Genomic DNA, 57,671 nt, shown 5'->3' on the forward strand with positions numbered 1-57,671 from the left:
GCTTTCTTATTAATTAATAGCTAACCGAGTCAGCTACATATCATTTCCAAACAGATCTCGAGTATAAACTTTATCAGCAACATCGAGTATCTCTTCAACCATGCGATTTGACACAATGACATCCGACATACGTTTAAATTCAGCTAAGTCTTTAACAACCCTAGAATGGAAAAATTCTTCATCGTCAAGCACAGGCTCATAAACAACGACCTCGATACCTTTAGCCTTAATACGCTTCATAATTCCTTGAATCGACGACGCTCTAAAGTTATCCGAACCACTCTTCATAATTAAACGATAAATGCCAACTGTCATTGGGTTTCGTTTTAATATTGAATCGGCTACAAAGTCTTTGCGGGTAGTATTAGCATCGACAATAGCCCCTATCAAACAATTAGGTACATCGGCATAATTGGCCCTTAGTTGCTTGGTATCTTTCGGCAAACAATAGCCACCATAGCCGAATGAAGGATTATTATAGTGTCCACCTATACGCGGATCTAAACAAACACCATCAATTATTTGGCGCGTATCTAAACCATGGGTCTCTGCATACGTATCAAGCTCATTAAAATATGCAACTCGCATCGCTAAATAGGTATTAGAGAACAGCTTAACCGCTTCAGCTTCAGTTGATTCAGTAAATAACACCTCAATATCTTGCTTCACTGCCGCTTGTGTTAATAGCTTGGCAAACTCTTCAGCCCGCCCAGAGCGCTCGCCAACGATCACTCTTGAAGGATAAAGATTATCGTACAACGCTTTACCTTCTCGTAAAAACTCAGGTGAGAAAATAATATTGTTGCAAGCAAATTTATCACGAACACTTTCTGTATACCCAACAGGAACTGTAGACTTGATAACTAAAACCGCATTCGGGTTTATCGCCAACACATCAGCTATCACCCCTTCAACAGAGCGAGTATTAAAAAAATTAGTCTTAGGATCGTAATCAGTAGGTGTCGCGATGATCACAAAATCTGCATCTTGGTAAGCAAGTTGCTTATCCGTTGTAGCAAATAAATCAAGTTCGGTGTTGGCTAGAAAACGCTCAATCTCTTTATCGGATATTGGTGAGATCCTCCTATTGATTAAGTCCACCTTCTCTTGAACTATATCAATAGTCACAACTTTGTTTCTTTGCGCTAATAGTACTGCGTTCGACAAACCAACATAACCACTACCAGCAACAGCAATTTTTTTCATTTACAAACATCCAACGCCAAGCAACGCCAACAACAAAAATCGTCGCTAACGGCTTCGACCATAAACAGTAAAGATCCGCCAATCTTAAAGGAATCGTTATGTGATGAAAAGCAAAAAGCAGGGCTTATGCCCTGCTTTTGTGAGTACCCGCCACTATTTGGCTAGGATAGCCTCGATTTTTTCAATAAAGAAGGCACTGTCTTTGGCACCAGTGATCACTTCAAAATCGACTAGTTTACCATTTTCATTACGCCCTAATAGGAACGTCGGAGTCGACTTAATTCCCATATCACGACCGACTTTCACCGATGTATTCACTTTCGCCTGCATCGCTGGATCTTTCATGCAGCTTCTAAACTTTTCACTATCTAAACTATAATCTTGTTCAAGCTGCGCAAATTGCTCTTCCTGCGCGGCTTTCATCTCAAATAAACTCTGTTTAACTTTTGAATAATCGGCTTGCTCCGATGCACAGCGTAGCGCTAATGCAGCAAAGCCTGCTCTTGGGTGTAATGAAACCAAGGGGAAATCATGAGCGACAAGTACCATCTTACCCGTTGCTACGTATTGTTCCTCTAACTCTGGCCATATTGTGCCGTTAAACTCTTTGCAATAAGGGCAATGTAGATCAGTAAACTCCATGAGTACAACTGGTGCATCAACCTTACCTTCTATCGCGGCGTTATCAAAGCTCAGCGATGTCGGTCTAACCAACTCCCCTAAACCAATACGACGGGTCACTTCATGTAGCAACGCTTGGTCTTGTTGCTGCTGTGCTTCTAGTTTAGCGAGTCTGGTTTCAACTGAGCTATCAAAAGAGTGGCAACCTGCCAAAGTTGAAAACACCATAGAAGCGATAGCAAGCCTTTTAACGCTTTTGATTTTTAACATAATTTGTCCTTATAAAAACAAAAACCTCCGCTAAAGCGGAGGTTTTTTTTATTAGCGATTTATAACAAAGGGAGAACCCTTAAGTTATAAATTACTGTTGCCAAGTGTTCAAATCAAGAACAGGCATTACACGGTCGCTGCCACCAGCAACACGTTGAACAGAAACACCGTGAACAGTTTCACGAGGCGCTGTAACAGTGAAAGTCATTGTGTGACGGTTAGCACTAGAATTAGCGTTAGTACCTAAATCACCAGCAGCATAACCACTGTCTTGACCAACATAACCTTGGTCAGCTTCGGCTTTCGCAATTAGGTCTGGTACAAAGTAAACTACTGAAGATTTAGCAGGTACTTTACCTAAGCTAACAGCGATTGCTTCGCGGTTTGTTAGGTTACCGTCTACTGATTCACCGAAGATATCTACAGTCACTTCAGCTTCATCAGTATGTTCGTTAGTAACACGTACGAAGTTACCTGTACCATTTACAGTATAAGGAACTTTAAGTACTGCACCATTTACACCGATGTCGTGAGTGTTTTTAGCAGTTTCACAGTGATCAAGGTAAGTGCTGTCATCAAAGTTCAACGTGTAGTCAGTTGTAACTTTGTAGTTGAAGTTCATGATGTCAGCTGGTGAAGTGTTAGTTACAACATAATATAGCGCGTTGTAATCAGCACCATCTAGGTATGCTTTAGCTTCATCCGTAGTACCGGCATATGGGTTAGCTTCAGCGTCACCGCCAGTAGCTTCTGGAGTGAACACGTCAAGAGCTTCAGTTTGGTACATAGTAGCCAAAGCTAATGTTGAGCCAAATACACCATACTGAGTACCAGTTTCAACTTCTTCTTGAGTATCAAGAGTACCATCGGCAGCTGTGCGAGCGTTCCAAAGTGCCATTTTAACGTTAGCACGTGGGTCTGCACTTGCAACAAACTTAGTTTCTAGTTCGTCATCTGCATCTAGGGTAATTGCTTTATCTAGGGTTGCAGCGCGGTCATAGAATTGACCTTTGTAAACAACTTCAGACTTCTTAGCAATCAGTTGCTTATCAGCATTAGCAGCATCGTATACGAACTCAGTACGAGCAACGATTGCCGCGCCAGTGCTGTCAGCACTTTCAGCATTAACTTCAGCTTCTGAAGTTGAATGGTCGAAGAAAGTAACGAACTGTGGAGAGATATCTAATACAAGTTGCGCTTTTGATACCGCACCTTGGATATCGTAACCTGTGCCACCGTCAGTCTTAGCCGTAGTAGCAGTGATGCTCACTTGCTTAGTAGAGGTAGGATCGGTACAACCGTCGTTAGTGATTTTCACTTCAACTGGCGCGATATCTGCAGCTGCTGTTACAGTAGCAGTTTGAGAAAGCGCTAGACGAGTACCTGCACCAATAGTGATACCGGCTTTAGTGATAAACTTAACTTTGTTAGTACCATCAACAGTGCCATCAGAAGAACCTACAGCAGTGTAATTAGTACCATCAAATTTGATTAGGTGGATTTGGTTAGCGTTGCCAAAAAACTCAGCGCCAGACAGTTCCATCTCAATCAATGTCCCTGGTGGGATATCGGTAGTAGGTACGTAAACGATGTGCAAGTCATCAGCAGCGGTGTTGATTGCAGCGAATGGCACTTCAAGCGACTTAGTTAGCTCGTATGCAATCTTACCTTCAAGAGTTGATTCTAACTGGTCAACAGCTGCACCAGTACGGTCGGCTTCAGCCACACAAGAAGCATTACCATAGATAGCATCTTGAGCTGTAACACCTACACCAGTTCCTACTTTGTATACTTCGAAACACGCTTCGGTACCAGCGTATGCATTACTAGCAAGACCAGCAAGAACTGCTGAAGCTACTAGCGCTTTCTTTAAGTTTTTCATTCATTTTCTCCGTAAAAAAATTTTTAATGAACGGTAAATTTTTTAAAATCCGTTCATTTGGTCCACGTGTCCCAGAGGGCAAATAACTCTATTCAATTAGTTGTTAGATGCTTCCTCTTAAAATGTAAAATACGACTGCAACACATGTACAGCGGCCGGTGTTTGCATGCGTTCACTTGCCGCAAAAAGTGTCACCGTTTAATACTTTACGGCGGACATGATAATCAGATTGTATAAACATAGTCAACAGGATTATAACGAATTGAGACCTAGTTGTATGTTTTTCCTACGCCTCGTTATTTTTTACTGATAACCTGTTAATGAAAACGCTTATCAGTTTCCTATTGGATGCCATAATATCACCTAGCCGCTTAAATTTAAAAGCATTAAGATCACATAATTAGCGCTTATATACACCTCTTATAACAGCTGTTCGAATGGCTAAGTGTAGTCGTAGAAGACCACAAAAACAATTTCATCAAACTGAGTAAAATCAAGCACTGTGATAACGATCCATAAAGGTCAAATTAGTGGCGACATGAAATTAAATCACAATTTCGCAACATTACAAAAGGCAATATCACTCTTTCAAAGTGCAGAAGGAAAAATTACGAAGAAGATTAAGAAAGGATAAGGCAAGTAGTGTAACAAAAAACGCCCTATCGTTATGATAGGGCGTCGCAAAAAAGTAACCAACAGATATTAGTTGATATTAACAGGGAAACTATATAGCTCTGATAACTTTTTACCAAAATCATCTAGATCGACAGTATCTCTGATAATCCGTGGGGTAATAAGGATCATCAATTCACTGCGACTTTTCTCATTTCCTTTGTTTTGAAATAAGTTACCAAGTAGCGGAATGTCACCAAGTAATGGTACTTGGCTATCAGTAACTGTGGTATTTTCTTGAATCAATCCACCCAAGATAACTGTCTGCCCATCGGCCGCAAATACACTGGTGCTAATACTACGGCTCGTGATTGCCGGTGTGAGCTTATCTTCACCAGAAGATGATGCTGGTACATTTGAGGTCTCTGTAGAGATTTCTAAACTGACTAATCCGTCGGCATTTATGGTTGGCAACACAGATAATGAAATACCTGTAGAACGGTATTGCACAGAAGTTCGACTAACATCTGGGTTTGTATCACTACTTGTCGTTTCGGTTTGTACTGGTATTTGAACACCTGAGTTGATGCTAGCACTTTCACCATCTCTTACGACTAAATAGGGACGCGATAGCACTCTCACATCGGTTTTACTAGCCAATAAACTCAGTGCAACCTTCCAGTCGCCTCTGACGGCATCCATAACTAGGCTACTAGCGGAAGCATTGAGATCGACTGTACCCATATTGCCGCCTTTGATGCCCTTTTCGTTGTAAAACCAGTCAATACCACGCTGTGCATTGTTGCCCAATTCAACTTCTGCAACAATGACCTGTAATGCAATTTGACCAGGCAGCCTATCTAACTGCTCTAGCAAGTTCATAATTTCATGGTATTTATTTGGCGTAGCATGGATCACAATCGCATTTTGTGATTCATCGGCGGTCACTTTAATGCTGCCCTCCATATTGGCAGGGGCCACCGCAGCTGGCCCAGCTTTATCATCAACTCCACGACTGGACGCAACAGGAGTTGGAGTGCGGGGGAATAAGATATCAATACTCTTAATTAAGTCGACCGCTTTAGCAAATTGAGGACGATAGACATAAAAGCGCTCTGACTCGCCGCCCGTTGCCACATCAATTTTTCGCGCCCACATAGAAACACGCTTGCCCAGCACCGACGAACCAGAATAGACCACCACAGCATTGAGTCGATTAAGTGGCACCATGGCGATATCCTCACCAATAACCAGCCCTTCGGCTTGCATCAGCTCGGACAACTGCTCCATTAATTCATCCGGGGTTAAATACACCAAGCTTAATAAACGTATATCACGCCCTCGCGCATGGGGGACATCGAGCATAGCGATTACCTGTAGCGCACGTTCAACATCCGCGCGACTGCCTTCAACCACTAATAATCGGTTAGCCGTGTCAGGATAAGCTTTAGCATTGCTTAGCTTTTGTAAAATACTGATCACCGCTCTTGATGAATTATAGGTATAAGGGACTAACTGGACGATATCATCGCCTGTGGGCGGTAAATCTGCAGCTTCTCCACCGATACCAACAGAGCGGTTTGCCACGCTTGATCTGCTTTTATCTAAATAGACAATATTGTTTTTTGAGTACACCTCAATTTTATGTTGAGCCAATATCTTACGCGTGATTTCGTAAAGCTCATCGGGAGTGACTTCTTTTTGCAAATTTAACGCTGTTTTGTCACGCATACGTTCAACGTCAGATGACATAACATAGCTGATGGATAACACCTCACCAAAGACATAGTGTACAAGTTGAGGGATCTCCATCTCGTTAAGTGCGACCTTTAATGGTTCGCTAGAGGAAAATACCGGTGTTTGCGTCAATAGTGGTGAGCCCGTTTTCAACTCATCCATGGAGTTAATAACTTGCTCAGAAAAGGCCAACTCTGGCTTTTTATAGTCTTGCCTTTCTTTCTTTTGCTCTAGATTATTTCCATCTGTGTGCAAGAATGAACCATCAACTTCAAACGACTCATCAATAGGAGGGTTGATCGCTGGACTCAAAGACGCGCATGACGATAAGAAGCTCATCACACCGAATGCAAATAGACTTTTTGTTATAATGTGTACTGTTTTCATTGATTCTTTTCCCAAACGCCAATTACTTAGATGCGTCATTATCGATAAACATTTTTAATTCAAGCGTCGCTTCATCCGGTCCGTTAAACGACGCTGTACGCAATGTAAGTTGTGCTAACTTAAAGCCAAATAGTTCATCACCGATACTAAGGTTATGAAACTCGGTCTGCCCGTCTTTAACGGTCATCACTTTTGCCTTGAGGGTATCGGCAATCCTATAAACTGCAACTAACTTCGGTGAATAATCCAGCAAACTTTCAACTTTATCTTCTACCGCTTCACCAGTTTCATTACTCAAGGTTGGCGTTATGGCAAATGAACTACTAAACGCTCGTTTATTTTCAAGGCTACTGTTGTGCTCAATCAGTTCTATGGTTGGAACTTGGGTTAACTCACGTTCGTTGCGCTGTTTTTTATCGGGATATGAGCTAATGATCAATGATAGTCCGTGTAAAAAAAAGCTAATAAAAAGAATGAACAAAACGAATAAATCACCGCGTCTGAGCATTCCAAGCTTGAGCATCATTGATTTCATTCACTACCTCCCACATCCGACTGCGGTAAGCTTGCGATAACAACCAACTCAACATTTGCAGTGAGTATCTTAACCTTCATATTCTGTTTACGGACGGTTGTTTGCACTATTCTAAGCATAGGAGTGCCCGATTCGAGCGCTTCTAAATAACTCATCAACACTTCTGGTGTTCCTGACATATATAAGCTAACTGGATAGCCAGGAATAGTTGAATCCGTTCTTGGCTTTACGTTGGTATTTTTAAGTTCAACTCCCATTTTTTTAGCTTGCGACTGTAATGTGCGTAAAATTTCAACTGATGCCATGGAGTCTTTAGTTGTTATCCAATTAGTGTCCAACACTTGGTAACTTTTCTCTATGTTATCCGCTAACACTTCAAGCTGTTTGCTGCGATTTTTTGTCTGAGAAAAACGTTCAACATTTGCCGATAACCGCGCTATGTTATCCGTTTTTTCGTTTATCCATTGCACCCATGGTACGAAGACAAATTTAATAATCACTAGTAGTAATATGATTAACAAACTGTATTTATTACGAGAAGTTGTCATTTCGATACCTCCTCTATAATACTCTCAGGACGAAAAACCATACTGATCGTAAAATAATCAATCTCTTTTCTACGCTGAACCTGCCTGTCGAACCGCACTTCAGCCCAGTGAGGCGAAGCACTGAATTTTGCTAATACCTCTGTCGCTGATGCCGTTTGTCCGGTTAATTGGACCAACGCACCGCGGATTTGGATATTTTCCAAGGTAGCAATGTCACCAAGATCTTTAACAAATGTATGTATGATCTCGGTTTGTGATGGATACTTATCAAGAAAACTTTTATATGACTCTACAAGTTCTAGCTGTGTTTCTAACTGTTCTTGTCGCTGAAAAACCGCGTTTGCTTCACTCCTTAACTGAGTGACATCTTGTTCTAGCTGATACTCGCGCCATGATGCCCAAGAAGAAATAATAGCCATATAACAAGCCACTGCAGCAACACCAATGGCTGATAACTTTTTCCAATTAAGCGAAGGTAAACGATTATTTGCTTGATAGTGAAACAAGCCAAGCAACATTCGAGGTTTTACAGTAACTTCTTCAGATATCAATAGCTGTTCACGGTCAAGCACAATGGCTTCTTGCTGACTGGTCACGCCTAACGCATCTAAAAAGTTACGTGGATCAACCATTAATCCGGCTATGGACGTAATATTAAGATCACCGTCCTTGTGTAAAAACGCCCAATAGGGTTTGTTCCCACCAATTCGGTACAACTGTTCTGGGATTAACTTGGCATACATCAGCCATGTTTCAGGTAGCAATAAGCTGATACCGTCAGGTAAACTTTTGTAGACATCAGCTTTAATCACTGCAAAACAAACGGTGTAATCTTGGCTATTCGCGGACCGAATAAACCACAACACTTTATGACTTCCACCAGCCAGTAACTTAGACTCATTGCGAATCAATTTAATTAAATCAAGAAATCCGCATTTATAATTGCGGATTTCTTCTTGATAACTTCCTCGATTGAGTACGACAGTTTGGCATAGGCTATTTTTTGTTTTGTTGGTATCGGAAGATCTCAGCCATCTCATGTCTCCGAACGCAAAATTAAACCAATTCAATTTGATACAACCTTAGAATACTCAATTTTTCTCTCTGCTATTTGTGTTATCCGTTCTGTTCCATTAACTCTGATCAGCACAAACGAAATGTGATATGCAACATTATTGACTCGAGAGGTCATTTCGACCTTGAGCCTTTTAGATGGATAAAAGGTGCTCTGTTCTCCACTCTGACGCTCTATAGCCTCGTTAACATCTTGCCAGTTTTTACGAGCATCTCTTGCTAAACCTGCACGATATTCACCCATCATAACCTCAAGAGTTTCTTCAGGAACAAAATCAGCATTTAGTTGATCACCCGAGATGTATGCAAGATACGGCGAGATTTTTGCCCATACGGTCGGCGTCATCCCCTTAACCAATGCTAATTCGGCAATAGACTGAGGAAGGTCGTTGCGCGGTAATCCAGGCTGCTTATAATCCCTCTTTTCAGCACCGTTGAGATGTAAAAAATCATCCTCATCATACCAATCTTTCAACGCCGCAATAATATTATCAATGTTTGTCGCCCCACCATAAGCTAACAACCCCCTCCAAGTTGCTTCATTAAATGGCAAAACTGAAGTTAGACCTGAAAGGTCGGTCAGTTTAACGGTGACGCCACTATAATCAAATGATTTCCCATAAAAATTTGTTGCTTCGGGAAAACCTGATTTTACACTTAACTGAGGTGATGGCCCGTAAAGCCATAATAGACTCGTAGAAAGCCGATATATTAGTTCTTCCTTTGTGGACTCAAGTCTGCCTCTTGCTGCGACAAAATCTTTGGCTTGCTGTGCCAAATTCAGTGTTGAGCGAATAGTATATTGTTGTACCGTAATAACGACTGATATGATCGTGGTTATCATTAGCACTAACAACAATGCCATACCACGCTGTTTAAGCATCAAGGGCCCCCGTAAAGTACCTTAACTTATTAGGGTCGTTATCAAGAATATTACTCCAATATTCTAGATTTTCTTTAGCATTACGATCTTCGAAAATTTGGATTTTGACCCAATCGGGTAAAAGTTCCAGCTCTTTTCCTTGATATGTTTCAGACCAACTAGGTTGGGGACGCGATGCCAAAGGTAAAAACTCCGACATCGCATTATATTTATCCATTCGCGATTTATAACCGAAATAGGTTATTTTGATTGCCTCTGCGGGATAAAGCGGCAACTTGAAGTTTTCACAAAGTGCTTCGGCATCAAATACACCACTTTGAACCAGATCAACTGATAATGATTGTTCACAATAAGTGAATTGACCATCTAAGATTCCAAGCCACGACTGCGCAGCTTGGTCCTGTTGACTTAAGCCAGTCCGACTTACCCAAAAAATATCGGTATGGTTGCCTTTAAAAAAAGGAACAAATCGTCCATTAGGTGATTTGTATAGATAATAAAAAGCTGATGTTAACTGCTCCTGCCAACGAGATTCTTTAAATAATAGATCAAGTGACTTTTCAACCTGCTTTTGCTTATTTTGGAACCCAGCAATGTAATAAGAGTAAGCGCTACTCGATAACATCATCACAGACGACATGATCAACATAGCAATCAACATTTCGAGAAGTGTCATACCCTGTTGCTTAACCATACAGCCTGCTTAAATTCAAAATTATGTTGAGTGTTTTCATTCGTCACTTCGATACTAAAAAGATGTAGCTTACCGCTGCCACTCTCTGGCAAACCAGTTTCTGGGCTAACTGAATTAATCTCTGGTTTCGCTTCAATTAACTCTGCTTTCCAACTATATGGCATCCCCACCATATTCAATTTCCCTTCGGTATCCCCTTGTTGCAATGCAAAGCGAATCGCAGCCATCAGCGATTGCACGACTCTCGCTTCTTTTAAATACTGCTGCGTGCGCCGTTGGGTATCAAAATTTTGTTGATAGACAACGCCAACAAGTCCCAACGCCATAAACAAAATGATCGATGCTATTAACACCTCAATCAGGGTCATTCCAGACTGTTTTTTTCTCTTCAAAACTTAATTCCCATCGTCTGGAGTCTACTGCGGCAGCGACTTTTTCTGTCGGGCTTGCACCAGTCGGTTCAAATTGAACTCGAACATTATCAAACGCTATGTGTTCTGTCTTTAGCGTTTTATCATAATCTTTAGCAAGCGCGGTAATTTGTTTGCCAATAAATTTTACCTGTATAGGTTGCTGCAAAAAAAAGCTATCACGCCTCACCTCTTGAATAAACAAATCGATAAGTTGAATTTCACCCGATATTCGTGACTTTTCTACATTATCGACTGTTAACGGTAAAATAATGCTCATGCTCAATGATAACAACAGCATCACGACAAGCAGCTCGATAAGAGTGAAGCCATTTTTAGTTTTAAAGTGGTACATCTGACGTAGACACAATACTGAGCAACATGGTAACAACAACTGAGCCGACCATGCCTCCCATAACAATGATTAAAATGGGTTCTAACATACTGGTCAATTTGATAGCCCATTGCTCAAAACGCCATCGAGAACGTTCAGTTATCTCACCAAATACTCCTTCTAAATTACCACTTTCTTCACCGACTCTAATCAGTGACAACATCACAGGTTCTAAAATATCAGTTGATGCTAACGCATCAGAAAGCATCCACCCTTGTGAAACTTGTTCTTTCACCCGGCTGAGCTGCTTTTGCAATTTGACATCCGTAACTACCGGTACAGAAAAAGCGAGAGCTTGCGCTAACGGTAGTCCACTTTGCAACATCAAGTGCATCGCTGATATATAACGAATTCGTTCACTAAATAACAGTCCAGTGCGCAATAAAGGGAGCTTGCGCATCACTGCTAATGCCGTATTTTTAAACCAGGGTTTACGATATGAGAGCAGCGCAAATATACCCATTCCCGCTATAAAGATACCTAAGAAAAACTGATTTCTGCGCATCCATGCACTCGTGTCGATAAGAAACTGAGTGTAACTTGGAACATGCTTCATATTATGAAACAGCCCCTCCATACTAGGAACAATAAAGTTAAAAATAGCAAAAAGCGCGACCATACAAACCATAAAAATAAAGCCAGGATAGATCATAGCTTGGTTAACTTTTCCTTGTAGCTCGTTTTGGAATTTTAAGTTTTTCCCAAGTCGCTCTAGGGTAATTGCAAGTTTGCCTGACTCTTCACCAATACGAACCATCTGACAAAATAGATTGTTAAAATAACGAGGATATTTAGCAAAAGCGATATGGAGCGAATGGCCACCTCGCACCGACTCTGTTATCTCCGCCAGCATCGCAGCAGCAGTGCTATTTGCATTAGAATCGGACATCATCTCAAATGCCCTATCAAGCTGTACACCATTGCGCAACAGCAAGGACAACTCCATAACTAACTGTTCTAATTCACCATTACTTATTCGATTAAATAAACCACTTTCAACCTTTTTCTCGTGTACCGATAATGGATGTAACTCCTTTTCTTTTACTATTAGTAGCGCAGCGAATTCAGACTCAGCCCGAATTCGCCCTCTTACTTTTGCACCCGATTTATCTAACGCCTCGAATTCCCACGTTTGCATTAGCCAGCCACCCGCATCACTTCTTCATAGGTGGTCACACCATTCAAGACCTTAAGCAGCCCATCCTCTTTTAATGTTCGCAAATTATTTTCAATTCTAAACTCTCGAACTTTTTCTATAAAAGTGTGATCTTTAGGCATTGATTGTACTTCTATATTATTCGGTAAGTATTCAAGAATTGCCATCCGACCTTTAAAGCCACTACCACCGCAGCTTTCACAACCTTTTTGAATACAAATATGCGGATGAGAGACTCCATATTGCTTAGCAATATGGTTCACTTCAGGTAGCTCAAGTAGGTGCTGAACATTTGGGTCTGGCACTTTACAGTTTGGACACAATGTTCTGACTAGACGCTGCGCCATAATCGATATGACAGACGCATTCAATAGAAACTCTTCGACACCTAAGTCTAATAATCGAGTGAAGGTGGTTGGTGCGTCGTTAGTATGTACTGTACTGAAAACTAAATGCCCAGTTAAAGATGATTGCATTGCAATCCTTGCTGTTTCATGATCGCGAATTTCACCTATCATGATAATATCAGGATCCTGACGCACAATACTTCGTAGGCCTTTCGCAAAATCATATCCAATTTCAGTGTTTACTTGTACTTGATTAATGCCGTCAAGTTGATATTCGATAGGATCTTCAAGTGTAATAATTTTAACAGCCGGTTGATTTAACTTTGCCAAAAAAGAATACAAACTGGTTGTTTTGCCGGAGCCTGTTGGCCCTGTCATCAAGATAACACCAGTGGTTCTTGCTAAGTCTTTTTCAATTCGAGAAATCAAATCAAGCTCATAACCAATGGTATCTAAACCAAAGCTAACAGACTCCTTAAGCAGAAAACGCATAACCATACTTTCGCCTTCGCCTAAGGGCAGCGAAGAGACACGGATATCTAGCTCTTTTCCTGCGACACTGGTTTCAATCTTACCATCTTGCGGCTTTCGCCTTTCAGCAATATCCATTCCAGACAATATTTTTATACGAGATATAACCCCCAACTGCAGATCAATTGGGATATTCTCACTCAAGTGTAAAATACCATCTACTCGATATCTCACACGATATTGACCTTTATAAGGTTCAATATGCATATCTGAAGCACGAAGTTTAATGCCTTTTACGATTAAACTATTTACAAGATTAACCGTAGGAGCACCAAACGCCAGCTCACGTAGGCGTTCTAGTTCATTACCACCTTTTACACTTGTCAATTTTTGTTCGGAGCTACGCTCTGCCAATAACTTAATGCGTAATTCATCAAACTGCGATTGCGTCGCAAGATGGACATCTAAATCAAATTCAGAATCAATCCATAATTCATAAATTTGGATATTAAGAGGATCTAAAACGGCCACTGATAGCAAGCCGTCACGGCCTCCTTGAGCGAAAGGTAGAATACCTTCCTCAACACCTTTACTGACATCAAGTGACAATATAAATTCTGGTGTCAGTGATAGTTCGATATCGGAAGTGAATAAAGGTAGTGATAAGTAGTCGGCATACAAAGAGGTTAATTCATCTTTTTGTATAACGCCTAAGTTAATCAAAATCTTCTCTATTCGGCCACCTAACTCTTGTTGATAATCTAGTGCTCTTTGGAGTTGGTCGTGGGAAACAATTTCTTTCTCTTTTAAAAAACGAACAATACCACTACCTTGGTCTAAACTAGCCTGAGAAGTTGATGCCTCTTGATCGTTGGCTTTACTTATACTCGATATCGGCATTCTCGCCTTCTCCACCTTCACGACCATCGGCACCTAGGCTAATCATATCAAATGGACCATTATTACCAGGGAAACGGTAAACATAAGGATTACCCCACGGATCGAAAGGAACGTCTCGCGGCAAATAGGGACCATCCCATTTTTTATTAGTGCTCTGTCTCAATTCAGTTAGATTATCGGGATATTTACCAACATCCAATCGATAAGCATCAAGAGACGTCGCTAGCATTTGCATTTGTGCTGATGCCGTACCTCGACGCGAAGACTCCACTTTAGAAAACATCTGTGGCGCAACAAGAGATGCCAGAAGGCCAAGAATGACCATAACAATGAGTAGTTCAATTAACGTAAAACCCTGATTTAAAAATCTTTTACTTCTCATAATTCTTGATTACCTGATAATTATTATCGATTAAAAAAACAATAGTAAAAACATGATTCTCTAGCGAATCATAAAGCCTACAAAACCAAAGCTAATACCCTATATAAACCTATACAGTATCAAGCCTATAAGGAATGAAATGCATCTGGAAAAGAAAGGCTATTTATGATTAAACAACTGGCTTTGATGATGGTGATATCGGCGCCTATTATGACGGAAAGCTTTCACTAAAATCAAGTTACCACTAGGTGTTTGATGGAATGAATATGATTGAGTCATGTGAGTATTAAAAGTGGTCAAAATAACCGCGTTCTCTTGTGTTCACCTTGTTAAAGATTCAGCAATTATCGGTAATATTTGGCTGACTTAGTAAAATGCGTAATACGCGATCTCTTAGTGAAAACCTTTGCGACAAAATCCTTGCCAGATAGCTCCAAACAAAAGCACTGACTTCTTATCTATTTTCCTTTTGACAGCAACAAACGAATTAAACTATCAACTGTATTACTTGAGCCTACGCTAGCATCATCGTAAAATGCCCCCCTTTTATAGATAGGACAACGCTGTGAGACTGACAAAATGAACAATAAACGAGTACTAATTGCTGGAAATCATACTTGTGGAAGCCGAGGTGATTCAGCAATTCTCAGAGGGTTGATCTGTTGGATATCGAGAACAGCACCAAACATCAAATTGGTAGAAACAGCATTAAAGGAAATATTATGAAAGTCATCTATTTCCTAAGTGAGTTTCCATGCTACTCAGAAACATTTATCATTAATCAAATCAATGGACTAATTGAACGCGGTATTGATATTCAGATCATTACCCTGAAACAGGGTGAAGCCAAAGATATCGAAATCATTAAACGCCACGATCTAATATCTCGAACCACTTGCCTCACAGATGTATCTGACGGCAGTATTAACAAGCGCTATGTACAACTTAAAAACATTCTCTTTTCTCTGACTAATTCAAATTTCAGGAAAATAATGATGAGAAAGTTGAAAGATAAAAACTTTGGTTTTGTTAACTATGCCAATCTCATCAAAAAAAGAAGCCACTTTGAAGCCGATGCCATTGTTGCTCACTTTGGCCCTAGTGCCATTATTGCCGATGACTTAATTGAGCTTGGCTGCTTGTCTGGCAAACTCTATCCCGTTTTTCATGGGTATGACATTAGCCACAAAAATGTACTAAAAAAATATTTACCTGCATATCAACGTCTATTTAAAAAAGAGATTATAGCACTTCCTATCAGTGAGTTATGGCGACAAAAACTATTAGAATTTGGCTGTCCAGCAGAAAAAATTCTTGTTAATCGTATGGGGATCGATGCTGATTGTTTTACCTTCAACCCCCAAGTAAAACTCCACTCGCCTTTGCAATTGCTCACCGTCGCACGTCACTCAGAGAAAAAAGGATTAGAGTATTCGATACGAGCGATGAAACTTTTACAGGCTGCCAACATTGATTTCCAATATAATATTATTGGTACAGGTCCTTTATTCGACAATCATCTGCAATTAATTCGCGAGCTGGGGCTAAAAAATTCGGTGACATTACTGGGCTATCAAGATCCAAACGCAATTAACCAACATTTAGAAAATACAGATGTATTTATCCTACCAAGCGTTACCGCAGAATCTGGAGATATGGAAGGCATTCCAGTTGCGTTAATGGAGGCTATGGCCAAGGGCGTCATCTGTTTATCCACATTACACAGTGGAATTCCAGAACTGATTGAAAATAATCACAGTGGCTATTTAGTCCCCGAACGAGATCCTAACGCATTGGCGACCATATTAACTGAAATAGTTAATGGAAAACACAATCTTGCACAGATCAAGGCTACCGCGTTACAAACAATTTTAGATATTTACAACCAAAAACATATTTATGATCAACTAGCCGACTTGCTAAGGAATAATACAAAGTGAGTCAACTCAAAAAACAAGCGAGTTGGACCCTAATCTCCAGTGTCGTGACAGCTATCGTACAAATGACTCAAATGGTCATTCTAGCTAGATTAGTCACAGTAGATGAGATCGGACTGCTTGCAATAGCAAATATTGCTATTGCACTTGTACTGGTATTTCAAGATATGGGGCTTAGTAATTATCTTATACATCGGCAAAATACAACATCTAGCGAAAACTCTGCGCTACTATTTGTTAGTCTATGTATTGGTATTTCATTAGCTGTAATAACAGTTGTTATTTCCCCCTTCATCAGTCAATTTTATCAACAACCCAAACTTACACATCTTCTTTCTACTGCTTCAGTAAATTTTGCCATAATAGGTGTGTGTTCATTATTTCAAGCAAGCTTAGTCCGAAATTTCAAACAAAAATCACTTGCAAAAATTGAGATAGTTGCACGTATTATCAGCTTTTCATTTGTTATTTTTTATCTTTTTTTGTTCGAAATAAATATTATTGCCATAATATATGGAACCATTGTTAATGCCATCATAAAACTTATTCTTTTTTCTACCTTTAGATCTAATGATTTTAAATTTTCTTATAAACCAGAGTGGTCAATAGTCCTCCCTGCATGTAAGTTTGGTATATATCAAGTAGGCTCTCAAGTCATTAATCAATTAAGAACACAAGCAGATCAAATTATTTTAGGAAAATTACTGGGAATGGAGGTGTTAGGTTTTTACTCTATCGCTAAAGAACTTATAATGAAACCAATACGCTTCATTGGTCCATTGATTTCTAGACTATTGTTACCAAGATTTGCGATAAATCAACAAAACGATGCTAAGACGAGCCAATTACATATAAAGACTATACAAGTATTAAGCTGGTGCAATTGTTTGATTTACGCTTTTATCAGCCTACTTGCCTACCCGATCATTTTACTCTTATATGGCATTCGCTACCTAGAAAGTGCAACACTACTGGCCATTCTAGGACTATTTGGCATGATAAGACCATTAGGTGGTGTATTTGCAGCATTAGCTCAATCAAGAGGACGGAGTGATATCGAATTCGGGTGGAACATCATCGCTGGTATTATTATGACATTAGCCATTAGCATCGCAGCACTGAACGGCAGTGCATTAACGGTTGCGATAACTCTGTCTGCCATTCAAGTTTTTCTGACTCTTTTATCAAGTTTCTACTTTAGTTACACACTCAAACTTGATACTCAACGCACTTTCATAAAAACAATAGCTATACCATTACTTATATCAATCGCAGTTACTGTATTGACTTCTATCTTAGCGACAAATTTGACTACGTCATCATAATCAACAAGTAAGCCTATCTGAAGCCAGGGCGGGATCATACTTTGTTAATAGTAGGGAACTTCTTCGATCAATGAAAGGTGTTGAAGGCGTATTTACTCGGACGCTTACGAAATAGGAATAGGTACACTTACATTAATCCTGTTTGAGGTATTCCAGGGAGAACATCCGGTGTCATTACATGCGCGAACACGGTACTCAGATGTTCTGGCTGGTTGATTAGTATAGGTCACCGACGTTTGCGGGGCAGTATATGTCTTTCGATATGTCCAAGCCCAATTACTGGTAGCTGAACGATATTCCCTTTCGTAATAGTCCGCATTGCTGACACTACTCCAGGTAATGGTAATATCATTACCGTTAGAGACTGATGCATTCACTGGGTTGGGAGAAATAGGAATAGGTACACTTACATTAATCCTGTTTGAGGTATTCCAGGGAGAACATCCGGTGTCATTACATGCGCGAACACGGTACTCAGATGTTCTGGCTGGTTGATTGGTATAGGTCACCGACGTTTGCGGGGCAGTATATGTCTTTCGATATGTCCAAGCCCAATTACTGGTAGCTGAACGATATTCCCTTTCGTAATAGTCCGCATTGCTGACACTACTCCAGGTAATGGTAATATCATTACCGTTAGAGACTGATGCATTCACTGGGTTGGGAGAAGCAGGTAGAGGGATATCTGTAGATAAATCATCACCAGCAAACAATGCATATAACTTACCTTCAGTAAAGCTAACTTCTGTTGGTGCTGTTGCATAAACAACATCTAACCCTGTGTTTTTCGTTTGCACTCTGATTCGTTCAATATGTTTATTAGGCGCTATAGAATAATGGCTCCAAGAGCCATCACCATTTTTTTCCGCTACACGAATTTGTTTATCATCACTAACATAGTATGTTCTAACTCGATTACCAACAAGAGTATGGCCTAAAGCAGCAATAGTATCTTGTGTGCTGAATAAACTAGTTCTATCTACCCACGAGTCGCCATTCCAGCGAATATGGAAAACTTCATAATCACGGCTACCGTTACTTGTATTATTGGTACGATACCTATACACAACACTAGGTCTATTTCCCTCACCTAAAGCTAACTTAGCTGATTGCAGACCTTTACCTACATTGTTTGATGTGAAGCTTTCACCAGATTCTAGCCCTTGATAAAAAATCCCTTGTGTAGATAAGGTTACTGGGCTGGCAACTTCAGTCCCATCAGCAGTTCTAGTTTTGCCAGTGTCAGGCTCATATTTCACGTAACTACCATAATGGCGATCTGCTCTAGGGTGGTCATAAGACCATTCCCAAATTATATGAACATCGCCATTCTCATCGACAGCAACATCATCAGGATAAACACGAGTATTGGTTTGTGATGCAAAGGTGGTAAGCAAACTCCATATTTGAGTATTAGTATCCCAACGGAATAACAACCCTTTACCTATGTCCTCTCCACTAACATCGCGGACAATTACATAAACATCGCCATCTGGTGCTGTCGTAGCAACAGGGTATGTGTATTGACCTGAACTGAAGCCTATATCTGTATTACGTTTAATCTTAGCTACACTCTCAGGACTTTCAGAACGGAAATATCTAAAACCATCTGTGTCACTATGATGATCTGCAAACACATGAACATAACCATCGCCATCAACTGCAACTGTGGGTTGGTCATGACCAATATCATCATTATGTACCCAGTGACTGCCGTCAGCATTTTTTATGTAACCTTCAGTGTAGTCACCATTCTGATCACGTTTTGCAATTTTAACTTTGTGATTTCCATTAGATGTACCAATAGAATTAAAAGCAAAATAAGCATCATCTCCTTTTAAGGATAATGGCACCCACCAGCCAGCTTGGTTACTCGAATCAACATATGCCACCTCCTCAATTTTAACGTCAGCTTGCGCAAGGCTCATTGTCAATGATATAAATAATGAACAACCTAAGATCTTTCTTAATAACATAAATACCCCTTCATAGTATTATCTATTATCGAACTAGTGAATAAATTTGATTTAACATATCGCAAGTCGGTGTATTCAGGTGGTAATTACCGAGCAAATGGTCAATACGCTTGATACCATGTAGTATTGTAATGACGCGCATGGTGTTGTTCTAGTTTGTTTTGGCGAAATTGATTAGATCAAACAGCACCATGCGTGTCTACAAATTGGTTGTAAAAGAAATTATCTGGGGATTCCTTAGACAAGGACATCCACGCAATTTTTTGCTTTATAATTATAAATACTTTCCAATAACTTCTAATGCTACACGCTTAGTAAATTGTACTTCATCATTTACATGTTGAGCACATTTCTCCTTTACAGATTCAATATTATCAAGCACGTAAGATATTTTTTTAAAGGTATCATCAGCATCAACATCACGGATCCAAATAGAGCGATCATCGAAATTAAGCTGCTCTAAAACACCTTTTGATTTGTGTTCATAAAAAATGGCAAACGCAGGTGTGCCAAATCGCATAGAAATAATTGCACTATGTAGTCGGGTACCAATTGTCAATTGGCATTGACCTAAAACATTTCCAATTTCTAGATCATTTAGTTCATCTTGAATTATGTAGAACATTTCAGTATTACGAACATATTTGTTAATACATTGTTTAACAACACGATCATCATTATGATATGAATCAAGATTTGTACAAGTATTAACAGCAATGACTGGATGACCTCGTTCGTTTAACCAATTAACTAAATTTGCCATTTTTTGTTCAAATTGATCTTGCGTTATGCCTAATCGCTTATCAAATGGAGCTAGACTACGAGCAGTAATTGCAACGGTATTATGGCCTAATTGCTCTTGAATATGCGCAGGCAGTTTGACACGTTTAGGTTCCACTAACCACGCACAATCTCCACCATTTATAAGATTAAAGTTGGTAAAGCCAGCTTTCTCAATCATTTTTTTAGTTTCACTTTCTCGCAAAACAATCGCGTCAGTACGGGACAAAATTGATTGGGTAATCTTATTAAATCGATCGATAGAAAATGGTCCAATACTATGCCCAAGAACGATGACAGGAACATCTTTAGCTTTTGCTAACTGCATGATGTCATAGTTATTAGTACCATAATAATCAACAAAGTAAGAACCACCAACCATAACAACAAGATCATACTCCACGATCTTATTAAGTTGTAACCTAAACGCTTCAGGTAACATAAAGCTAAAACGCCCACGAAACCTAGATACCCAGTCTAAAATTTCTGGTAAAAAACGATGTTGAACTCGAGCAAAAAATTTACTGTTTGGGTTTAAATAGTACTCGAACATACGGTCTGTAAGAAAGGTATGCTCAGGCAGGTTAAACCTACCAGCTGAGGGGAAACGGGTTAACGTTTCAATATGAGCATTAGGGTAAGACGCAGAAATAGTATCCACTATACCACGTAAAATAGCTGCGTCCCCACGATTCGCACAGCTATGACAGCCCGCAAGCAGAATTTTTTGTTGTGACATATATACTCCCTAATTATTAGGATTGCCATTATAAGGAGTAGTTAAATTGCAAGCAAACGAAAAGTCACATTAATTCCATTAAGTCATCACTAACTATATGTGGTCTGTAATATCACCTATCCGACATAACAATTACTTACCTGCAAAAAAATTAATAACATTAATATCAATTCGGGAGGATACCATTCACTCGCTTATATATTTAATTTGGCACCTAGCATTTTTTGTTTATTGTGCTGCCCCCTTGCTTTTATAGAACTAGAGAAAACCAGGGAGTTTACAGAAATAGATCAAAACGCTTAAGCAGAATAGTACATTTCGAATAATTACTAAATCGTAATAGTTACTATCTTCGCCGTAAAACTGCTTTGTTTCCTAAATCGAACTAACTGTATATTCCGTCTTCTTTGACCAGTGTTCCGATTTTGGTTGGCTTTACCATGAGCGCGGTGGTGATTGCTAAATCACTAAACACAAGCGGCCGACCTTTTTTGCCGAATTTAGTTATGGCCTTCCAAGCAGAGATGACTTTCTCATCAATCCAGAAGGTCAGCGAACCACGGTTAATCAATGCTTGATTGTACTGTTTCCAGTTAGTTGTTTTATAGCGGGCTTCGACACGGTTGATTTATGAGTCTGTGAATGATGTCGATCTGATCATTAATTACAGATTTAGTTCAATCGATTTAAGAAACAAAACCCCGCAAAACTGCACTTTCATACCATAACTAGCATCAAATTCGATTGAAAAATCCATTTAACGCATAAAAGCAGAAATATCGAAACGAAGGTAGAAACGGTAACTTTTCTACTTCGCGGTATACTCTCCACTGATACTTAGCAGCAATTATTTTATTCGAAGAGACACTATTCGCGGCCACAGTATAGTCGGCTAGTACCTCTGTTAACCCATGAGCATCGCCAATCTGTCGCATAATTTTAAGCCAGAGCGCAAAATCTTGTCTCTTTGCTATATTTGGCATATACACTTTACCATTTAAGCGTTTCGTATCGTAAAGTGCTGTAAGACAACCAATGCGACAACACTTTAACAACTCTTCGTAAGTTAATTTTTCAGGGGGGATAATAAAACCTAACTCGCGACCAGATTCATCAACTCTGCGATACGCGGTATAAGACAAAGCAACTTTATGTTTATCCATAAATGTCAATTGTTTGCTTAGTTTTTTGGGATACCACATATCATCAGCATCAAGAAAAGCGATATAACGACCATTAGCATGACTAATTCCCCTATTACGGCTTACAGCTGGTCCTGCATTCCATTTACGAGTAATGAGTTTTATTCTATGGTCTTTATCAGCATAAGCTTGTACAACAGCTCTAGTATTATCAGTTGAACAATCATCGACAATGAGCATTTCCCAATGCTCATAATCCTGTTGTTGGACCGACTTTATCGTTGCACCAATACTTTCAGCGCAATTAAATGATGGAGTAATAACAGACACTAATTTATTTTTCATCGACGAACCCGTCATCACTTCGAAACGGGCATAAAATACCCCTTTAATAACAAAATAAACGAGAATTTCCCCTCAAGCTGAAACTTACTTCTATTTTTTAAATAAAAATAACAGATTGCTGGTATCCCCAAAAACACGCCGAAAATCTGTCGGAACGCAACTCCTCGGCAAAGCAGTGCTTCTTCTGTATTAAACACTTTTCCAGAAGAAAGTTTCGGGTGATAACCAATCACTTGAGGACAAGACTCCAAACGCAACTTCTTATCGATTAATCTCGATAAAAAAACCGGTTCCTCACAAGCAGGAAGGCTTGTTCCAGCCCCAAGATACTCAGGAAAACAGACTCGACTATTTCGCAGCGATTCAAGCTTACAGGCCATTTCAATAGAGCCAGTCTTCAGAATAGTTTTCCTATTATGAACAATAATGTCCTTCGGATAGTCTTTGAGTAAGGCTCCAGTATCCGTATCGGCAATTTGGAAGGTGATGAGATCTGCTTTTTCCTGCTTATCAAAGGCATTTATAACAAGCTGATAAATATCAGGTTTCAAGGTGACGTCATCATCCATAATCAAAATATAGTCGCCAACGGCATTCGCAATAGCCACATTGCGGCTCTTAGCTAAGCCCATCCCTTCAAGCGCAATATAATGTATATCAGGCCTGTCATGGCAGAGCTTTTGAACTTCATCTTGAAACAGTTCTGTTTCTACTTGATGCACAACAATATACGACAAACTAGGATGCTTGTGTTTTACAACATCTTTTACAGCAGATATTCGCTCTTTATAAGTAGATATCAGAATAGATAACTTATGCATGTTTGCCTTCAAAATGGGGATACCTCAGTTTAATCTCGAGCATTTAATTATGACTTTCTCAATCGTTTGGAGACACTTAGTCTAGTTCGCGTGATAAACGCGATTAGAATGCGAATGCCTAAGCTTTTGGCATTCAAGGTTTTATGCATAGCGTTTGCTCTAACCAACCTTAAATACTCAATAAATAAATTACCACTTTGACTATTAAACAAGTGTTTAATGTCCCCACCAGATAATTCATAGTGCTCTATTATAGGAAATTGGCGTAAGGCCCTATAAGCTGCGTTTAACTGCTCATCGCCATACACACTCGACACACTCGAAGAGTGTACCCTATACATCAGTAACTTATCAGCTAAATTGACAACCTTTAACTGCTCTCGCCAACTAATTCTAAGCCAGAGTTCATAGTCCTCTGCGTGTTTGTATTCAGCATCGTAATTTAATATGTGCCCACAAACATCCACATTAAACATTACCGTAGGATGAGCAAAAGGAGAACCAAAGAGTAAAGATGCCTTCAACAACCCGTCATCACAAATAATTTTTCGGCTACCAATCTTGTTATCATTCTCATCAATATAATGGTATCCAGTTCCCACCAGGGCGACCGACTTATCATTTAGCAGATGCTGAACCTGTTTCTCAATTCTCTTCGGATGAGCAATATCATCGGCATCCATACGGGCAATAAACTTACCTTCAGCCATTTGTATAAGCTGATTAAGGGTATACACAAGCCCCCTATTTTCGCGACTAATAAACTTGACTCGATCATCGGCTTGTTGAAAAGCTTTGATAACATTTTCACTACTATCTTGAGAGCCATCATCAATTATCACTAACTCAAGATTTGGATAAGACTGGGTCAAAATGCTGTCTATAGCGGAAGTTAAAAATTTTCCTCCATTATAAACAGGCATAATGATAGACACTAAAGGAGAGTCGCTCATTGACGTACCAACTTTACAAGCATTCTTTTAATGTTATGAGTGTTAAATAGTCTGAATAGATCAAAAACCTTAATCTTGTTACCAGAGATAATAAGCAATTCACTTTCTATTGTTTTTAGGTGTTTTTTACTTAGAATATCCCTGTACTTAAACATAAACTGCTCGATACCCATTTTGGCCTTTTTTGAAGTGCTTATTCTCTCACTTTCATGGCTTATATCCATTATATAGTCAACCGAATCAAGCCCATATGCATCGCCAAACTTTTGCATGATTCTAATCCAGCAATCATAATCCTGCCAAGCGAGTAAATCTTCATCAAATAAACCAGCTTCAACAATTCGACTTCGCTCTACAAAAACCTGATTACCAACATAATTCTTATGTAATAGACGGTCGAGATCGAGTTGACCTTTTTGATTTTCACTATTTCTAGCATGAACCTTAGAAACTACTTTTCTTTGAGAATAATAGAATGAATATTGGCCATTATAGTTATTGATAAATGTGGAAATCCTTGTCGGCAAAAAAAAGTCGTCATCATCTAATCCCGTTACAAAGTGACCTGTACAGTTCTGTATTGCTAGGTTTCTCGCATGATTAGCGCCGAGAGGTTTATCAGAACGAATATATTTCACTCTATCATCGCGTAACATTAGATCTTTGCAGATATCAGGAGTGTCATCGCTTGAACCGTCATCGGAGATAATCACTTCGATATTTTTATAATCTTGATTCAAAACTGAATATACAGCCCTAAAAAGAAGACAGCTTCTGTTATGTGTTGGTATATATACAGATACCTTTCTATCATTATCTTTCATATCTTAATAACTCAAATTCTAAATAGATCTCGTAAACAGGTTATCTAAAAATTAATTAATTTTTCTTAACCTTAATATGCCCGAGTCGATAGCACACCAGAATCAAACTCAATACCCAAATAAAATGAGTACTTAAATATTCTGAGCGATACAATGAAGTTATAACCATATGTATTGTAAGAAGTAATCCTGCCTCAACATATCTATCATTCATATACCCCTTAAGCCCATGATAAAGCAATAGAGCGAAAAATATTATGATAAAGCTTAATCCTACAAAACCACCCTCCCACAACATATCGAGATAAAAATTATTGGTAATACGAAATATGAAATCTTCTTTAGGAAGCCCAAATTCGGTAAGTACCCCCATGGTCCCCATACCATGGCCAAACATAAGTTGGTTAAAACTACTGTTAGCTATCAGTTGAATTAGAGACGATAGAAATTGACTACGAGAAGATTGACCAGCGGTCTCACCTTGTACCTTGTAATAAAGAAACTCTAAAAGTATATCGCCAACAAAAATGATGAAAACAAAACAAAGAAACATGCCAAAGATAAAAACAAAATCATGCCCCTTTAACACACCTTTCATTAAACTACGAAAAAGAGACAAGATCCCATATACAAAAATGAGCAATAGTAAATTGATATACACGCCACCAGAAAATGAAAAAAGCACGACAAAGAGGCCTAACGCATAAAGAGTATACTTAATATCTCTCCTGGCTATAACTAAACCAGTAATAATTAAATACTCTATTAATAGCGGCGATAGAAAGTTAGGCTCTTCAGCGATTGAGGTTAATCGTTTAGGCACTACAGAGCGAATCGCACTTGGAACGCCATGCATCCAATCACGTGTTTCGATAAAAAATGGAACGCCAACTAAATTACCAATAAATTGCAAAATACCAAGAAGAATGAAAACTAACAAAACAAAGAAAGCAACTCGTAAGGCTTTTTCTAATTGTTTTACATCACTAGATGCGAGCCATATATTCACCAAGTAGACCATCATCAAAACCGTAACAAAGGTAAATAATCGTCCAATTATGACAGAGTCAATATATTCACCCGTTAGATGCTCCCTCGTGAGCAATATAGCAAAAAGGGAAATGACAAAGGCTGCGACATAACACAGGTTAGAATAGAGAGCTAGAGACCAAAATCTATTTTTCTTTGACAGTAAGCTACTAAGAAAAATTACCATTAAAGCTAATAAAAAAATAGAAACAATAACAACTTTATTCCATTGTGTTGTGGATAGTGGCCCCACTATAAGAAATAAGAACATAAATATAGACAACAATCTATATTGGGTCATTTTCCAAAACATCTGTAGTTACTTTCTCGCCAGAATATGACGAATCAAAGCAATCAAAAGTGCTAAGAATCCCCCGATAAACGTCCCCAAAATACATATAATAGCTCTGCGAGGAGAGTCTTTCTCTTCGGGAACAACCGCAGGATCGATTACCTTGAACACATACTCCTCTTGAACCTCTGCAAGCATCAGCCTTTTAGTTTGCTCCTCTACCAACTGATAGAAAACCTTCTGCATTTCAGCCACTTGGGTGGAATTTATTTTTTCATTAATATAGGTAATATTTGCGGTAAACTCTTTTATATCGCCTTTCTTTATCCATTGATTCAAGTCATCCACCAACCAATCAGCCCATTGTTGTGCTAAATAGGGTGATTGTGACTCTACCGATAATTTGATAAAGCCGCCCATTTTCAACCGTTCATAATCAACTATCAGCTCAAATTCTTTATAAGCCTCCCATGCAGTCGGGATAACTGACTTGCCTTCAGCAACAGGACGAATCCACTTATGGGAGCTTTCATCATATAGATCAGACTTAATGACGACTTCTCCACTAAGTGCATCCCAGCGCTCCATAGCCATTAACGGGATAAGTATGTTTCGTTTGTCGATAAAGTGTTGTGTAAATTTGCGCGATTTCAGCGTCTCTAGTGCCAAATCCACTCTTGAAGCTCCCAGCTTTCCCCCCACATTTATCCCAGCCATAGCAGCTATCCCGCCCAGCTGATTAAGTGCACCAGACATCTGCGAGTCTTCAAGAGCTGGAGCCAACAAAACCTCCGCTTTGTATAGGTTGGGCAAAGAAAGAGCAAACAGCACTGAGGTTACTGCGAATATTGTAGTGATAATTATGATTAAAAATTTCTGACGCCACAAAGATGTGAGTAAGTCTTTTATATCAATCTCTATTTCTTGCTTTTGCATAATTATGTTCTATGAATACGTGAGCGATAAAAGCTCAGAAATTCTTAATTTCCTTGTAAAAATAAGCTCTAAATGAAAAATATAATGAAATTTAATACACTAAATATCATCATATTTCCATATTGCATTATCAACAGAGGATCCCATATATAACGAGTTTTAGTAAGCCCTGTTACAGCTAGCTTCATTGCATTGCGAAAACCGAAGTAAGTATAACCTATTCAAAATTAACGATAAAAACCTTAAAAAAATATCGAACTACGTTCTACGCATTAAATTTCTAAAGGTTGAAATAATTTGCCAAGCATGCTGAATCGCATAACTATAGAGTGCAAATATAACAAGAAAGCCGATAAACATAATGGCTTCAGGTACCAGATAGAGTTCAGATAAAACGCCTATAAAAGCAAATATACTAGCACAAACACTAATGATAGCTAACGACTGTAACGGACTAAATCCAGCTCTCATAAATATATGATGTAAGTGATCACGATCAGGCTTAAAGGGTGAGTCGCCTTTATTGATTCTTCTTAACATTATTGCAGCCATATCCATCAAAGGTATAGCGATAAGATAGAGTGCTGTGACAGGTCTGAATGCATTGACACCACTATCATCAACTCCAATGACAAGAAGCCAGACCACAGTCAGACCTATTAACATACTTCCAGCATCACCCATAAATACTTTTCTAAGTATCTTATTAGGCCAGCCTAAGTTAAACATTAAATACGCAACCAAAGCTGCAATAAACAACATAGGCAAAAGATACCAATCACTCCCAACTCGACTCAACAAAAAGGCTAAGCCAGCAAACGTTATTAGGCTAAGCATTCCGGCTAACCCATCTATACCGTCAACCATATTGAAGGCATTAATTGCTCCGATCACAGCAATAACAGTGATAAATACGCCAACAAAGCCAAGCGAAATGAAACCAAAGCCTAGCAAATCTCCGAGATCTTTCAAATACAACCCGGCACCAAAGATCATCATTGACGCGACTATCACCTGAGCAACCAAACGGTATCGTACAGGTATATCGTATTTATCGTCTAATATACCGATAAACAGGATTAACGAAGCTGAGACTAGATAGATATTAAGCGACTGATTATCAGGGATAAAAATTAAGCTAGTTGTCATAACACTAAGATATATTGCAAATCCGCCAATCAATGGCACCCTACCGTTATGCTGTTTTCGCCCTGTAGGGATATCAACTAAACCTACTTTCTCAGCCACGGGAATAATCCATCGTATGACTAAGAATGATACAAAAAAAGAGCAACTCAGGGGGATCAAATAATCCATGAACGCTTTCCTTATTTACTTACACGAATGGAACACTATACATCGGCGACAATTTGTATCGCTTCTTTTACATAAAGTATGTGCAAAAGCGTTACTATAACGCTTTTGCATAGAGTTAATGCTTACATTAAGATTTCCATCTTCTACTTAAAGATTAGCGATAGCGGCAAATGCGACAGCTGTGTTATAAACGATACTAGTAACCTGTGACCAAAGCGATAAGTTATCTTTATACTCGGTATCCAAGGGAACAATGATGGTATCCCCAGGTTGTAAACTATCCTCACTACTAAACCAAATTGAACGGCTAGGCAGTATAACGGAGCCATTAGCTTTAATAACATATGTTCGGCCATCATCAGCTCTTTCTCTTACACCACCTGACATACTAAGATATTCATCAACAGTTAACCCTTGTTTGTATCTATGAGTAGCAGCGTGCTGGACTTCGCCCATAACAGCAATAGTCTGCTTAGTTGACGGCACATAAAGCACATCAGAATCCTCTAGTTGAAGATCAGCTTGTTCAATACCAATTGATATAGCAGAAAGGTCTACAACTAAACGGCCTACAGCCTCAATATTCTCAAGGTCTGTTAGCATCATCTTGGCATCGCTATAATTAACGACATCACCATCTTTAGATACACCGCGTGTTGCAATATCTCTTCGCAACTGATCTGCTAACTTTTTAATCTCCAATTGTTCTTGGAGACGGACAGATTCTCGAACAAATACCGCTGAAGGTAGATAAGCATAACTTGTAAAGCCGCCGGCCCTCTCAATAACATCTTTTAATGTCTCACCCCTGCTTATATTATAAACTCCCGGAAAGCGAACTTCTCCACGAATTTCAACGGATTTATTTTCTTGCCATTCTGGCGTAGTCATCACTGTCAGAATATCTCTACCTTTCAGTTGTAAGTCTGAACTAGGTTCGCCATCTATAGCTTTTAGTAATTCAATATTCTCATGAGTGATACTTGAGCCATCTGATAACGTAATAGTTCTTGTCAACTCAGCCCTAGATGTATAAGCACCTTCTTTTAGGCCTCCGGCAGCTATAACCAAATCAGAAACCCTAGCATTAACAGCTAAAGGATACATGCCCTGATAATAAACTTGTCCCTTAACCGCAACAACTTGGACTCCTTCACCCGATCTACTTTGATAATTTAGCTTCATGATAATGGGATAAAGCAACTCTTTACGGTTCATTAGGCTACTAAGACGAATAAGTTCAGGGTCCTCAAATAGATTCGCCATCATTCTGTTAACTTCACCTTTGATTGCTAAAGTTTGATCATCTTCAACTTGCTCTTTGGCAACTACGACACCACCTAACTGGCTACGATCTGTCAACTTTTGAGTTTCTAATTGTACAAAACCCGCACTAAATAAGTCTTTTGACAACGAGTTATCGCCGACAAGTTGTACAACTTTCTCAACTCTTTCTCTAACAAGTTTATTCAACTCGAAACGATTTTGAGCACCATCTCTAAAGTTAAATACCATTACAATATCACGAGGACTTAGCTCAAGGTCTTGGTCTTCCGATTTATCAATAATTGCTTGAGATGGCGCAAATTGATGTACCTGAATGTCACCATATTTATTAATTTCGCGTACAACAATAGCATAGTCAAGGTCAGCAGAAGGTTGGAAATCTCCCCAGATAGATGGAAGTAGATCACTGATTTTTTGTCCTTGATACCATTGATACTTACCAGGACGGATTACAGCACCTATAACAGTTACAGCATTTTCAAACTGAGAGGTAGATGTTTTTACTTTAAGAATATCGCCAGCTTTAACTCTTGTCATTCGGCCAAAATCGGTAGTCAGATCAATATTTTTTATTGTTTTGAGACCTTGTTTATTGTAACGCTCGATGCTACTACTTTTTGGATAAGCTCCCTCTTTAAGTCCACCAGACATGGCAATGACCTCATCAATAGACTCATTACCCTTAAGCTCATAAATAGCTGGACGTCGAACTTCACCGTCTACAGATATCAATCCTCCAACTGACGGAATAAAGACGACATCCCCGGAACGCAATCGCATATCATTAGATGCATCCCCCCGCATTAGTAGGTCATAAAGATCCAACTTACCAATCAACTTCCCTTTGCGTTTCAACTGAATATTTCTTAAAGAACCTATTTCTGCGATACCTCCAGCTACAAACAGAGCTTGTGTGATCGTAGAAAGACTAGATACGGTATATGAACCTGGTTTATAGGCGTCTCCCGCAACAAAAATGCGAATAGAACGAAGTTCACCCATTGTAATATTCGTTTCAACACCTATCATCTGCTGCTTAATACGCGCAGAAACAGTTTGACGTAGATCGTCAAACTTTAAACCAGATACAGATATTGGGCCCAACTGAGGAAATTGAATAGTCCCATCTCGGCTAATAACTAAATCGTACTCTTTATTTTCCTTTCCATAGAGTTGGACCTTGATATTATCTCCTGGACCGACTAGGTACTCCCCTGGAATAGGAATATCTGACACAGGAGCAAAAGTCATCGGTTCGCCTTCAAACAAGTCATAACCATAAGGCTTCAGTTTCTTAGTTTCTTTGTCTTTTTGATCTTTTAAAAATTGATGCACTTCTTCGACAATAAGTTGCTGTTCTTTTAAAGCCTTGGTTTGTTCATCCTTAATTTCTCTAGGGTTAATTATTGATTGACTACCCAATTGCTGCTGAGAACTGTTCGAATCGGCACTTATCGCAGAAGGATCTAATCCATATTGCTTTGCCAATCGCTCCTGTTCGGCTTTAGGCAAGCTCTTGAATTTTTCCATCATTTGCAGTGATGGGGTTACAGCATGCGCCGACCCAATTGTTAAACATATAAGACCTATGCTTACTAGAATGAGTTTCTTAACTTTTAGTAACACCATATTCTCCGAGAATAAAACAACCTACACTTGTCTGATAATAAGGCCTTATCCATAAAGCAACCCTATAAATTCAATACGTTGAACCCACTTTATTTCAGCTCTATAACAACTCTTTACAGTCACTTACTAGCGAGCCTCTTTCTATAAATAAAGATATCGGCTAAAATTGTGCTTGATTATACGCTTTTAACAACATCAGTACAGTAGTCAGCGAAAAGAAACAAACTTTAGATGGATAAGTTGACACAAAAAAACAATTTACAAACAAATAGATAACACACAGCACCGTTAGTATGGCATTAAAAACATTTGTAGTAACAGCTATGTCATAGCCGATTTTACTGGCTTACTTTTATAACACCTTTATCAAAGCTTCTCCCATCTGCAATTTCATGCAAATATTCCCTCTAAAACCAATGGATAAAGATGTTATATGCTAAAACTCAACCTTCTTCAAACGACTCACTTTTGTTCATTCGCTATGAAGTACTATATAGATCGCCAGAGCTAACCAAGCAGAGAATGTTCTCTATGATTTAAGTCACATTGACGACCTTATTTTTAAACGATCTGTTACCGCTCCGAAAGCAAGTACGATAGCCCCACTCGTTAAGTGACACACATAGAGACTCAAAATAGATGAATAGGCGGCATTAGAACGGTGAAATTTGCTTCACCGTTGCTATACTCGCTCAGGAAAAGTCGGAAGCGAAGCTACAAGCTTTTGAAATTTAAGATTATTTATTGCTTTCGCTTCGCAGTTTACAACATAGAAGAATACCGAGACATCGTAACTTCCTTTACGTCTAATTTTAATCGTTAAAAACAACATTAACTACATCGGCGTTCACATTCGCACCATGTAGAACTTGCAAGACGCTCAGACTGATGCGTATGCAAACATAACGATAGTTTACGTGACGTCCTATTCACTGGCAGAATCATAACAAATATCCTAGGCATTTGAAAATATCCTTTTACGATGCGATTGCAATTTGCAACACAAATGCCACGGTAATTCCATCTCAACTTTTGCAACACTTAGTGAATGATTGATTCACGACCATATGTTCGGCACCTTTATTGACTCATTTGCCAGCGCCTTGAAGTAAATCAGAAACTTATCACCTTACCGCTACACTCGGCCTCAAATCCCTTCCTCAACTCAGAATCCAATAAGTTCGATTGGCAGTTTTCGTAATCCTTGGTTTTGAACTGTAGAACAACTCGATTGATATTGACTAGGTCTCGCCAAAGATTTGAGCGTATATCGGCCTTATCCCTTTAGGCGCTAATTCTCATTAAGAGAACGCTATCCGCAAGCCATATGGTCGGACAAAGCAGGTTGGCCTTACCGGTAAAAAACCTTGTTTGTCATAGGATTACCTAACAACCAATTGTAACCATTGGGCTCAATGAACTTATGCGCTTACTGCCAACGAACCTTGGACGTTGGTGCCTAGCTTAACCATAGAGGCAGGCCCACCCAGAAAGTTGGTTAATATTCATCAAACGCGGATGCTAATTGAACCAAACTTGGGGACAGGGGCGTTCACTACATCACTACACGATGACTGCTCAATGACTGTTAACATACGCCTAATAAGTGGCCGTTTAGGTTGATCAAATTGACTTTTAGCCTGCTAAAAGGGTATATAAGGTGGGTTTGAAACAATTTAGTGCTCTAAATATTAAATATAACAAAAATCTACAGCAGGCAGATCACATAAAAGCCACAAAGTTCCTAATGGATAAAGAGGTTGATCATTGCTTGTTAAGATATTGATAACACTCGCAACAACAAATTTTTCTACATATATTTTTATGTAGGCAATCACAAGCTGAAGGTGGAAGACTTACATGAGCGTAGCTAAACCCCAAGGTACGATGCTCGGGCATCCTAAGGGATTATTCCTGTTATTTACAACAGAATTATGGGAACGATTCAGTTATTACGCAATGCGTGCGATTTTGGTTTTATATCTTGTCGACGCAGTTCAATCGCAAGGTGGTCATGGATTGGGTTGGACCCAAGCCGATGCACTTTCGCTCTATGGTACATTTACAGGCCTTGTTTACTTAACCCCGCTTATCGGTGGTTGGTTAGCAGATACCTACCTAGGTCAACGTAAGGCTATTGTCATTGGCGGCGCATTAATGGCTGCGGGTCAATTTATTCTTGGTACGCCACACGCTTGGGTTCAGGGTATGGAAACTGAGGTTTTTTACGTTGGCTTAGGTGTACTTATCTTAGGTAACGGCTTATTTAAACCCAATATTTCCACCATGGTGGGTGATCTATATGAAGAAGGCGATCACCGCCGCGATGGTGCTTTCACTATCTTCTATATGGGTATCAACGTTGGTGCATTCCTCTCTGGTATTATCGTAGGCTCTGTCGTTGCCTATTTTGACGGTAACTTCCAAGCTGGTTTCCTATGTGCTGGTATTGGTATGGTGCTGTCATTAATCATTCAATTTGTATTTGCACAAAAGTTACTTGGCGACATTGGCCGCGTACCAGCAGCACAACTTGAAAAACAAAAGGCGGCCGAACGTGGCGAAGTACGTAAAGAGCCACTGACCAAAGTCGAACGCGATCGCATTAAAGTGATCATGATCATGGGTTTGTTCACTATCATTTTCTGGGCTGGCTTCGAACAAGCTGGCGGTTTGATGAACTTGTTTACCAATGACTTCACCGACCGAATGATAGGTTCATGGGAAGTACCAACAACTTGGTTCCAATCACTAAACGCTATGTTCATCGTTATTTTTGCGCCAGTGGTAGCTTCTATCTGGATCCGCTTAGGTAAAAATGAGCCTAACTCTCCAGTTAAATTCGCGTTAGGTCTTATCCTATTGGGTATTGGTTTCCTATTTATGATTGGCGCCGTGCTTGAAATGGGCGGCGACGCGAGTGCTAAGTCAAGCATGTGGTGGTTGGTCGGCGCATACTTCTTCCATACTATGGGCGAACTATGTCTATCGCCTATCGGCCTTTCTATGGTGACTAAGTTGGCTCCACTGCGTATTGCCTCATTAATGATGGGCGCATGGTTCCTGTTTGTGGCAGCGGCCAACAAAATTGGTGGTGTTGTTGGTTCATTCATTGGCCACGGTGGTGCCAAAGAAGAACAACTTGCAAACGCTATGTCTATCTTCGCTGGTATTGCCATTACGGCGGCGCTTTCGGGTGTCATTCTATATTTCATGTCAGACAAGCTAGTTGACTGGATGCATGGTGCTGAAGACGGTCACCATACTGAAGAAGAAGCCTTAGAAGAAGAGATCGCTGTGACTGCAGAGCATGAAGCGATTAAAAGATAAGTTGTAGTATTACAGAACTAAAAACGCCCCACTTGTCATAGTGGGGCGTTTTTATTTATGCTTTACTCTTAGCTCTTAGCTCTTAGCTCTTAGCTCTTAGCTCTTAGCTCTTAGCCATATCATCAAAAACTCATCTGCACATAACCACCAGGGGTAACCGTCGTTTGATATGCCAACCCTAGGAACTCATTGGTAAGTAGCATTTCCTTATGTTCAGGAATACTTGAAACAATGCACAAGCTCTCTCTTGGCATTAAGTTTCTAAATTGAATGCTAGGTTGTCCCCACTCTAAAATCCCAATTTGGAGTGAATCAGGCATTGCTAGGGGTAATAGTCCCTCTTCATTACGAATATAACAGCGAAGTCCTTTACCAGCTTGTGCAATAGACGCTCGGAAATGATTTAGCTCTACGACCACATAGACGATATCCACATAGATATCTAGACCCGATTTAGTCATGCGTTCATTGAGATAACTGAGCATATTGAATGGCTCTATCACCGTTTGCGTATTGCCGTTTCGAAATAACTTAAGCTTCTGATTAACAAAACTCTTGAGCAACACACTCGCAAATGCGCAGCGATTATCTTGTGGGTGAAAGTGTGCCATATACATAATTAAGTACTGGTCACCAACATTCGCACTATCAATAAAGTAAGCACTAACATCGTCATTCTTGAAAAGGCTGTAATCGATTTTTGCTTTGGGATAGTCTATTTCTGAAGGTGGGAAAAGCTGTTGCTGAACACTCTTGGCTGCTTCGGCATTTTGCTCTAGTAGTGCAAGGTGTTCTTCTAGCTCCTGATATGAGAGTTCTTCAAGTTCATCAATCTGAACATCTTGCTGATTTGTATCACCCAAACACTGATGTATGGCATTTTCTATTAGGCAGAGATCATTGACAGGTTTGACTAAATAATCGCACGCGCCGACCCGCAGAGCTTCAACGACATCGGCCATCACTTGATTGCCTGAAATGACGATAGACTGAGTGCTAGGTTTACGCTTAATCATCTGTTTAAGCATCTCTAAACCGCCCAAGATCGGCATACTCAAATCGGCAAGTACGATATCAAAATCTCGTTGGCAAAACCGCTCTAGCCCTTGCTGACCGTCATCGGCTTCGATAACCGTAGCGCCTCGGTTTGTTAAAAATGCCGCAACTATACTGCGAAAAACAGGATCGTCTTCGACCAACAATATTACTAGATCTTCTAACGCCATTAAGCTTCCTCATACCTTGCTCGTGAGGCAAAGCAAACTAATCTAGTACGTCCTTATACTATATAAGTAATATTGATCACCCATCTATTGTGGTTAATCAAATCCCCCAATTATCTCTAAAGCTAATCGAGCTCTTTCATGTATTCGTCAAGTAGTTCGTCATCATCTGTCGATATCGGTACGTCACCATCATAAACTTTATAATCGAGATGCTGGAAATATGCTTCCCTTACAAAAGTGTAGGGGTCTAGCGCATTATCGACAAGTCTCTCTTGATCGATAGCCGAAGCTCGTTTATGCAAATTTTTCAGTCCCCATTTCGCCAAAGACTGCCACATGGTTAAGTCTGACAATGGAAAATATAGACCATCAACCCAATCTGACGCTAATTCTCGAGTAACATAAGGCCCAAGAAATGGCGCCATGAAATAGGGACCATTTGGCACGCCGTAATAACCTAACACTTCATTGAACTCATCTTGCTTGCGTGACATGCCCATCATATCGGCAACATCAATGATCCCCAAAAGACCGATAGTGGTATTTATGGTGAATCGACCGCCAGCATTAGCTGCCCAGCCCCATTTGCCTTGTAAAGCGTTATTAACGAGTGAACTAGGCTCTTCAAAGTTCAAGACAAAATTATTGACGCCTGTTTTCACTGGACGAGGGAGAAAATCATTGTAAGTATGCGCGACTGGTCGATAGATATATCTGTCCATAAATTGATAGTTAAAATCCCACATGGCTCGGTTAAAGCCTTCTATCGGGTCGCGGGGATCATTATAAACGATAGTCACGTCCTTAGTGCTGTTATCCTTAGCAATCGCTTCGCCTTGGTTTACGGTTTGAGCTGCAACAGGGACACCCAAAATAAGCAGACTTAACGCAATCCATTTACACTTCATATACCTTTAGTTCCTAAATAGTATCACCCCAGTTAAAGTCAGAAGCATTTAATGACGATATAGGTAATACTAGACTACACAGTTTGATTTTCATTTTGAGACGGCTAAGGATACTCGCCCTATTGGCGAGGTCAAATTGAAATTTGTAAAATGTATTAATCAAACGCCCCCAAATGGAGCTAAGTTTTGAGTCAACAAAATCTAAATATCACCCAAGGAACTGTATCTGTAGGGCAGCCATCTCATTTGACTCAGGCTCCACAAATAGAAAAGTTAATTCCTGTTAATATTCAATTTTCAGAGGTTAAAGATGCAATCGTTCTAAACAAGCAGGCACTCGCTATCGAATACCAACAGACAGCTGAGCGACAACTGTTAAAAACCACTTCTGAGCAAGCCTCGTCAACTGTGCTACTTACCCCGCAATCGATTACAGCAAATGAAATTAAAGGATTATTGCAAGTACTGGGCTCCGCTAAAAACATAGACTTGCCCCGAACCTTGCTCGCCTACATTAAGGGCAATAACATTTCGATATCCCAACTAACCAATTTAGCAGAGAGAGCTCAAGGTTACCCAATTGGTGAAGCGAAAATTATCAACGATCTAGTCTCCATCCCCCCTTCTATACAATTTAAGCTGCCACAGGGACAACTGCCCAATGGAGATTACTCTGCAAGCTTAGTGAGTATAAAAGGCGAGTTACAGCTAGCATTAACGCCCAAGTTGGCTCAAATCTCTGTAACACTTACAGGTGAACGAGGCCAACTAGAGAAGGCCATCAACCAAGACGCTTTAACTGCATCCTCGTTAACACAAAAAACGTCTCTTGTTAGCGGATACGGACAACTCGTTCATAATCTTGGTAAACACTCGCTAACGCAGCAGCAGCTGGTTGCTCTCGCTAAACCATTAGCAGCCACGGACGATATCATGTTTCCCGCTTCTCAACGCCTAGTGTCCAAACAGCTGTTAAGCTTAACCACACAATCGCCACCAACAAGTCTGTTTGAGACGAAAATATCGGACCCAATAATCAAACACATCAGTAATTCAACGACTTATACGGCGCAGGTCGCTTCGCTATCTTCAACAGGGCAGGCGATGTTGGATAATCGATCTACGGCACCTCAAATAACACCACTATCAACCACGCTACTGTTTAAAATAATAAACAATATCAATACACAAGTCTTATCAATATCGGCTTCAAAGGCACTAATGCCCCCCTTACCATCAGTGACAACGCAACCTAATCTGCTACTGCCTACTAGTGCACAGCAGGTAAATACAGCGGCAGTGCAATCTCCATTAAGCCTATCTGGGACAGGAAGCATTGATTCGAGCGTTACTGCTAACGCTCGTGACGTTAAAGCTATGCATAGAGGGCTCAATCAAGCGCTAAACCTAATCGCTGATAAAAGCTTGCTAAATAGCGACAATGACCAACTTATAAGTAAGCGATCACTACTGACATTAATTCAGCAAATTCAGCCTCTAGCTTTCCCAAGAGCCTTAGGGGAACTGGCGACTCCGACAATATTACGTCAAGAGCTCTTAGACAGTGTTTCTGCATCCATAGTCTCCCCCTTGCTACCTAAGTTAGCGAGTAGTAGTCACAGCAGTACCATAGGCATTTTATTTCAGCTGCTTTTAGGGAGACAACATCAGCAATCTAATTCGAATCAATTAAATCAGTATCTTAACCAGTTGCAACAGAAATTGGGGATGCGTTCTTCCCTGCTCAATCTATTAGACAAAGCCAATACTGGCGATGCGATGGGAAAGTTAATTTCCGGTCTAACCCTATATCAACAGGCGAGCAGTGATACCTCTCAAGCCACTAACTGGTATTTCACTCTGCCCTATATGCTGGACAACCGCCAGGAAGAGCTCGAAGGGCACTTCGAACAGAACAAAGAAGATGACTCTATAAGTCAACGCTGGCGTTTACAGTTGAAGTTTAACTTAACCCTCGGCGCCATCTTAGTTAATGCAGAAGTCAGCCAAAATAGACTAAAACTCGGATTTACTTCAGATAGTGACAAACTATTGTCTCTGGTTAACGATAAACTCACGCCACTCTCTCAGAAAATTTCCGCTATCGGCCTTGTCGCCGATCATATTATCACCCATAGAGCAAAGGTGCCGGGAAGCTTGCTCCCTGGTGAGCATTACCTCGTGAAGATAAAAGCCTAATACAGCGATAGGATCAGATAATGTCAGACGATCAACATTTAAAAAATGACTCAAACAGTAACACAGACAAGGACAGACCCAAGCAGGCTGCAGCGCTGCGATATAATGGTAGCTCTGCGCCTACAATCACGGCGAAAGGAGAAAGTTTAGTTGCGGAGGAGATCATCGCCTTAGCAAAAGAGGCTGGGATCTATATTCATCAAGATACAAACTTAAGCAATTTTCTACAGAAACTAGAGATCGGCGAAGAGATCCCTAAAGAGCTCTATTTGTTGATCGCAGAGCTGATCGCATTCGCCTACATGCTAGATGGAAAGTTTCCTGAAAGATGGGACAACATGCATAACAAGATTATGGAAGAGGTCTGATCTAACATGATATTCTGTATGCAGCTGCCTTAAACTCAATAATCTAAAGCTCTGGAATTTAAGCTTTACGATGTAATCTAAGTAACAGTTCGGCTTCTGCCTTTGGCAGTTCGCACTCTTTAACTAACTCATCGACACCAGCCCCTAGTTCGACCATCTTCATGGCTCTGGAATAGAGTCGTGCCTGCGGATCTTGTTGGCTAGTCTCATCAATACGGGCATCTTGTTTCGCCACGCGTTTTTCTAATTCCAACATCCGACGGCCAACACCTATGGTACCCGTTCGAAGTTCCTGCAGTTCTCGCTTAACAACTTCACGTTGACGGTCACTCTCTTTAACGAGTAGCGTCAATGCATCGATCTTGGTTCTTAATTTACTCATCTGCTTTTGTTGGTATAGCACAAGCCCTAAACAGGCAATCACGTACAGCAATGCTGCAATTAACATTTCATCGCCAATCATAGACTTCCCTACTCTATTTTAAACCGCAAAATTCGCTCAAATATCACAACTAAAAAGCCATCGATAAATACCGACGGCTTTTAAACACAGCAATCAAACTCAAATCAGATCAGGCTATATCTGAGATAATTCCATCCACTCTTCATCAGATAATAACTTATCTAAATCGACCAGAATAAGTAGCTCATTGTCACGGTTACTAACGCCTTGGATAAATTTAGCGCTTTCTTCGGTACCTACGTTTGGTGCATTATCGATCTCTGAACCACGCAGATAAACCACCTCAGCAACACTATCAACCAGAATGCCGATCACCTGCTTTTCAGCTTCGATAATCACGATCCGTGTAGAATCATCGACATCAGAAGGTGCTAAACCAAAACGAGAGCGTGTATCAATAACTGTAACAACATTACCCCGCAGGTTAATGATCCCTAAGACATAATGGGGTGCGCCTGGTACTGGAGCAATTTCGGTATAGCGTAGAACCTCCTGAACCTGCATTACATTAATGCCATAAGTTTCATTATCTAAACGAAACGTTACCCATTGCAACACTTCATCGTCTTTACTCGCAGCTACTGCCGCAACGTTTTTTGCATCTGCCATAAAAACCTCAGTCAATAGAGTCCTGACTACCCAATCCTAAATTTAATAACTCAATCAATGCTTGTACATGAAGTATGCCACACATCTGTTGTTTTACTACCCCAGCGAGCCAAGGACGTTTCCCCGCTTTGGTACGCCAGTTAACTTCTGATTTCAATATTTTTACTGAATTAACTAAGGATTCACAAGCTAATCCCCAATTACTATCCTCTAACAATACAATATATTGGTAATCAACAGATTGCGCCAGTTTATCATCATATTTTTCGGGCATCACCCAAGCACAAGTATCGACGATGTTAAGTTGTGAATCCCTATGAGTTTGAACGCCATGGTACCAAGCCGGTCGTCCCATAATGTGATTGACCCGCTCCAACTGAACAATGCCACCAAGACTTACTAACGGCACTGCCAGTGTCAAGCCTGCAACCTTAAAAAACAACACCTGAAACTCATCATCCAATGTATCAATAAGCGCCTCGGTCACACTTGGAGGCGTTGCACCAGTTTGTGTTTGGCGCTTAACATCAGTTTCTAATTCCGACTTTTCAATGTTTTGGCTATCAAGTTTAATACTAGCTGAAGTTTCAATCTTTTCATTAATTTGAGCATCAACAACTGTTTGTTTTGTCGTTGAAATCACAACTTTTTCGTCGGAGTCCGAAGTTACACTCGTAGCGTTATCAATAACCGCTTTGGTTTCAATGCTAACACTGGGGTCATTCATTACCAATGTCGCTTCAGCAACTGGCGCTAAAAGCTGTTCTAAGGCTCTCTTATTAAGCTGATGCTCCGCTTGATGTTTCACCATTGACGGTAAATCAACACTCGGTTTAACCGTGCTTTGCATCTGAGTTTTTGGCAACTCATCTATCGCAAAGTTATGAACCCCATCGGTAACTTGCACATTAGCAGCACTAGATTTTAGATTGCCACCTACTGCGACTTTGGTGACATCATGCTCTTCTTCGCTTAGTGGCTCAGATAACAGCAAGGCGAAATAATCGAATACGGCTTCATCAACTGAGTTTGACATGAGCAAACTCCTTAGAAAGCAAGAAATCTAATAATCGATCGTAGGCTTTAACGCCGCGAGTATTACCTGCATAATGCGATGCTGGAAGATGGGCTAAACTCGCATCCCTAAATTTGGTATCGACAGGAATAACATCTGGCCATAACACATCACCGTAATCTTCACCTAACTGAGTAAGCGCCGAGGGTGAGGCTTTAGTTCTTCTATCATACATGGTTGGTACTATGGTGTAGCTGTATGTAGTATTTTTTGAACGCCCCATAAGCGTCATAGTCTTAACCATTCGATCGAGCCCCTTAATGGCTAAAAACTCAGTCTGTACCGGGACTATAATATGCTGACTGGCAGCCAATGCATTGACCATTAGCACACCCAGCACTGGAGGACAGTCGATCAGCGCGATATCATAATCAGCTTCAAGTAGAGCAAGTAGTTTCTTTAATATCAAGCCCATCCCCCCTTGGTGACCAAGGGAGCGATCTAATGTTGCCAATGCCATAGTTGCAGGAAGTAGATCTATCCCTTCAACTTTTGTCTGCACAATATGAGTTAATACGGTATCGCGAGTAAATGATTTATGATTTAAAAAAAGGTCATAAAGAGAAACGGGCACCTCTTCTGAATCGATACCAAGGTAGTAGCCCAAAGATGCATGGGGATCGGTATCAATCATTAATACCCGCTTACCACGTTTGGCCAGAGCACCAGCCAAACTTGCAACCGTCGTGGTTTTACCTACGCCACCTTTTTGGTTAGCTATGGTCCAGATCTTCAACAAAAACCCCTTAAATAGTCCAAGCTACCGCTTGTCATTCTAATTATCTTCGCGTGTTGTCACTCTAATGCCACCATGAGGCAGGCTGATCACTTTAACACCATCTTTATCTTCAGACAGTTTAATTACTTCTATCTTGCTATGCTCGTCGACTTTTAACCCATCCGCAGCTAAATCCGATTGATCTATTTGGGCACTATCTACTACATCGTCACTAACAGAGGCTCTCATTGGAATAACGATATCGTTTACATTTTGCTTATCATCTGATGTGGCCCTATTGATATCACTGCTTATTGAAACATTAAGATTCTCATCAGCATGACTTTCTATTTGTATCTCATTACTAACCACACCAGGCCCTATTTCAACGCTGGTTTGCACGCCAGGCTTTGCTTGCTTAATTAGTGTTTGAGTTACCTCTGGATTTTTCGCCATCCAATCGGCTAAAGCCTGGGCTTGATCATCTGATACCATTAACAACACTTGGCTTTTCTCTAGCTGATCGATTCTCGCCTCAAGCAAACTATTTTTATGGCGCATATCCAGATAAAGAGAACCAGCTACTATGGTCGAAATTAGCAGCAAAAAAAGTACCAGCACCATATAAATGCTGCTACTTTTGCCTAAACTAGCCACGACCGCTCTCTCTAATAATCGCCTCAGCCATATCTTCCAGCGCAATCGACTGACTAGATAGGCCTGCCGCAGCGACAGCTTGTGGCATACCGTAAACAACACAGCTCGCTTCATCCTGAGCCCAAATAGTCGCTCCGGTCGCCTTTAACATTCTAGCGCCTTCTCGACCATCGGCCCCCATACCGGTAAGAACAACGGCCAAGGTATCACCACCGACTAACTTTGATGCCGAAGCAAAGGTGATATCGACACAAGGCTTGTAGTTCATATCTGCGGTGCCAGGAATAATCTTAATTCTTCCATGTACACCACCACGCTCAAGCATCATCTGCATACCGCCAGGGGCTAAATAGGCACAACCTGAGCGTAATTGATCCCCATTTTGCGCTTCTTTTACTTCTATCGCACACAGGCCATTAAGACGCGCGGCAAATGCAGGCGTAAATGCCGCAGGCATATGTTGGATCAACAGTATTGGATGCGGATAATTAGCTGGAAACTTAGTTAAAATCTTTTGCAGCGCTACGGGGCCACCAGTCGAGGTTCCGATGAGCAGCATTTTGTAATTTTTCCCACTCGCTCTTTGAGGAGGAGCGCTTCTAATCGGCTGCCTAACGGGTTGAGAAATTTCTCTTACGGGTTGCGTCGCCGTGCGGCTACTTGTTAGTGGCTGAGTTCTTGGCGTGATGGGTCGATAGACTCGACGACGCCCTAAAGCTTTTATGCGTTGCTGCAATAATAAAATCGCATCATCTTTATTGGTCGCAATATCTTCAAAGCGTTTAGGTAAGAAGTCCAAAGCCCCAGCTTCTAACGCGTCCAATGTGGCTTTAGCGCCATCATGTGTCAATGAGGAGAACATCAATATCGGTGTAGGGCATTTAGCCATGATCTCGCGGACAGCCGTAATACCGTCCATCACAGGCATCTCAATATCCATAGTGATAACCTGAGGTTTTAATTGCTGTGCAAGTTTTACCGCTTCCGCTCCATTTGTCGCGGCACCAATGACCTCTAAATCAGGATCCTTCGCAACGATTTCACTAACTCTTCGACGAAAAAAACTCGAATCATCAACTACTAATACTTTAATGGCCATTCAATTTCCTATCGACAGCAAAACTTCATTATAAACAGAGCGTGGTGCCAACTTGACACACACGCTCAGCTGTCATGCAACTATATCTTGAAAGCGACTATCTCTTATTCTTAGCGTAGTGCTTTAACAAACCAGGGACATCTAATATTAACGCGATACCGCCATCAGAAGTAATGGTTGCACCCGCCATACCTGGCGTTCCGTGAAGTAGCGTGCCAAGTGGCTTTATCACAACTTCTTCTTGCCCAATTAATGCGTCAACCACAAAGCCTATCTGCATCGTTCCAAGTTGGACAATAACCACATGTCCATGTTTTTTATCACCATGCTTAAAACTGACTACTTTGCGGCTTAACCAATACTCGAGATAGAACAGAGGCACCGCTTTATCTCGCACTATGACGGTGAGTTGACCATCAACGATGTTGGTTTTAGTTAAGTCAAGATGGAAGATCTCGCTCACACTCGACAATGGCAAAGCAAATACTTGCTTGGCCACTTCAACCATCAAAGTAGGCATAATCGCCAAGGTTAACGGTACTTTAATTTCGAGAATGGTTCCCTTACCTTTAAGGGAATCGATATGCACGGTACCATTGAGTTGTGTGATACGGGTTTTCACCACGTCCATCCCAACACCACGTCCCGATATATCAGAGATTTCGACTTTAGTTGAAAAACCAGGAGCGAAGATCAAGTTATAAGCTTCACTATCTGACATACGCGCGGCAGCATCTTCATCGAGAACGCCACGGCTTATCGCTATCTGCTTAAGTTTATCGGGATCCATACCCGCACCATCATCCTCAATTTTTAGCAGGATATGGTCACCCTCTTGGCTGGCTGATAATGTAATCGTACCTGTGCGAGATTTACCATTAGCTTCTCGCTCATCTGGCATCTCAATACCATGATCTACCGAATTACGCACCAAGTGAACTAATGGATCGGCCAATGCTTCAACTAAGTTTTTATCGAGATCGGTATCTTCACCGATCATCCTCAAATCGATCTCTTTATTTAGAGTTCGAGCTAAATCACGAACAACCCGAGGAAAACGTCCAAATACTTTTTTGATCGGTTGCATGCGCGTTTTCATCACCGCGCCTTGCAAGTCTGCGGTCACTAAATCAAGGTTCGCCAGCGCTTTTGACATATCTTCGTCATCGCGAGAAATGCCAAGGCTAAGCAAACGATTCCGAACCAATACTAACTCTCCGACCATATTCATGATCTGATCTAATCTAGCAGTGTCAACCCTGACCGTCGTTTCAGCTTGGGGCATATTGGCAGCAGGAGGCTTAACAGCGGCTTTTTCCTTGACCACAGCTTGGGCTTTAGCTACCGGCGCAGGGACTTGGGCTTTCGGCTCAGCTTTAGGGCTTGTTGGTGTTACTGATGTTGCAGAAGCCGATGGAGCAATAGAGTCTTTAACACCAGGACCCGCGCCAGAACCATGCAGTTCATCTAGTAACTTTTCAAACTCATCGTCGCTAATTTCATCGGCATCAACGGGAGGTGCAGTAGGTTCAGGTATCTTCGCAACAGGGGCTACTGGGGTCGTTGCCGCTTTAAACGAGCCAGAACCATGAAGCTCATCGAGTAGCGATTCAAATTCATCATCTGTAATGTCATCACCGTTACTCGCTGCAACATTGCCACTATCCTTATCCGCAATAGACGGGCTTTTACCCGTTCCGTGTAAGGCATCGAGCAAAGCTTCAAACTCTGATTCATCTATATCATCAATATCACCTTCTGCACTAATTGAAGTGACGGCAGGCGTCTCAACTTCAACAACAGCAGGCTCAGGCGCTTCAGGCACAGGTAACTCAACAGATGCACCACCTTCTGACGGTAGAGGAGCACCAGAACTTAATAACTTTAAGTTGGCGAGTAAATCCTCATCAGCGGGGCTTTGCTGCTGACCTGCTTGCGTTTCTGCAAACATTGAATTGATAGAATCAACGGCTTGAAGAATGATGTCCATCAGCTCGGCATTAACGCTTCGCTTACCAGTACGCAAAAGGTCAAAGGTATTCTCTGCCTCATGACATACATCAACCATAGGGCTAAGACTTAAAAATCCAGCCCCTCCCTTAACCGTATGAAATCCACGAAAAATAGCATTGAGCAATTCTGTATCATCTGGATTATTTTCCAGCATAACAAGTTGTTCAGATAAGAGTTCGAGTATTTCACCCGCCTCAATCAAAAAGTCCTGCAGTATCTCTTCATCAACATCAAAGGACATTAATATGACTCCTACTTAGAAACCCAGACTCGACAATAAGTCATCGACTTCATCTTGTCCCGTCACGACATCATCACGCAATTCTGCGTTCATAATAGGACCTTCTGCTTCTACGCTTTTGTTTTCATTAATCGGCTTCTCTGATGCGGGTTGCTCACCAAATACCGTTAACATAGAGACTAAATTACTCTCAACTTCGCGCACCAATTCAATCACTCGACGAATCATCTGCCCTGTAAGATCTTGGAAATCCTGTGCTAATAATATGTTATTTAACAATTCTCTTAAGCGATTTGAATCAGATTCACTACGCTCAATAAATTGCTGCACATCATGACAAAGGGTTTTGAATTCATGGAGCTCTATATCTCGCTTCATTAATCGCTCCCAAGACGGCTTAACGGCTTTTACATTCGACGTTAAGGCATCGGCAAGAGGCAGAGACTCTTCAACAGCGTCCATGGTCTTATTGGCGGCTTGCTCAGTCATGTCGATAACATAATTTAGACGTTCTTTTGCATCTGGAATCTCACTATTTGCGAGCTCAACCAAACGACCATCTACCTGAAAGTCCACAATAGCGCTGTGAAGTTGACGCGTTAAACGTCCCACTTCGTCAAACAGCTCTTTTTGAATTGGACTGGCAATCTCTCTAATTATCTCATCAGCTTGCGCTTGTTCATTGGCTTCGAGCAACTCAACGAGTTGCTTAGCCTGCGCCAAACTGATCAGCCCTGAAGTATCTGCCTGCATAGCTAAACCTTGATTAACCGAGTCGTTCGAAAATTTTGTCTAACTTCTCTTTCAATGTCGCAGCAGTAAAAGGCTTCACCACGTAACCATTAACACCGGCCTGAGCCGCTGCAATGATCTGTTCCCTTTTTGCTTCCGCAGTTACCATCAATACCGGAATATGCTTAAGCTCATCGTCGGCACGAATCGCCTTCAACAAATCAATCCCTTGCATACCGGGCATATTCCAATCGGTAACGACAAAGTCAAAATCACCTTTTTGTAGCATAGGCAATGCCGTCGAACCATCATCTGCTTCCTGAGTGTTGTTAAAACCCAAGTCTCTTAACAAGTTCTTGATGATACGCCTCATTGTTGAAAAATCGTCAACGACGAGAATCTTCATATTCTTGTCCAAGGTTTCCTCCGCGGAGCTGCTTTTATATTGCTCATGTAATCGTTATATTTTGGTCCAGTGCTTAAGTTTAGCTTTCAGTCTAAGCATTGCCTGACTAAGTATCTGGCTAACACGAGACTCACTAACATCAAGAACGGCACCAATCTCTTTTAAATTTAACGCTTCGTCATAATATAACGACAAAACTAAACCATCTCTTTCTGGTAATAATTTGATGGCTTCAACTAAGGCGGCATGAAATTGATCTTCAGCTAACGCCTCAAAAGCATCATCCTGATGTCCATCATCTTGGCTAACGACATCGACCGATACACCAAGATCTTCAATTCCAACTACTTTTCCAACTGATACATCATTAAGAATATGATGGTACTCATCGAGCGACATATCAAGTCGATCTGCAATTTCATTATCTTTTGCATCTCGTCCTAGCTCTTGTTCTAGCTCATCAATCACCTGAGCGACTCGTCTTTGATTGCGATGAACAGAGCGGGGAACCCAGTCTCCGCGCCGTATTTCATCAAGCATTGAGCCTCTAATTCTAATGCCAGCAAAGGTTTCAAACTTCGCCCCCTTACTGCCATCAAATTTGGTTGACGCCTCTAACAATCCCATCATACCGGCTTGAATTAGATCATCTAATTGAACGGAAGCTGGCAAACGAGCTAATAAATGGTGAGCAATCCTTTTAACCAACGGTGCATACTGTTCAACGATAGACGTCTTATTATCTAAACAAGTATACGCAGCGGCTTTACTCACTCGCACGATCCTCTTGATATTCAGGACGTTGCACTAGACGTTCAACAAAGAACTCCAAGTGCCCACCAGGCTGTTGTGGTACGGGCCAACTAATGATTTTATTAGCTAATCCGTGATATGCAATTGATGCAGGCGATTTAGGAAATGCTTCTACAATCAATTTTTGTTTACGAACGGATTTACGAAGATTTTCATCAAATGGAATCGTTGCTACCAACTCTAAAGCAACATCGAGGAAGCGATCCGTTACTTTGCTAAGTTTAGCAAATAACTCCATTCCTTCGCGTAAACTTCTAACCATATTAGCAACAATTTTAAATCTAAATACACCATGTTCACGACTTAAAATCTTAATTAGCGCATAGGCATCTGTGATCGACGTGGGCTCATCGCACACAACAATTAACACATCCTGTGCGGCACGCGAAAAGCTAAGCACCATATCTGAAATCCCGGCCGCAGTATCAACCACTAAGATATCAAATTGTGTCCTCATCTCGCTAAAAGCACGAATAAGACCAGCGTGTTGCGCCGCGGTTAACTCGACCATAGCCTGAGTACCAGAAGTAGCAGGAATGATACCTATACCTTTAGGGCCTCTCACGATAATATCATCGAGATCTGCATCACCGGAAAGCACATGGGACAGATTACGTTCGGCCCTAAGGCCCAACATCACGTCAACGTTCGCCAATCCAAGGTCAGCATCAAGCACAAGCACACGCTTGCCTTTCTCTGCCAACGAAACCGCGGTGTTAATGGATACGCTAGTTTTACCTACGCCACCTTTACCACCGGTCACGGCGATTACTTTTACTTTTTCGTTATATGGTTGATTCATCATACGTAAACCGCTTGCTTGATCCCGACTCATTGTTTTACTCAAATGCATAGGCCTGCTCATGAGACCTTTCAATGTTTCTTATTGGTTGCTCTTTCTTATCTAGTACTGAAAGCGCTTGATTTGCCAATGCTAGTGTATCTGCAACCTGCATATCTTCTGGAACTCTTTGCCCATCAGTAACATAACTTAATGGTAACCCACTTTGGATCAATACACTTAATGCAGGTGCTAATGCGACAGACTCATCCAGCTTGGTTAATATCGCTCCCGATAACGGGATTCTAGCGAACTGTTTTACCGAATCTTCAAGCACTCTTCTTTGACTTGTTGATGACAGTACCAGATAACTGCGTATAGGTAATCTGCTATTTGCAGTTAAATTATCTAGTTGCTGAAACAATCGCACATCTCGCTGCCCCATTCCTGCCGTATCTATCAATACTAGCTTGCGATTACGAAACTGATAAAGTATTTGTTCCAATTCATTTAAATCATGAGCCTGCTTTACCGGACACCCCATTATTTTGCCATAGGTTGCCAATTGCTCAAAGGCTCCAATGCGATAATGATCGGTTGTTATCAATGCAACTTGATCTGAACCATGATGTGCGGCAAATCTTGCGGCTAATTTTGCGACACTGGTCGTCTTTCCAACCCCAGTTGGACCGACGAATGCTACGACACCTCCCTGACGCACAATATCATCCCCTTGATTATCTAACATGTTTGCTAGACTTCTTGGCAATGTTTTGATGAGTTCGGCAGGGGAATAATGTTCACTCAGATTTGAAAGCTTACTCGCGACTTCCGGTGAAAACTCCGCATCAAGCAAACGACTCTCTAACATAGCCCCCACAGGGTCAAGACGACTCTTCTGCTCAGTGATAAGTGAAGTCACCTGATGGGTTAACAAATTTCGCAAAGATGCCAACTCCTCACGCATTAAGTCTAATTCTGCACTAACTGGCGCCGTCTTCTCTTTCTTATGATTAAAGCTCGTTTTGGCTTCATCTAAACGAGGCATCTTAGGTTCATCATGAGGGGCTTGTAATCCCTTCGCCCATGCTGGCATGTCTAATTCTTCATTACTGCGATTTATCTGCTGATTAACGCGGCTTTGTTGACGCTCAAGCAAGGCTTGCAGGGAATCGGCTACTGGAGCAGGTTGTTTTTTTGACTCGGTTTTTACCGGTTGACGACCGATAGACACTTTCTCTTCGGCGAGATCTAAAAAGGTCGAGGCAGCATTAGCTGAAGCAGGCTTAGTTGCCGCGGGCTTGGGTTCGTCGTAATCGACTGCAGCTACAATTTCGATGCCACCGGTGACTTTTTTATTTGACATAATAACGGCATCTGAACCTAACACTTCTTTGACTTGGGCCAGAGCCGAGCGCATATCTTTTGCTAAAAAACGTTTAATTTTCACCTAAATACCCTCTACTGGCCTACCGCAGACACGATGCGGATTTGTTTTTCATCAGGCACCTCTTGGTAAGAGATCACCCGTAAATTTGGAATGGTATGTTTAACAAATCGTGACAGTGTCGAACGTAACATACCAGAGGTCAGTAATATCGCTGGCTGACCAACCATCTCCTGGCGCTGGGATGCATCGAGTAGCGATTTTTGCATCCGTTCTGCGAGGCTAGGTTCAATATTTGGCCCTTCACCCCCCGTAGCCTGCATTGACTGATGCAACATCTGTTCCAATTCTGGCGCCAAAGTAATGACAGGTATTTCAAGCTCTGGGCCGCTTATTTCTTGTACGATCATACGTTTCAAGGCAATACGCACAGCGGCGGTCAATACTTCGGTGTCGTTACTCTTAGGACCGTACTCTAACAAGGTTTGTACGATTGTCTTAAGGTCGCGTATCGATACCCCTTCATTAAGCAGGTTCTGCATCACTTTCACCACAGTACCAAGCGACATCACATCAGGAATAAAGCCTGTCACTAGCTTAGGTGAATGCTTAGCCAGCATATCCATAAGCTGTTGAACCTCTTCATAACCAAGTAGTTTAGATGCATTATTGGTCAGTAATTGGCTCAAATGTGTTGCAACTACCGTGGCAGCATCGACTACCGTGTAGCCTAAGGTTTGCGCGTGCTCCCTTAACTCTGGCGCAATCCACACCGCCTCTAACCCAAACGCAGGATCGGTTGTCTCAACACCATCGAGCTTACCGTAGACTTGACCAGGGTTAATCGCCAATTCACAATCATGACGGATCTCCGCTTCACCCGATGCAACGCCCATTAAGGAAATGCGATAGGTGTTTGGCGATAGGTCTAAGTTGTCACGAATATGCACAGCAGGCACTAAGAAACCCAGCTCCTGCGACAGCTTTTTACGTACGCCCTTAATTCGACCTAACAACTCTCCACCCTGCCCTTTATCTACCAGAGGAATAAGTCGATAACCGACCTCTAAACCTATGGTATCGACATGCTGTACATCATCCCAACTAAGCTCTTTAGGTTTAGCGTCCCCCGCTGGTGCGGTCGACGTTTTGGCGAGCTCTAGCGCTTTTTGACGGTCCTTATTTTGCTTGTTATGAATAAAATATGCGCCGCCAGCGGTCGCTAAACCGAAGGTGAGAAATGCAAAATGAGGCATGCCGGGTACTATGCCCATAATAAGCAAAACGCCGGCGGCAATAGATAGAGACTTTGGACTATCGAACATTTGGCTCATCACCATTTGCCCCATATCGCCAGATTCATTCTGGCGTGTGACCATCAAGGCTGCCGCTATTGATAACAATAAGCCAGGGATCTGCGCGACAAGACCATCACCAATCGTCAATAGGGTATAAATCTCTACTGCGGTTGAAAAATCCAACCCATGTTGGGCCATACCGATAACAAAGCCGCCCAATATATTGATGACCAAGATCATAATACCGGCGATCGCATCACCCTTAACAAACTTAGAAGCACCGTCCATTGCGCCATAGAAATCGGCTTCTTTGGTCACCTCTGCACGGCGAATACGGGCTTGATCTTGATTAAGTACACCTGCATTTAAATCGGCATCAATTGCCATTTGCTTACCAGGCATAGCATCCAAGGTAAAACGCGCACTCACTTCCGAGATACGCCCAGCACCCTTAGTCACTACGGCAAAGTTAATGATGATCAAGATCAGGAATACCACTAGACCAACAGCATAGTTGCCCCCGATAACCACAGAGCCAAACGCCTCGATCACTTTACCTGCAGCATCCCCACCGTTGTGGCCTTCGAGCAGTACAATTCGCGTAGAGGCGACGTTAAGCGCCAAACGCAGTAGGGTAGCGACTAAGAGTACGGTAGGAAACGCAGCAAAATCGAGGGGACGATCGGAGTAGATAGCAACCAATAACACCACAAGCGCTAGCGCAATATTGAATGAAAACAGAATATCGAGCAAGAATGCAGGCATGGGCAAAATGATCATGGCAAGTGCTGCCAATACTAATACTGGTGTGCCGACACCTTTAAAATCAGCAGGTTTAACCTGCTTAATCTGACCAAGAGTTGCTTTAAAATCCATCAATTTCGCGCCTAAACTTTGACATCTAGATCTCTAAAAGCAAAAACTGAGCCAATTTAAGTTGATAATTGATCTATATCTAATCACATAGGCATAAAAGAAATAAATGATTGAAATGACGCAATGTGCATGGCTTGAGAAGCCAAATTAATATTTCAATTCATCGGGAATAGGCTGATTTTGCGGGATCGGGGTCGGGCGTTTGCCCCCCTTTTGCTGATATTGTCTTAATTGGAACACATAAGCGAGTACCTGAGCGACCGCAGTAAACAGACCTTCAGGGATCTCTTGCTCTATCTTAGTCGTATGATATATCGCTCTTGCTAGCGGCGGCGCCGATACAATGGCGACATCATGCTCTCTGGCGATTTCTCTGATCTTAAACGCCACCTCATCAACGCCTTTGGCTAACACATAAGGTGCTGCGGCCTTTGTAGAGTCATACTTAACAGCAACGGCATAATGCTCGGGGTTAACCACGATGACATCAGCATTAGGCACCTCAGTCATCATACGGCGCTGAGCCATTTCCCGCTGCATTTGACGCACCCGACCTTTAACCTCAGGTTGGCCCTCAGTATCTTTATATTCGTCTTTAATTTCTTGTTTGGTCATACGTAATTGTTTGTTATGGTTCCAAATTTGAAAGGGAACATCGATAACGACAATGATAACTGTGGATGAACAAAGAATAATAAACATCCAAACTAATAGGTCTAGCGCATTATAAACATTGCTCGGAAGATGACCTTGAGACAGAGTTAAAATATCGAAAAAATAGTAACGTAGAAGAAGGTATGCCATGATAGCAACCACTGAAAACTTAGCGATCCCTTTAGTCAACTCGACTAAGGCTTGAACACCAAACATACGTTTAAAGCCACTCATAGGGTTCATCTTACTTCCCTTAGGCATAAAAGCCTTAACAGAGAAAGTGATCCCACCAATAACTACATTGCCTAAAAATGCAACAAGCGCTAAGAAGCCGATAAAACTGGCCATCGGAATAGCAAGCTCACTGCCCACGACCTGCCATACATTAAACATGCTGTTAGTATCAAAAATGGCAGCCCTATCCATAGTGAATAGCTTTTCCATCAGCCTGACTAGCGCAGCCCCAAGATCGGGACCAAGCATGGCAAAGCCGACTGCCGCCGACATCAATACCGCAGAAGTGCCTAGCTCTTTGGAACGAGCAACCTGACCTTTCTCTCGCGCTTGTTCACGCCTCCTGGGGGTGGCCTCTTCGGTTTTTTCTTGACTAGAATCATTCTCAGCCATCAGAAACTCCCATCCGTACTGCACTGCAACTCAAGAATATTACAGAGCAATAATTGTGCCGAATGCCAAACCTCATCAAAATGCGCCATGATTGGTGTCAATGTTAACCATAAGATGATCAAACCGCTGACCATGGTTACCGGGAAACCGATAGCAAAAATATTCAACTGTGGTGAAGCTCTCGTCATAACACCGAAGGAGAGGTTAATTAGCAGCAAGGCAACGATAGCCGAGATAGACATAGTCAATGCCGCGCCAAACATATACGCGCCCCATTCAGCCAGCATACGATAACTCGCGATAGAGATGCCCTGAGTCGATACGGGAATGGTATCGAAGCTTGCGACTAGCATACGGATCAATACAAGGTGACCATCGACAGCAAGAAAGATCATCGTCGTCAATAACAGAAAAAAGTTACCAATAACCGGCGTTTGTTGGCCCGAGCTAGGATCGACCATAGAGGCAAAACCTAAACTAGTCTGCATACCAATAATCTGCCCTGTCAGCACAAATGTTTGCATGATAAGCAGGGTCACAAAACCCATTGTCACACCGATCAAGATCTGTTGCGCAGTAACAAAAACCGCCGACAATGAGAACAAGTCAACATCGGTATTGACGGGTAAAACTGGGGCTATCGCAAATGTGATGGCAACGGCAAGTAACAGTCGAACCCTTACAGGCGTAGTATTGGCGCCAAACACCGCCATCACCATGAGCATGCTCGAGACGCGGTAAAGGGGCCACATATATGCTGACAATGTCTGCATTATGGTGGACATCAAGATTTCCATATCAGCCCCCTATCAGCTGAGGTAAGCAGAGTGACATTGCTACCCCAAGCATCATGACTAGCCTATGACCATAGGGATCATGTTCACCATTTCGAAGAAAAACTCCATCATGGTTTGGACCAATAAGTGGCCTAAGAACATCAATGCAAATAATGTAGTAAGCAGGCGCGGCAGGAAGCTCAATGTCTGTTCGTTAATCGATGTCGCCGCCTGAAAAACCGCAACAACGAGACCGATAACCAAACCCGGCACAATGATCATCGACACTATGGTCACGATAACCGATAGGGCTTCACGAAAAATATCAATGAGGGCTTCGGGTGACATTGCCGCTCCTAAATCCCAAAACTGTTTGCTAAGGTGCCCATGACTAAACTCCAACCATCAACCAGTACAAACAGCATGATTTTAAAGGGCAATGACACAATCATAGGTGACAACATCATCATACCCATGGCCATCAGAATACTCGCCACGACGAGATCGAGTACTAAAAATGGGACGAATAACATAAAACCAATTTGGAAGGCTGTTTTTAATTCACTCGTTATAAATGCAGGGATCAACACACTCATGGGCGCCTCTTCTGGCGATTGAATATTCTTATAGCCAGAGATCTCGACAAAGGTTTGTAGATCGGTGATCCGCGTTTGAGCCAACATAAACTCTCGCAGAGGCCCTTTTCCGGTATCGAAGGCCTGATCTATGGTCAATGTCTCGTCGATATAGGGCTTAACTGCATTATCATAAATTTTGTCAAATACCGGTGCCATGATGAAGAAAGTCATAAATAGACTCATGCCGATCAGCACTTGATTAGACGGCGTCTGCTGCAAGCCAATGGCTTGGCGCAAGATTGATAACACCACAATGATTCGGGTAAATGATGTCAACATAATGACCATCGCAGGCAAGAAGCTCAGTGCCGTCATCAGCAATAAGATCTGCATGGTCACAGAGTACTGAGTCGAGCCATCTGGCCCTGTTGTCACGGTCACAGCCGGTAAGATGCCATCTTGTGCCCAGGCAAACTCCGGAGTTAAAAATGCAATAAATAAACTCGCTAAGATTATAATCCACTTCATGATTGTGATGACTTTGCTTGACGTAGACGGCTCGCAAAGGAGTCTTGTTCTACTTTAATAGGATTATCGAGTTTATCGATAAGTGTGACTTGTTGACTGGTAACACCGAGCAGATACTGTTGACCATCGACCTCGACTAAGACCATCTTCTCTCGCTGGCCGAGTGGTGTTACCGCTAAGGTTTTTAGCACCCCGTGGCTAGTAGGCACCAGCTTTAACCGCTTAACTAGATAGGCAAGTAAAAAGATCAGCCCAAGTACGATAATCAAACCACCCAACATATTAGACATAGTTGTTAGGGCGGGTTCACGCTCTACTGTCGCCTGTGTAGCGCTACTGCTTAGCGCAGTTGCCATCAAGGATGACATTCCCATGAGCCTTACCTCTACTTGAGCTTTTTAATTCGCTCAGTTTGGCTAATTACATCCGTTAGGCGAATACCAAACTTATCGTTTACCACAACCACTTCGCCATGGGCTATTAGAGTACCGTTTACCATCACATCTAATGGTTCACCGGCAACGCGATCAAGCTCGACCACAGAGCCTTGATTCAATTGCAACAAGTTACGAATATTGATAAAACTGCGCCCGACTTCCATCGAAATAGTGACAGGAATATCCATAATCGTATCTAACTTAGCGGCTTCCTCTTCGGTCAAAGGTTTTGAACTATCAGCAAGTTCATCTAATTCTACCGCCTGAGCTTCTTCGATCGCTTGCTCAGCCATTGCAGCAGCCCAATCATCACCAGTATCTTCTGTGCTCATTATTTTTACCTTTAAAACTTATCAATTAATAGCGAACTAAATATTGCTAATCTCTTTCGCCTTGCTTTTTTTCCTGACCAGCTGTAGTTCCGACTTCACCGTTTCAGGTCGTGGAATTTTCTCTCTGATATTCAACGCTAGATTCTCTCGTGAGCGACCTAACTTACAGCGGTATGTTGGTAAATCTTCAACACGCAACACAATATATTCAGGCATTTCGATAGGGATTATATCGCCCGCTTTAAAGCCCAGCACATCTTTTAAAGATATTTTCTTCTCAACAATAGTGGCATCCATCCCGACTTCCACATCCATGATCTCATCTTTCAACGCCTGCGACCAACGCATATCGGTATCTTGAGTATCACTCTGCACACCAGCGTCGAGCAGTTCACGGATTGGCTCAATCATCGAATAGGGCATGGTGATATGAAAATCACCACCACCACCATCGACTTCAATATGAAATGAGCTAACGACGACCACTTCCGTAGGACTAACAATATTGGCCATTGCTGGGTTAACTTCTGAGTCTAAATAATCAAACTCAACGTCCATTACTGGCGCCCAAGCTTCTTTATAATCTTCAAAAATGATCTTTAGTAGCAACTGTACTATACGACGCTCTGTCGGAGTAAATTCACGCCCTTCGATCTTGGCATGAAAGCGACCATCGCCACCAAAAAAGTTATCCACTAA

At 41.3% G+C, this 57,671-nt stretch carries 51 protein-coding genes and 1 pseudogene (1 of these 52 only partly in view); 5 read left to right on the plus strand and 47 right to left on the minus strand.

Annotated elements, in window-relative coordinates:
* Nucleotides 1–33: 33 nt before the first annotated feature.
* The 14 genes from K0I73_RS12230 to gspG all read right to left on the minus strand — a co-directional run bounded on the left by K0I73_RS12230 (nt 34) and on the right by gspG (nt 14,509).
* The gene (locus tag K0I73_RS12230; RefSeq protein ID WP_220061378.1) at nt 34–1,206 is read right to left on the minus strand and encodes a nucleotide sugar dehydrogenase; all 1,173 of its coding nucleotides are present in this window, start codon (nt 1,204–1,206) and stop codon (nt 34–36) included.
* 153 nt (nt 1,207–1,359) lie between these two features.
* Nucleotides 1,360–2,097 (minus strand): DsbA family protein, encoded by a 738-nt coding sequence (locus tag K0I73_RS12235; RefSeq protein WP_220061379.1) that lies wholly within the window; start codon nt 2,095–2,097, stop codon nt 1,360–1,362.
* Between the two features lie 91 nt (nt 2,098–2,188).
* Nucleotides 2,189–3,979 (minus strand): hypothetical protein, encoded by a 1,791-nt coding sequence (locus K0I73_RS12240; RefSeq protein WP_220061380.1) that lies wholly within the window; start codon nt 3,977–3,979, stop codon nt 2,189–2,191.
* A gap of 702 nt (nt 3,980–4,681) precedes the next feature.
* The gene (locus K0I73_RS12245; RefSeq protein WP_220061381.1) at nt 4,682–6,715 is read right to left on the minus strand and encodes a secretin GspD/PilQ domain-containing protein; all 2,034 of its coding nucleotides are present in this window, start codon (nt 6,713–6,715) and stop codon (nt 4,682–4,684) included.
* A 22-nt stretch (nt 6,716–6,737) separates the two neighbouring features.
* Nucleotides 6,738–7,250: a hypothetical protein gene (locus K0I73_RS12250; protein WP_220061382.1), complete on the minus strand. Its 513-nt coding sequence runs from the start codon at nt 7,248–7,250 to the stop codon at nt 6,738–6,740.
* Nucleotides 7,247–7,798 carry a GspMb/PilO family protein gene (locus K0I73_RS12255; RefSeq protein ID WP_220061383.1) on the minus strand — a complete coding sequence of 184 codons (552 nt, stop codon included), beginning with the start codon at nt 7,796–7,798 and terminating at the stop codon, nt 7,247–7,249. The genes K0I73_RS12250 and K0I73_RS12255 overlap by 4 nt, the downstream gene beginning before the upstream one ends.
* On the minus strand, nt 7,795–8,868 hold the full coding sequence (locus K0I73_RS12260) for a hypothetical protein (RefSeq protein WP_220061384.1): 1,074 nt from the start codon (nt 8,866–8,868) through the stop codon (nt 7,795–7,797). The genes K0I73_RS12255 and K0I73_RS12260 overlap by 4 nt, the downstream gene beginning before the upstream one ends.
* The gene (locus tag K0I73_RS12265; protein WP_220061385.1) at nt 8,865–9,755 is read right to left on the minus strand and encodes a type II secretion system minor pseudopilin; all 891 of its coding nucleotides are present in this window, start codon (nt 9,753–9,755) and stop codon (nt 8,865–8,867) included. The genes K0I73_RS12260 and K0I73_RS12265 overlap by 4 nt, the downstream gene beginning before the upstream one ends.
* Nucleotides 9,748–10,449 (minus strand): prepilin-type N-terminal cleavage/methylation domain-containing protein, encoded by a 702-nt coding sequence (locus K0I73_RS12270; protein ID WP_220061386.1) that lies wholly within the window; start codon nt 10,447–10,449, stop codon nt 9,748–9,750. Before K0I73_RS12270 ends, K0I73_RS12265 begins: the two co-directional genes overlap by 8 nt.
* Nucleotides 10,428–10,841: a type II secretion system protein gene (locus K0I73_RS12275; RefSeq protein WP_220061387.1), complete on the minus strand. Its 414-nt coding sequence runs from the start codon at nt 10,839–10,841 to the stop codon at nt 10,428–10,430. Before K0I73_RS12275 ends, K0I73_RS12270 begins: the two co-directional genes overlap by 22 nt.
* Nucleotides 10,804–11,214 carry a prepilin-type N-terminal cleavage/methylation domain-containing protein gene (locus K0I73_RS12280; RefSeq protein ID WP_220061388.1) on the minus strand — a complete coding sequence of 137 codons (411 nt, stop codon included), beginning with the start codon at nt 11,212–11,214 and terminating at the stop codon, nt 10,804–10,806. Before K0I73_RS12280 ends, K0I73_RS12275 begins: the two co-directional genes overlap by 38 nt.
* Nucleotides 11,201–12,391 carry a type II secretion system F family protein gene (locus K0I73_RS12285; protein ID WP_220061389.1) on the minus strand — a complete coding sequence of 397 codons (1,191 nt, stop codon included), beginning with the start codon at nt 12,389–12,391 and terminating at the stop codon, nt 11,201–11,203. Before K0I73_RS12285 ends, K0I73_RS12280 begins: the two co-directional genes overlap by 14 nt.
* Nucleotides 12,391–14,127 carry a GspE/PulE family protein gene (locus K0I73_RS12290; protein WP_220061390.1) on the minus strand — a complete coding sequence of 579 codons (1,737 nt, stop codon included), beginning with the start codon at nt 14,125–14,127 and terminating at the stop codon, nt 12,391–12,393. Before K0I73_RS12290 ends, K0I73_RS12285 begins: the two co-directional genes overlap by 1 nt.
* The gene (gene gspG / locus K0I73_RS12295) at nt 14,105–14,509 is read right to left on the minus strand and encodes a type II secretion system major pseudopilin GspG (RefSeq protein ID WP_220061391.1); all 405 of its coding nucleotides are present in this window, start codon (nt 14,507–14,509) and stop codon (nt 14,105–14,107) included. Before gspG ends, K0I73_RS12290 begins: the two co-directional genes overlap by 23 nt.
* A 722-nt stretch (nt 14,510–15,231) precedes the next feature.
* Between gspG and K0I73_RS12300 the strand changes: the two genes are divergently transcribed.
* Nucleotides 15,232–16,449 carry a glycosyltransferase gene (locus tag K0I73_RS12300; RefSeq protein WP_220061392.1) on the plus strand — a complete coding sequence of 406 codons (1,218 nt, stop codon included), beginning with the start codon at nt 15,232–15,234 and terminating at the stop codon, nt 16,447–16,449.
* Nucleotides 16,446–17,771, plus strand: coding sequence for an MOP flippase family protein (locus K0I73_RS12305; protein WP_220061393.1), 1,326 nt, complete (start codon nt 16,446–16,448; stop codon nt 17,769–17,771). The genes K0I73_RS12300 and K0I73_RS12305 overlap by 4 nt, the downstream gene beginning before the upstream one ends.
* Nucleotides 17,772–17,875: 104 nt before the next feature.
* Here K0I73_RS12305 and K0I73_RS12310 read toward each other — a convergent pair whose 3' ends face one another.
* From K0I73_RS12310 to K0I73_RS12360, 11 genes and pseudogenes are all read right to left on the minus strand, one after another.
* Nucleotides 17,876–19,747, minus strand: a complete 1,872-nt coding sequence (locus K0I73_RS12310; protein WP_220061394.1) for a BNR-4 repeat-containing protein — start codon at nt 19,745–19,747, stop codon at nt 17,876–17,878.
* A 274-nt stretch (nt 19,748–20,021) separates the two neighbouring features.
* On the minus strand, nt 20,022–21,266 hold the full coding sequence (locus K0I73_RS12315; protein WP_220061395.1) for a polysaccharide pyruvyl transferase family protein: 1,245 nt from the start codon (nt 21,264–21,266) through the stop codon (nt 20,022–20,024).
* A 433-nt stretch (nt 21,267–21,699) separates the two neighbouring features.
* Nucleotides 21,700–21,894 (minus strand): annotated as a pseudogene (locus K0I73_RS12320) (transposase); the annotation flags it as partial.
* Nucleotides 21,895–22,000: 106 nt separating this feature from the next.
* The gene (locus K0I73_RS12325; RefSeq protein ID WP_220061396.1) at nt 22,001–22,753 is read right to left on the minus strand and encodes a glycosyltransferase family 2 protein; all 753 of its coding nucleotides are present in this window, start codon (nt 22,751–22,753) and stop codon (nt 22,001–22,003) included.
* A gap of 14 nt (nt 22,754–22,767) precedes the next feature.
* On the minus strand, nt 22,768–23,574 hold the full coding sequence (locus K0I73_RS12330) for a glycosyltransferase (RefSeq protein WP_220061397.1): 807 nt from the start codon (nt 23,572–23,574) through the stop codon (nt 22,768–22,770).
* Nucleotides 23,575–23,621: 47 nt separating this feature from the next.
* The gene (locus K0I73_RS12335; protein ID WP_220061398.1) at nt 23,622–24,527 is read right to left on the minus strand and encodes a glycosyltransferase; all 906 of its coding nucleotides are present in this window, start codon (nt 24,525–24,527) and stop codon (nt 23,622–23,624) included.
* On the minus strand, nt 24,524–25,351 hold the full coding sequence (locus tag K0I73_RS12340) for a glycosyltransferase (protein ID WP_220061399.1): 828 nt from the start codon (nt 25,349–25,351) through the stop codon (nt 24,524–24,526). The genes K0I73_RS12335 and K0I73_RS12340 overlap by 4 nt, the downstream gene beginning before the upstream one ends.
* 55 nt (nt 25,352–25,406) lie before the next feature.
* Nucleotides 25,407–26,681 (minus strand): hypothetical protein, encoded by a 1,275-nt coding sequence (locus tag K0I73_RS12345; RefSeq protein WP_220061400.1) that lies wholly within the window; start codon nt 26,679–26,681, stop codon nt 25,407–25,409.
* Between the two features lie 18 nt (nt 26,682–26,699).
* Nucleotides 26,700–27,608 (minus strand): Wzz/FepE/Etk N-terminal domain-containing protein, encoded by a 909-nt coding sequence (locus tag K0I73_RS12350; RefSeq protein WP_220061401.1) that lies wholly within the window; start codon nt 27,606–27,608, stop codon nt 26,700–26,702.
* A 258-nt stretch (nt 27,609–27,866) separates the two neighbouring features.
* On the minus strand, nt 27,867–28,925 hold the full coding sequence (gene wecA, locus K0I73_RS12355; RefSeq protein WP_220061402.1) for a UDP-N-acetylglucosamine--undecaprenyl-phosphate N-acetylglucosaminephosphotransferase: 1,059 nt from the start codon (nt 28,923–28,925) through the stop codon (nt 27,867–27,869).
* A gap of 147 nt (nt 28,926–29,072) precedes the next feature.
* Nucleotides 29,073–31,838, minus strand: coding sequence for an SLBB domain-containing protein (locus K0I73_RS12360; protein ID WP_220064368.1), 2,766 nt, complete (start codon nt 31,836–31,838; stop codon nt 29,073–29,075).
* Between the two features lie 1,863 nt (nt 31,839–33,701).
* Between K0I73_RS12360 and K0I73_RS12365 the strand changes: the two genes are divergently transcribed.
* Nucleotides 33,702–35,171, plus strand: a complete 1,470-nt coding sequence (locus K0I73_RS12365) for a peptide MFS transporter (protein WP_220061403.1) — start codon at nt 33,702–33,704, stop codon at nt 35,169–35,171.
* A gap of 122 nt (nt 35,172–35,293) precedes the next feature.
* Here K0I73_RS12365 and K0I73_RS12370 read toward each other — a convergent pair whose 3' ends face one another.
* Together K0I73_RS12370 and K0I73_RS12375 are read right to left on the minus strand one after the other, a co-directional pair.
* Complete coding sequence (locus K0I73_RS12370; protein WP_220061404.1) at nt 35,294–36,397, minus strand: response regulator; 1,104 nt, start codon at nt 36,395–36,397, stop codon at nt 35,294–35,296.
* A gap of 122 nt (nt 36,398–36,519) precedes the next feature.
* The gene (locus K0I73_RS12375; protein WP_220061405.1) at nt 36,520–37,305 is read right to left on the minus strand and encodes an MlaA family lipoprotein; all 786 of its coding nucleotides are present in this window, start codon (nt 37,303–37,305) and stop codon (nt 36,520–36,522) included.
* 186 nt (nt 37,306–37,491) lie between these two features.
* On the opposite strand from K0I73_RS12375, the gene K0I73_RS12380 reads away from it, so the two are divergent.
* Together K0I73_RS12380 and K0I73_RS12385 are read left to right on the plus strand one after the other, a co-directional pair.
* A complete protein-coding gene (locus tag K0I73_RS12380) occupies nt 37,492–39,504 on the plus strand; it encodes a hypothetical protein (RefSeq protein WP_220061406.1) in 2,013 nt (670 codons plus the stop codon).
* A 20-nt stretch (nt 39,505–39,524) separates the two neighbouring features.
* Nucleotides 39,525–39,872, plus strand: a complete 348-nt coding sequence (locus K0I73_RS12385) for an EscU/YscU/HrcU family type III secretion system export apparatus switch protein (protein WP_220061407.1) — start codon at nt 39,525–39,527, stop codon at nt 39,870–39,872.
* A 58-nt stretch (nt 39,873–39,930) separates the two neighbouring features.
* Here K0I73_RS12385 and K0I73_RS12390 read toward each other — a convergent pair whose 3' ends face one another.
* The 20 genes from K0I73_RS12390 to fliM all read right to left on the minus strand — a co-directional run.
* Nucleotides 39,931–40,332: a DUF2802 domain-containing protein gene (locus K0I73_RS12390; RefSeq protein ID WP_220064369.1), complete on the minus strand. Its 402-nt coding sequence runs from the start codon at nt 40,330–40,332 to the stop codon at nt 39,931–39,933.
* Between the two features lie 117 nt (nt 40,333–40,449).
* On the minus strand, nt 40,450–40,944 hold the full coding sequence (locus tag K0I73_RS12395) for a chemotaxis protein CheW (RefSeq protein ID WP_220061408.1): 495 nt from the start codon (nt 40,942–40,944) through the stop codon (nt 40,450–40,452).
* A 7-nt stretch (nt 40,945–40,951) separates the two neighbouring features.
* Nucleotides 40,952–41,980, minus strand: coding sequence for a chemotaxis protein CheW (locus K0I73_RS12400; RefSeq protein WP_220061409.1), 1,029 nt, complete (start codon nt 41,978–41,980; stop codon nt 40,952–40,954).
* Complete coding sequence (locus K0I73_RS12405) at nt 41,964–42,755, minus strand: ParA family protein (RefSeq protein ID WP_220061410.1); 792 nt, start codon at nt 42,753–42,755, stop codon at nt 41,964–41,966. Before K0I73_RS12405 ends, K0I73_RS12400 begins: the two co-directional genes overlap by 17 nt.
* Nucleotides 42,756–42,794: 39 nt before the next feature.
* A complete protein-coding gene (locus K0I73_RS12410) occupies nt 42,795–43,394 on the minus strand; it encodes a hypothetical protein (RefSeq protein ID WP_220061411.1) in 600 nt (199 codons plus the stop codon).
* Nucleotides 43,387–44,493 (minus strand): protein-glutamate methylesterase/protein-glutamine glutaminase, encoded by a 1,107-nt coding sequence (locus K0I73_RS12415; protein WP_220061412.1) that lies wholly within the window; start codon nt 44,491–44,493, stop codon nt 43,387–43,389. Before K0I73_RS12415 ends, K0I73_RS12410 begins: the two co-directional genes overlap by 8 nt.
* Nucleotides 44,494–44,590: 97 nt before the next feature.
* Nucleotides 44,591–46,747, minus strand: a complete 2,157-nt coding sequence (locus tag K0I73_RS12420) for a chemotaxis protein CheA (RefSeq protein ID WP_220061413.1) — start codon at nt 46,745–46,747, stop codon at nt 44,591–44,593.
* 15 nt (nt 46,748–46,762) lie between these two features.
* Complete coding sequence (locus K0I73_RS12425; RefSeq protein WP_220061414.1) at nt 46,763–47,500, minus strand: protein phosphatase CheZ; 738 nt, start codon at nt 47,498–47,500, stop codon at nt 46,763–46,765.
* Nucleotides 47,501–47,513: 13 nt separating this feature from the next.
* Nucleotides 47,514–47,897 carry a chemotaxis response regulator CheY gene (cheY, locus tag K0I73_RS12430; protein ID WP_081730747.1) on the minus strand — a complete coding sequence of 128 codons (384 nt, stop codon included), beginning with the start codon at nt 47,895–47,897 and terminating at the stop codon, nt 47,514–47,516.
* 42 nt (nt 47,898–47,939) lie between these two features.
* Entirely contained in the window at nt 47,940–48,659 is a 720-nt protein-coding gene (locus K0I73_RS12435) for an RNA polymerase sigma factor FliA (protein ID WP_220061415.1), read from the minus strand.
* Nucleotides 48,652–49,533, minus strand: a complete 882-nt coding sequence (locus K0I73_RS12440) for a MinD/ParA family protein (protein WP_286670335.1) — start codon at nt 49,531–49,533, stop codon at nt 48,652–48,654. The genes K0I73_RS12435 and K0I73_RS12440 overlap by 8 nt, the downstream gene beginning before the upstream one ends.
* A gap of 4 nt (nt 49,534–49,537) precedes the next feature.
* On the minus strand, nt 49,538–50,929 hold the full coding sequence (flhF, locus tag K0I73_RS12445; protein ID WP_220061416.1) for a flagellar biosynthesis GTPase FlhF: 1,392 nt from the start codon (nt 50,927–50,929) through the stop codon (nt 49,538–49,540).
* A gap of 11 nt (nt 50,930–50,940) precedes the next feature.
* Nucleotides 50,941–53,040: a flagellar biosynthesis protein FlhA gene (flhA, locus tag K0I73_RS12450; RefSeq protein ID WP_220061417.1), complete on the minus strand. Its 2,100-nt coding sequence runs from the start codon at nt 53,038–53,040 to the stop codon at nt 50,941–50,943.
* 147 nt (nt 53,041–53,187) lie between these two features.
* Nucleotides 53,188–54,321 carry a flagellar biosynthesis protein FlhB gene (gene flhB / locus K0I73_RS12455; RefSeq protein WP_220061418.1) on the minus strand — a complete coding sequence of 378 codons (1,134 nt, stop codon included), beginning with the start codon at nt 54,319–54,321 and terminating at the stop codon, nt 53,188–53,190.
* Nucleotides 54,321–55,118, minus strand: a complete 798-nt coding sequence (gene fliR, locus K0I73_RS12460) for a flagellar biosynthetic protein FliR (protein ID WP_220061419.1) — start codon at nt 55,116–55,118, stop codon at nt 54,321–54,323. The genes flhB and fliR overlap by 1 nt, the downstream gene beginning before the upstream one ends.
* 57 nt (nt 55,119–55,175) lie before the next feature.
* Nucleotides 55,176–55,445 (minus strand): flagellar biosynthetic protein FliQ, encoded by a 270-nt coding sequence (locus K0I73_RS12465; RefSeq protein ID WP_220061420.1) that lies wholly within the window; start codon nt 55,443–55,445, stop codon nt 55,176–55,178.
* A gap of 8 nt (nt 55,446–55,453) precedes the next feature.
* The gene (gene fliP / locus K0I73_RS12470; RefSeq protein WP_220061421.1) at nt 55,454–56,203 is read right to left on the minus strand and encodes a flagellar type III secretion system pore protein FliP; all 750 of its coding nucleotides are present in this window, start codon (nt 56,201–56,203) and stop codon (nt 55,454–55,456) included.
* A complete protein-coding gene (gene fliO, locus K0I73_RS12475; protein ID WP_220061422.1) occupies nt 56,200–56,577 on the minus strand; it encodes a flagellar biosynthetic protein FliO in 378 nt (125 codons plus the stop codon). Before fliO ends, fliP begins: the two co-directional genes overlap by 4 nt.
* An 11-nt stretch (nt 56,578–56,588) precedes the next feature.
* On the minus strand, nt 56,589–56,972 hold the full coding sequence (gene fliN, locus K0I73_RS12480) for a flagellar motor switch protein FliN (protein ID WP_220061423.1): 384 nt from the start codon (nt 56,970–56,972) through the stop codon (nt 56,589–56,591).
* Nucleotides 56,973–57,008: 36 nt separating this feature from the next.
* Nucleotides 57,009–57,671 carry the 3' portion of a flagellar motor switch protein FliM gene (fliM, locus tag K0I73_RS12485; RefSeq protein ID WP_220061424.1) on the minus strand. 366 nt of this gene lie beyond the right edge of the window, so 663 of the gene's 1,029 nt are visible here — the last part of the coding sequence; the start codon falls outside the window, past its right edge; its stop codon occupies nt 57,009–57,011.

Origin of the sequence: Shewanella mesophila, assembly GCF_019457515.1 — a bacterium.
Classification (GTDB): Bacteria; Pseudomonadota; Gammaproteobacteria; order Enterobacterales; family Shewanellaceae; genus Shewanella; species Shewanella mesophila.

Excerpts from the sequence above, each read along its gene's own strand:
- K0I73_RS12385 (WP_220061407.1), top strand. The coding sequence starts at position 39,525 with ATGTCAGACGATCAACATTTAAAAAATGACTCAAACAGTAACACAGAC.
- K0I73_RS12235 (WP_220061379.1), bottom strand. The coding sequence starts at position 2,097 with ATGTTAAAAATCAAAAGCGTTAAAAGGCTTGCTATCGCTTCTATGGTG.
- K0I73_RS12245 (WP_220061381.1), bottom strand. The coding sequence starts at position 6,715 with ATGAAAACAGTACACATTATAACAAAAAGTCTATTTGCATTCGGTGTG.
- K0I73_RS12425 (WP_220061414.1), bottom strand. The coding sequence starts at position 47,500 with ATGCAGGCAGATACTTCAGGGCTGATCAGTTTGGCGCAGGCTAAGCAA.
- fliR (WP_220061419.1), bottom strand. The coding sequence starts at position 55,118 with ATGGAAATCTTGATGTCCACCATAATGCAGACATTGTCAGCATATATG.
- K0I73_RS12375 (WP_220061405.1), bottom strand. The coding sequence starts at position 37,305 with ATGAAGTGTAAATGGATTGCGTTAAGTCTGCTTATTTTGGGTGTCCCT.
- K0I73_RS12315 (WP_220061395.1), bottom strand. The coding sequence starts at position 21,266 with ATGTCACAACAAAAAATTCTGCTTGCGGGCTGTCATAGCTGTGCGAAT.
- K0I73_RS12310 (WP_220061394.1), bottom strand. The coding sequence starts at position 19,747 with ATGTTATTAAGAAAGATCTTAGGTTGTTCATTATTTATATCATTGACA.
- K0I73_RS12300 (WP_220061392.1), top strand. The coding sequence starts at position 15,232 with ATGAAAGTCATCTATTTCCTAAGTGAGTTTCCATGCTACTCAGAAACA.
- K0I73_RS12230 (WP_220061378.1), bottom strand. The coding sequence starts at position 1,206 with ATGAAAAAAATTGCTGTTGCTGGTAGTGGTTATGTTGGTTTGTCGAAC.
- K0I73_RS12265 (WP_220061385.1), bottom strand. The coding sequence starts at position 9,755 with ATGCTTAAACAGCGTGGTATGGCATTGTTGTTAGTGCTAATGATAACC.
- K0I73_RS12240 (WP_220061380.1), bottom strand. The coding sequence starts at position 3,979 with ATGAAAAACTTAAAGAAAGCGCTAGTAGCTTCAGCAGTTCTTGCTGGT.
- K0I73_RS12270 (WP_220061386.1), bottom strand. The coding sequence starts at position 10,449 with ATGGTTAAGCAACAGGGTATGACACTTCTCGAAATGTTGATTGCTATG.
- fliO (WP_220061422.1), bottom strand. The coding sequence starts at position 56,577 with ATGGGAATGTCATCCTTGATGGCAACTGCGCTAAGCAGTAGCGCTACA.
- K0I73_RS12400 (WP_220061409.1), bottom strand. The coding sequence starts at position 41,980 with ATGTCAAACTCAGTTGATGAAGCCGTATTCGATTATTTCGCCTTGCTG.
- K0I73_RS12330 (WP_220061397.1), bottom strand. The coding sequence starts at position 23,574 with ATGCATAAGTTATCTATTCTGATATCTACTTATAAAGAGCGAATATCT.
- K0I73_RS12340 (WP_220061399.1), bottom strand. The coding sequence starts at position 25,351 with ATGAAAGATAATGATAGAAAGGTATCTGTATATATACCAACACATAAC.
- flhB (WP_220061418.1), bottom strand. The coding sequence starts at position 54,321 with ATGGCTGAGAATGATTCTAGTCAAGAAAAAACCGAAGAGGCCACCCCC.
- K0I73_RS12285 (WP_220061389.1), bottom strand. The coding sequence starts at position 12,391 with ATGCAAACGTGGGAATTCGAGGCGTTAGATAAATCGGGTGCAAAAGTA.
- K0I73_RS12250 (WP_220061382.1), bottom strand. The coding sequence starts at position 7,250 with ATGAAATCAATGATGCTCAAGCTTGGAATGCTCAGACGCGGTGATTTA.
- K0I73_RS12465 (WP_220061420.1), bottom strand. The coding sequence starts at position 55,445 with ATGTCACCCGAAGCCCTCATTGATATTTTTCGTGAAGCCCTATCGGTT.
- K0I73_RS12395 (WP_220061408.1), bottom strand. The coding sequence starts at position 40,944 with ATGGCAGATGCAAAAAACGTTGCGGCAGTAGCTGCGAGTAAAGACGAT.
- K0I73_RS12325 (WP_220061396.1), bottom strand. The coding sequence starts at position 22,753 with ATGAAAAATAAATTAGTGTCTGTTATTACTCCATCATTTAATTGCGCT.
- fliN (WP_220061423.1), bottom strand. The coding sequence starts at position 56,972 with ATGAGCACAGAAGATACTGGTGATGATTGGGCTGCTGCAATGGCTGAG.
- K0I73_RS12365 (WP_220061403.1), top strand. The coding sequence starts at position 33,702 with ATGAGCGTAGCTAAACCCCAAGGTACGATGCTCGGGCATCCTAAGGGA.
- flhA (WP_220061417.1), bottom strand. The coding sequence starts at position 53,040 with ATGGATTTTAAAGCAACTCTTGGTCAGATTAAGCAGGTTAAACCTGCT.
- fliP (WP_220061421.1), bottom strand. The coding sequence starts at position 56,203 with ATGAAGTGGATTATAATCTTAGCGAGTTTATTTATTGCATTTTTAACT.
- K0I73_RS12350 (WP_220061401.1), bottom strand. The coding sequence starts at position 27,608 with ATGCAAAAGCAAGAAATAGAGATTGATATAAAAGACTTACTCACATCT.
- K0I73_RS12420 (WP_220061413.1), bottom strand. The coding sequence starts at position 46,747 with ATGTCCTTTGATGTTGATGAAGAGATACTGCAGGACTTTTTGATTGAG.
- wecA (WP_220061402.1), bottom strand. The coding sequence starts at position 28,925 with ATGGATTATTTGATCCCCCTGAGTTGCTCTTTTTTTGTATCATTCTTA.
- K0I73_RS12280 (WP_220061388.1), bottom strand. The coding sequence starts at position 11,214 with ATGTACCACTTTAAAACTAAAAATGGCTTCACTCTTATCGAGCTGCTT.
- K0I73_RS12335 (WP_220061398.1), bottom strand. The coding sequence starts at position 24,527 with ATGAGCGACTCTCCTTTAGTGTCTATCATTATGCCTGTTTATAATGGA.
- K0I73_RS12290 (WP_220061390.1), bottom strand. The coding sequence starts at position 14,127 with ATGCCGATATCGAGTATAAGTAAAGCCAACGATCAAGAGGCATCAACT.
- K0I73_RS12345 (WP_220061400.1), bottom strand. The coding sequence starts at position 26,681 with ATGACCCAATATAGATTGTTGTCTATATTTATGTTCTTATTTCTTATA.
- K0I73_RS12415 (WP_220061412.1), bottom strand. The coding sequence starts at position 44,493 with ATGGCCATTAAAGTATTAGTAGTTGATGATTCGAGTTTTTTTCGTCGA.
- K0I73_RS12255 (WP_220061383.1), bottom strand. The coding sequence starts at position 7,798 with ATGACAACTTCTCGTAATAAATACAGTTTGTTAATCATATTACTACTA.
- gspG (WP_220061391.1), bottom strand. The coding sequence starts at position 14,509 with ATGAGAAGTAAAAGATTTTTAAATCAGGGTTTTACGTTAATTGAACTA.
- K0I73_RS12440 (WP_286670335.1), bottom strand. The coding sequence starts at position 49,533 with ATGAGTCGGGATCAAGCAAGCGGTTTACGTATGATGAATCAACCATAT.
- K0I73_RS12370 (WP_220061404.1), bottom strand. The coding sequence starts at position 36,397 with ATGGCGTTAGAAGATCTAGTAATATTGTTGGTCGAAGACGATCCTGTT.